Below are 53,499 nucleotides of genomic sequence, written 5' to 3'. Positions count from 1 at the left end.
CGGGAAGCGCGCACTCCGCGGTGTGCGGCTGTCCGCGGAGAGGAGCGACCATGCCGCCGACCGGGGCGACCAGGTGACGCGTTTCGTCCACCCGCTGAGCCTGCTTGCGGTGATCGCGGTCCCGATCGTCGGCTGGTTCTTCGAGGACTGGTCCGGACCCACGACGCTCGCGGTCTACTGGTTCGAGAACGTCGCGGTGTGCGCGCTCATCGTGGCCCGGATCGTGTTGCACCAGCGGTGGTCTCCACGCAGCGGCCACTTCCGGTACACGGCGCCGAGTGCGGACCGGCGGAGTTCGCGCAACTCCTCCTCGTTCGTCACCGGCTTCGCCGTCACCAGTTTCGCGTTCTGCGCCGCCCACGCGGTGTTCCTCGCGGCGATCTTCTTCCTGCTCAACCGCAACGGTGAGGGCCGGCTCGCCGACGTCGACTGGCGCAGCGCGGGATTCGGCTGCCTCAGCGTGCTCGCCTTCCTGGCCCTCGACTTCTTCGCCGACCTGTTCAGCCTGCGCAGCTGGTCGTTCTGGCAGCTCGAACAGACCGCTCAGCGTGGGCTGAGCCGCGTCGTCGTCGTCCACCTCACCCTGATCTTCGGCTTCATCGGCATCGCCCTGACCGACGCGCCCAGCGCATTCTTCGGCGTCTTCGTCGTCCTCAAGACGCTGGCGTCGTTGAGCGCCGTGCTGCCCCAGTGGGAACCCAAGACGCCGCCGAAGTGGTTCAGCAACATCATGAATCGCGTCCCCAACGTCCGCCCGGGTGAGCGATTCGAAGACTTCTGGGCCGAGGACCGCGCCGACGAAGCGGAGCGGCGCGAACGCAACGAACGCCCGTTAACCGCTCGGCGACGCTAGCCCTGTGAATTATCGGGTGCCGGGACGTGGGTCTCCCACCGCGCCCGGCGCTGCTCGTCGGTCTGCTCCCACCACGGCGTACCCCGCTCCCCCAGCGCGACCTTGGCCGCGTGCACACCCGCACGCACGGTAGGTTCGCGATCGGTTCCGCGGGCCTGGCGCACCTTTCGCCGCCACGCCATCAGGATGCGGGTGAGTTCGGCCCGCCGCTCCTCGGGGATCGCCGGGTCGGTCGCCCGCCACTTGCGCCCGTCGACGACGATGTGGTGCCCGTCGTCGGTTCTCGGCGGATCACTCATCGGTGCGGGCGGTCAGTCGAGGCAGAACTCGTTGCCCTCGGGATCGGCCATGACGATGTGGCCGCCCTGCAGCGGGGGCGCGGGTTCGTGCCGTCCGAGCCGGGTGGCGCCGAGTCCTTCCAGTCGTTCGCACTCGCGCTCCAATGCGGTCATCCGCTCGTCCCCGCTCGATCCGGGGGCCACCCGCACGTCGAGGTGCACCCGGTTCTTGGCGGCCTTGCCCTCCGGCACGCGCTGGAAGTAGACGCGCGGCCCTTGGCCGTCCGGGTCGACGAGGGCCGAGGCGTCGTTGCGCCGTTCGGGCGGCACGCCCATCGCCTCCAGCGCGTCGTCCCAGGTGTCGAACCCGCCCGGAGGCGACTGGACGACGAAACCCAGGACCTCAGCCCAGAACCGGGCGAGGGCAGCCGGATCGGCGCAGTCGAACGTCACCTGGAGCTCGCGACCCATCCCGGCAGTCTATCGACCGTGACCCGACTGCGTCCCGAGGTCGAATGTGTGACGAACAGCTGACGTGCCGCATGATCGGGGTGGTTGGGGGTACCTCGGCGCCATGCATGATCTGGCGCAGAAATTCGTCAACGCACTCGACCGGCTGCACCGGGACCGCGACGTCGATCCGCTGGTGGAGCTGTTCGGTGACGACGCGACGCTGAACAAGGCCGGCCTCCCGCACGGACAGCGCGGCAAGGACGGCGCCCGGGCGTTCTGGCAGCAGTACCGCGATGTCTTCGGTGACATCGACGCGGCGTTCCGGCACCGGGTCACCGACGACGACGTGACGTTCCTGGAGTGGACCTCGGAGGGCACCCTGCAGGACGGGACGGCGTTCTGCTACGACGGGGTGAGCGTGCTCGAGGCGAGGGACGGCAGCATCACGGCGTTCCGCACGTACTACGACACCGCCGCTTTCCTCGACACCGACCTGGCCAGCGCGGTCGGCACCCCGAAGCGCGGATAGTCAGAACGCGTACCGGATCCGGCAGTCCGGCAGCGTCGTGGCGATCAGGTCGGTGAGCTGCTGCACCCAGCGGCCCTTCCACGGCGTCTTGTACCGGACGTTCCACTGGCCGCTCTGACTCCGCTTGAGCTGCTGCAGGTCCGGCCGCCACAGCAGATCCTCCCCCTTGGGGTGCCAGCCCATGTTGACGTCGTGCAGGCCCTCGTTGTGGGTGAGGAAGATGATCTCCGCGGCGAGTTGTCGCTTCGTCCGTTCGTTGGTGCCGTCGGCGATCTGCTCGAGCAGTTCCGCCCAGTCGGCCAGCCAGTTCTCGTGCACGATCACCGGGCTGAAGTTGAGGTGCACCTCGTAGCCCGCATCGACGAAGTCGTCGAGCGCGGCGATGCGGTCGGCGATCTTCGACGTCCGGATGTCCACGGTGCGCGACGTGTCGGCGGGCATCAGGCTGAACCGCACCCTGGTGCCGCCACGCGGGTCGTAGTCGAGCAGGTCGCGATTGACGAGTTTCGTCGCGAAGCTGGCCTTGGCATTCGGGACACGGGCGAACAGATCGACGAGATCGCGGACGTTGTCGGACACCATCGCGTCGACGGAGCAGTCACTGTTCTCGCCGATGTCGTACACCCAATCCACGGGATCGCACTGGTTGGGCTCCGGCTTGACGCCTTGGCGCGCCGCGTGCCGCTCGAGGTAGCCGGTGATCTTCTCGATGTTGGCGAACACCGTGATCGGGTTGGCGTAGCCCTTGCGTCGCGGCACGTAGCAGTAGGAGCACGCCATCGCGCAGCCGTTGGCGGTGGACGGCGCGATCCAGTCACTCGACCGCTCGTTGCGGCGTGCCGCCAGACTCTTCTTCTCGCCGAGCACCAGCACCTCGCGCTTGATGCGCACCCAGTCCTCGACGTTCCCCTCGTTGCCGTACAGCCCCGGAATGGCCTGGTGCGACGCAACCTCGATCAGTTCGGCGCCGGCGTACCGGTCGAGCACCTGACGGGCGCGCGGGAAGCGCTCGACACCCGGCTCGTGATAGATCCGCTTGATGTCGAGGAGGCGGTCGGCCAACTCGGCCGGGGTCCGGCGGCCCGCTGCCCCGTCGTGAAGCGTCGACGTCATGCCTGTTTCAACGCGATGCGGCGGCCGGGCGTTCCGCGATCGCCGCCGTTGGGCAGGATCGGCACTGTGACATCCCTCCCCGCGATTCCGCCGACCGTTCCGGCGCTGCTGCGGCGCAGCGTGCGTGACCACGGGGCGCACCCCTACCTCGTCACCCCCACCGACCGGCTCAGCTACGACGACGCCGACCGGCGCTCCGCCCACATCGCGCGATGGCTGCTGCGCCGCGGCGTCGGCAAGGGCGCCCGTGTCGGGCTGTTCTTCCCCAACAGCGCCGAGTGGGTGCTCTGGTGGCTCGCTTGCTCTCGAATCGGCGCGGCCGTGGTGCCGTTGAGCACCCTGTACGCGCCGGCCGAGATCGCCAAGGTGCTGCGCCTCGCCGACGTGGGACTGCTGGTCGCGCCGCCGCAGGTGCTCACCACCGACACCTCCGACCGCCTGGAGGCCGCGCTGCCGGGGCTGGCCGCTCAGCGCGACGGCGACATCGCGGTGGCCGCGGCGCCGTACCTACGCCGCGTCGTGCTCACCGGGCCCACCGACCGCGCATGGGCCACCCGCTGGGACGACGACACCGCCGACGGGGTGGCGCCCGAGATCCTGGCCGCCGCCGAGGCCGAGGTGTCACCGGCCGACCTGGCCATCATGGTGCACACCTCCGGGTCCACCGCGGACCCGAAGGGCGTGCTGCACACCCACGGCACGCTGGCCCGCCAGACCTCGACGTGGCCCGCCGCGGTCAGGGCGATCTCGCGGTCCTCCGGCCCGCCCCGGATCCTCTGTGCGATGCCGTTCTTCTGGATCGGCGGCGTGCTCGCGGCGACAGGCGCCTTGCATGAACCGACCACGGTGCTCACCATGCCGCGGCTCGACGCGGGCACCGCGCTCGACCTCGTCGAGCGGGAGCGGGCCACCGGCGTCGTGGGCTGGCCGGCGTTCACGCAGCGGCTGCGCGAACACCCCAGCTTCGCCGGCCGCGACCTGAGCAGTGCGCCGATGCTGCGCGACGGACCGCTCGACATCGCGATGACCGACGTCCCGGACGGATACCCGGTGCACCGCACCATGTCCGAGACGGCGGGCGGCTTCGTCTTCACCGACATCGCGATCGTCGACGACGACGGCGTGCCGGTACCCGACGGGAGCACCGGGGAACTGCTGATCCGCGGCGTCGGGGTGATGGCGGGCTACAACAAGAAGGAACGGTGGGAGACCTTCGACCGCGACGGCTGGTACCACACCGGTGACCGGGTGTACCGCAGAACCGGCGACCCTCGGCTGTTCTACGTCGGCCGCACCGGTGACCTCATCAAGGCCGCGGGCGCCAACGTGTCCCCGCTGGAGGTCGAGGCGGTGATCGAGTCGTCGGCCGACGTGGCGCAGTGCGTGGTCGTGGGGGTCGACCATCCGCAACGCGGCGAGGAGGTGTGCGCGGTCGTCGTCCCGGCGCAGGTGGGCCCGACGGACTTCGCCGCCCTCGCGGCGTTCGCGCGTGACCACCTGTCGGCCTACAAGATCCCCACCCGGTGGGCGTCGGCCCCGAGTGACCTGATCCCGACGCTCGCCAGCGGCAAGCTCGACCGCCGGACCCTGCGAACGATGATCGTCGACGGTGCGCTGGAGTCGACACACCTGCACACCTAGTGTTCAGCCATGGGATTCGTCACCTATGAGCTCGACGACCACGTCGCGACCATCACGATGGACCGCCCCGAGGCGCGCAACGCCATCAACGGTGCGCTGCGCAATGACCTCAACGCGGCATGGGACAGGTTCCGCGACGACGAGGACGCCTGGGTCGCGATCCTGACCGCCAACGGCGACGTGCACTGCGCCGGCGGCGACCTCAAGGACAGCGAGGGCGTGGTGGGCACCTTCGGCGGAACGTTCTGGGAGAAGCCGACCATCAACTCCTTCGAGAGCGGCATGGAATTGTTCAAGCCCACCATCGCCGCGGTGCACGGTCCCTGCATCGGTTACGGATTGACCGGGGTCCTGTTCTGCGACTTCGTGATCGCGAGCACCGAGGCCACCTTCTCCTATCCCGAGGTCGCGATCGGCGTCCCGACGATCGTCGGGGCCATCCGGCTGCCCCAGCGCGTCGGATGGGCCAACGCGATGGAACTGCTGCTGACCGGCAAGCCGATGAGCGCGCAACGCGCGAAGGAGATCGGCCTGGTGTGGAAACTGGTGGAACCCGATGTGCTGCAACAGGAGGCCCGCGCCTGGGCGCGGACGCTGACCGAGGCGGCACCGCTGGCCCAGCGGGCCACCAAGGAGGTCGCCTGGCGGTCGGCGGACATGGGTTGGATCGAGTCGGTCCGGTTCGGCGAGACGATGCGCAAGGTGGCCGGTGCCACCGCGGACGCGGCCGAAGGTCCGAGAGCCTGGCTGGAGAAGCGCAGACCCACCTGGCGCGGCCGCTGACCGGTCCCGGTCTTGAACGTCGCCGCGCACGGGTATCCCGTGGGGATGACTGATGAAGTGCTCGATCTGCTCCTGGAACTCGAACGGGCCGGCTGGGACTCGCTGTGCAACAGCACCGGGTCCGAGTTCTACGGCGGGGTCATGCTGCCCGACGCCCTGATGGTGCTCGCCAACGGCATGGTGATGGACCGCGACGCGGTGGTCGAGGCGTTGTCGCAGTCCCCGCCGTGGAGCCGCTACGAGATCGGCGACGTCCGCCTCGTCCGCCCCGCTGACGACACGGGGATCCTCGTCTACACGGCGACGGGGTATCGCGACGGCGACGGTCCGGCATTCGTCGGCGCGATGTCCAGCGTCTACACCCGCACCGACGCCGGCTGGAAACTCGCGCTCTACCAGCAGACCCAGATCCCCGGCTGACGTTCCGGCGTCAGCCGCCGGCGAGCGCCTCGGCGAGTTGTTCGCAGATCGCGGTCCAGCCGCCGTGGAAACTGTCGTACTCGTGCGGCGGCAGCATCGCGTGTTCGATGGCCATCACCGTCTCGTGGTCGCCGGTCGGCGTGAACAACACCTCGACCACGCTGCTGACCGTCGGGTCCGGCCAATCGGAGTTGCTCCACGTCAACCGCAGCAGCCGCGGCCGCTCGATGACGAGGAAGCGGCCGGTGATGAGCACCAGTGTGCCCGCGTTGTCGACGTCGAACCGGAACCGGCCGTCGACGCGCGGGTCGATGAAGACGTGGATGCACCGGTCCGGGCGCGGACACATCCACTCCGCCAACGACTCCGGATCCAGCCATTGGTCGAACACGACTTCGGGCGGGGCCGGCATCACGCGTTGCACCCGGACGACCGGCGCCTCCGTCACCGTGTCGTCCCCTTCCTGCGCAGGCGGTCGTGCAGTGCGTCGGCGCGTGCGGCCCAGAAGTCCGTCTGCTGGTCGAGCCACCGCTGCGCCAGTGTCAGCCCGTCGGGACGCAGTGACACCCAGTGCTCGCGGCCGCGAACCTCGCGTTGCACCAGGCCCGCCGACTCGAGCACGCCGATGTGCCGCGACACCCCGGCGAACGTCATCGGCAGGGGCGCCGCGAGATCGGTGATCCGCGCATCGCCGCCGCGCAGCGCCTCCAGCAGCCGGCGGCGGGTGGGGTCCGCCAGCGCACCGTAGGTGCGGTCGAGCACCTGATCTTCAACCATGTTGTTGACTATAGCGGGCGGCTGTGTTGTGGTGGATCCAGAATGTTCAACCGATCTGTATAACGTTCGGCGTGGTCGTCGACGGCCGACGCCGTGGTGGAGAAAGGGGACGGGCGATGCACACGCCTCCGGTGGTGGCCGCACAGCAGTGGGAGGCTGCTCTGCAGGAGATGCTGGTCAAGGAGAAGGAGATGACCCGCGCGAAGGACGCCCTCGCCGCGCAGCGCCGACGGATGCCCTGGATGGCGGTCGACCAGGAGTACGTCTTCGACGGGCCCGACGGCGAGGTGAGTCTGCTCGACCTCTTCGCGGGACGGCGCCAGTTGATCGTCTACCGCGCGTTCGTGGATCCCGGGCTGCACGGGTGGCCGGACCACGGCTGCGTCGGGTGCTCCCTGATGGCCGACCACATCGGCAACCTCGCGCACCTCAATGCCCGTGACACCACGCTGGTGTACGTGTCGCGCGGCTCGCAGGCCGACATCGCCCGCATCAAGGCCCGGATGGGATGGGACATCCCCTGGTACACCATGATCGCCGAACCGGACAGCGGTTTCGACGTCGACTTCGGGGTGCACGAATGGCACGGCACCAACGCCTTCATCCGCGCCGGCGACACCGGCGAACAGGTGTTCCGCACCTACTTCATCGGCAACCGCGGCGACGAGGCCTTCGTCAACACCTGGAGCTTCCTCGACATGACAGCGCTGGGCCGGCAGGAGACGTGGGAGGACTCGCCGCAGGGGTATCCGCAGAGCCCGGCCCATGAATGGTGGCGCTGGCACGACGAGTACCCCGGGCTCGACAGCCGATCCCCCGCCGGCGAACCGCAGGCCTGCGCCCACTGTGCCCCCTCGAACTCATGACCGGTATCCCGGCGGGAACACCGCTGCCGCCGCCCGTCGACCGTGCCGCGTTCGAGGCGCAACTCGCCGAACTGCGGGTCCGGGAGAAGGCGCACATCCGGCAGGGCGATGCGATCGCCGCGGCACGCCGCCGGCTGCCGATGGTCGAGGTGGACGCCGGACTCGAGATCGCGGGCCCGGGTGGCCCCCTCACCCTCCGCGACGCCTTCGACGGACGCACCCAGCTCGTCGCCTACTACTTCATGTGGAACCCCGGGCGGCCTGCGCCCGAGCAGTGCGAGGGCTGCACCTGGGTGACCACGCAGGTCACCGAGCTGTCCTACCTGCACTCGCGGGACATCACCTACGCCGTCTTCTGCCAGGGCCCGCTGGACGAGAGTCTGCGGTATCGCGAGTTCATGGGCTGGGACGTGCCGTGGTACTCGGCGCTGCCGTCGCTGAACCGGCTGCTCGTCGGGCGGCAGGCCGGAATGATGCACATCGTCTGCTACGTACGCGACGGTGACCGGGTGTTCGAGACCTACTGGACCACACTGCGCGGTGTCGAGGCGATGGACTACAGCCTCGCGCTGATGGACCTCACCGTCTACGGGCGGCAGGAGCCGTGGGAGGACTCGCCGTCCGGCTGGCCGCAACCCTGGCAGGTCGACGGCTCCAACACGCGCAGCGACGGCCGACCGATCCCGCAGTGGTCCCGCATCGAAGCGGGACGGTCCGACGATCTCGGCGCGGGCCGATGACGGCCTGATTCGTGCAGTCGACCCCCGGCCGCGCAGCCTACGATCGACTCATGCGGCCGGGTCGAATCCGCACAGTCGTGGTCGGTGCCGCGACGGCCGCTGTGATGGCGGGATGCGGTGCCGCCGTCGAAGAAGCCGGTCCGCCGCCAGTGGATCCGCTGACGAGCATGCTGCTCAGCGAAACAGAGGTCAACGCGATCGTCGCGCCTGCGGTGCTGACGACGACGTTCACCTACCGCAAGCTCTTCGCGCTGCGCACGGGCAAGGCCTACGCGCCTGCGGAATGCCTTGCCGTCGAAGCCAACACGATGAGCGAGGTGTACCAGGGCAGCCCATACCGTGCGGTGCGCGGTGCGGTGCTCGACGCCGACGACGAGAGCGCCGACCTGGACCAGGGAGTGATCGAATTCGAATCCCCCGCCGCGGCAACCGCATTCGTCGACAGGACGGTGGCCGCCTGGCAGCGCTGCGCGGGTGGGGTGCTGACCGTCACCGACGAAGACCCGCAGCCGTGGGTGCTGTCGATGGACGAACCGCAGCGCGGCGACGGCGTCGAGCTGGTTCGCGTCCGGTCCGACACCGGTTACGTCAGTACCCACGCGATGCGGGTGGTCGGCGATGTGGTGGTCGACGTCCGCGCGTCGCACGAGGGCGTGAGCGAGCATGCGGTGGCGCTGGTGAACGCGATCTCGGGGCGCAGCAGCCTATGAGGTGACCGCTCGGGCGGTGGCGGTCCACCCGTAGGGATTCGTGCGCACCTCGATCTCCTCGAAGCCCGCCGCGGCGAGCCTGGACGCCAGCGAGTCGGGGTTGACGGGGTTGTAGGTGTCGCCCTCGTGGTGGGCCTCGAGTTCGTCGCTGGCCAGGCTGTCACTCGCGACCAGTGCCGCCCCGGGGGCGAGCACCCGAGCGATCTCCGCGAAGAGCCGATCCTGCAGTTCCGCCGTCGGGACGTGGTGCAGCATCGTGAAACACGCCGCGCCGGTGAACCGGTCCTCTTCGTAGGGCAGCGCGGTGGCGTCGCCGTGCACGATGTCCACCGAGGGCGCCGCGGAGAAGCGCTCGGTCAGCATCGCGGCCAGATCGGCGTCGATCTCCACTGCCGTCACGTGGCCTGCACCCCGGCTGAGCACGTCGGTGGTCGCCCCGTATCCCGGTCCGACCTCGAGGACGTCGTGGCCGAGATCGGTAGTGCCCATGGCCCACGGCAGAATCACGTCCCGGATCATCTGCCGCCACTCGTCACTGCCGCAGCGCTCGTGTGCCTCGTTCACCCGCTCACTCCTGCCCGATCGGTGTGCTCGTCGCAGAGTGTGACACATGCGCGCCTGCCTCTGACTCGAGTCGTGTATTGGCGGCCTGCGGTGCCGCGGAACTGCAGTAGCGTCGAAGACGTGAATGCCGAACACAATCCGGTTGTGGTGCCCGGACCACCCGAGGCCGCACTCCCGCCGCCGACACTGCCTGCGGCGCGGCCGCACCGCTGGGGCATCGGCGCGTACCTGGTGGTGGTGACCACCTACGTGGCGGTCGGGCTCCTGTTGCTGCTGGCGTTGCGCGGCGGCGAGGCGTCGGTGGCGAAGATCGCGGCGGTTCTGGTGGTCCCCACCGTCTGCGCCGCCGGTCTCGCGGTCCTCATCACGCGGTGGCGGGGCAACGGGCCACGCATCGACCTGCGGCTGCACTGGACGTGGCGCGGCCTCGGATGGGGTGCGTTGTTCGGATTCGGCGGGCTGTTCATCACGTTGCCCGCCGCGGCGCTCTATCTGAAGATCGTGGGGCCCGAAGCGAACTCCGCGGTGGGCGCGGTGTTCGGGGACGTCCGGACGTCATGGGCCTGGGCGGTGGCTGTCTTCCTCTGTGTGGTGCTGGTCGCACCGGTCTGCGAGGAGATCGTGTACCGCGGGCTGCTGTGGGGCGCCATCGACTGGCGGTGGGGCCGGTGGGTGGCCTTCGCGGTGACGACCGTGCTGTTCGCGCTGGCCCACTTCGAACTGATGAGAACGCCACTGCTTCTCATCGTCGCGATTCCGCTCGGACTGGCCCGGCTGTACACCGGGAGCCTGGTCGCCAGCATCGCCGCCCACTCGGTCACCAACCTGCTGCCCGGCATCGTCATCATGCTCACGCTGGTCGGCCGGATGCCCACCGTCTGACGCGCCGGACCGGAGCCGTGAGCGCACCCACCGGCCCGACCCCGGTGCCGCCCGTGGTCGACGCCATCGCCGCGGGCAGGCCGGTGGCCGCGGTGTGGGTCAACGAACTCGGCGGCGTCACCTTCCAGATCGGCACCGGTGAGCACCGGGAGTTCGTCAAGATCGCGCCTGCGGGCCGACCGCACCTACTGGCCGCCGAGGCCGAGAAGATGCGCTGGGCGGCAGGCTTCGTCCGAGTCCCCCGAGTGATCGGTGCCGGCGCCGGGTGGCTGCACACCGCGGGCATGCCCGGACGTTCGGCGGTGGACCCGCATTGGCTAGCAGCGCCGCGAACGGCGGTCCGCGCCATCGGTTCCGGGCTGCGGCGCCTGCACGACACCCTGCCCGTCGCCGGGTGTCCGTTCGACTGGTCGGTGCAGACGCGGCTGCGCCGAGAGGTGCCGGCCGAGGCCCGCGCCAGCATGGGCCAGGCGCCACCTGTCGACCGGATGGTGGTCTGTCACGGCGACGCGTGCGCGCCCAACACCCTGATCGACGACGACGGTGTGTTCGGCGGGCACGTCGATCTCGGCGACCTCGGGGTCGCGGACCGGTGGGCCGACATCGCCGTCGCCCTGCTGTCCCTGTCGTGGAACTTCGGACCGGCCGACCGGGAGGACGAACTCCTGGCGGCCTACGGCGTGGCGCGCGACGCGGTGCGCATCGACTACTACCAGCGACTGTGGCAGGCCGGCGACACCTGACCCGGGTCAGGCGATGAAGCGGCCGAGGTACGGCATCATGTTGGCGGTGCGCACGGGCGTCACGGCCACGGCCGGGTCGGTCGCCTCCAGCATCTGCCCGTTGCCCAGGTACAGCGCCACACTCTGCGTCCCGTTCGGACCGTAGAACAGCAGGTCGCCCGGCAGCGCCTGCGCAGGCGCCACCTTCGCCGCGGCCAGGAACTGGTCTCCCGACGAGCGCGGGATCTTCACGCCGACACCGGAGAACGCGTAGAGCATCAGGCCCGACGCATCGAAGCCCGCCACGTTGGCGGTCGGGTCGAACGCCAGGACGGCGGGGTCGGCATCCTTGCGGGCGGCCTTGCTGGTCGGACCGGTGGCGTCACCGCCGCCGTAGACGAACGGCACGCCGCGTTGTGCGAGCGCGCGGGCGATCACGTAGTCGATGGCCTGCTGATGCGCCGTCGAGCGGGTGTAGGGCTCGGCCGAGGCGTGGCCCGCGGTCACCAGCAGCATGGCCGCACCGATCACAACGGCATAGAAACGCCTCATCGAACTTCACTCCCTGCACTGCGAGAACTGCCGCGTCGGAACCGACGCGTTGGTTGACATCTGTCACCACAGTCACTTCTACAACTTCGGGGCGACGGAACGCCAACTGGGCGGACCGCACAGCGAAGGAGATGCCGTACCGATACCGAACGGTGATCGATGCCAGGTCAGGGGCGGTTCCGACGTGTTCTGGCTCACTACGCCGAACGTGCGGCCACTGCGAATGTCGAGGCGATTCTTCGCAGTGACCGCACGTTCGCGGAAGAGGAGGTGCCTAGGCGGACTTCAGCGCGGCGAGCGCGGCGTCGTAGTCGGGTTCGGTGCCGATCTCGGGCACCAGTTCGGCGTACGCCACCTTCTGGTCGGCGCCGATCACCACGACGGCGCGCGCGAGCAGGCCCGCCATCGGTCCGTCGGCGATCGTGATCCCGAAGTCCTCGCCGAAGCTGTCGCGGAACGCCGAGGCCGTCTTGACGTTCTCGATGTCCTCGGCGCCGCAGAACCGCTTCTGGGCGAACGGAAGGTCCTTCGACACGCAGAGCACCGAGACGCCGCCGGCCGCGGCGCGCTCGTTGAACGTCCGAACGCTGGTGGCGCACACCGGGGTGTCGACCGACGGGAAGATGTTGAGCAGAACGGGGGCGTCGCGGAAGTCGTCGTTCGTCACCGCGCCGAGATCGGTTCCGGTGAGGGTGAACTGCGGTGCCGCTGAACCGACGGCGGGCAGCTCCCCGACCGTGTTGATCGGATTTCCACGCAACGTTATCTGTGCCATGACCACAGTCTGCCAAGGTGTGACCGTCGATCGGGAGCCAGGGTGCGCGGGCCCGCGGCGCTCAGGTCCAGTACAGGACCCGCGCCAAGGGCAGCACCTCGGCCAGCTCCGCCTCGAACCAGGTCCGCATCTGCGTCATGGTGTCCTTCGGGTACACGTACTTGGCGGAGCCGAACTTGCCGAACTTGCGGGTGCGGCCCGATTCGTCCATGTCCAGCTTCGTCCGCGGGTACCACCCCAGCAGGACGTCCTTGCTCGACGCGGTGAATCGGTGGGTGATGCATTCGACGGTGAGGTCGGGATCGGGGACGCCGGCGAGCGCGGCGGCGACGTCACGCAGCAGGGCCGCGTATCCGTCGCGCCACTGCGGCGTGGCCATGATCGGCGCGATGGTCAGCCCGACGGGATAGCCGGCGAGCGCAAGCGTGCGCATGGCCGCGAGCCGGCGCGCCAGCGGCGCGGTGCCGCCCTCGAACCGGCGGGCGACGTCGTCGGCGTTGACCGAGATCCGCACCCGGGTGCGTCCGGCGTGCGGCAGACCGGTCAGCGCGGCGACGTTGTCGAACTTGGTGGTGAAGCGCAGCCCGACCGGGCCCGCCCAGGCGCGGGTGCCGACATGGGCGACGGTCGTCGACAGCGAGCCGGTGAGGTGCTCCAACGCGAGCGGATCGGTGTAGCAGGAGGCCTCGAACGTGGTGCCCTCGGCCGAGCGCGCCTCAGAGGCCGAGGTGATCGTGCCCTGGCCGACGTGCTCGTCCATCGCCGCGAGGATCTCCGGGAGATTGGCGTAGACGCGGGTGATCGGCGGACCCGACAGCGAGCCGGCGAGATAGCAGTACTGGCAGTGCGCCGGGCAGCCCTCGGCGAGGTCGATGCGCCAGTCGGCGCTGGGCGGGATGGGCTGCAGCCGACGCTTGCTGGGCGGCGCGACAACGACGGCGAGCGTGCGCTTGGCCAGGACGTAGGCCGCCCGGTCGTTCTCGGCGCGAACCGGCGGCAGCCGGTCGCCCGACAGCACCGTGATGTCGGTGACGCCCGCGGCGTCACACCGGTCGATGATGGCGGCCCCGTGCGGCGTCTCCGACGCCGAGCGCGTCACCAGTACGCGTTGAGGCGTCCACAGCGTCGGGGTGGCGGGGGCATGGTCGGCGGGGATGCTGGCAGTCGTCATGTGCCCTGTTCAACGCCGTGCATGGGAGGTGAATTTCCCGCTCACGGCGCCGTGGTTGTGGGGATCGTCACGGGCTCGCGCGCGGCGAGATACGGCCGCGCCAGGGCGAGCGCCGTGCCCGTCGCCGCGACGAGGACGTAGACCGGCAACAGGTGCCCGAAGTCGGTGTAGCCGATCGAGAAGTGGATCACCAGCACGGGCAGGGTGCCGGAGGCGCACCCGACCAGCAGCGCCCACCACACCCAGGTCTGGCCGCGTCGCCAGCCCCACATGCTGATCAGCAGCACGGCCAGCCCGGCGCCGATCAACGCGCCGCCGAAGCCGGCCCGATCGTGGGCGATGAACGACAACAGTTGCGGGCCCGCTGAATCGAGAGTGTGCGCATCGGTGCCCATGAAGGTCAGGTCGGTCGGCACGAACACCGACGTGAGCCCGACCGCGGAGATGACGGCACCCGCGACGAAGAGGCCACCGCCGACCCCGATCATCAGCAGCTGTCCCCACAGCGCCCGGCGCCGTTCGGGTTCCGGGCCCTCGACCGGGGCGCGCCACGACGGCGGCGCAACGCTGCGGCACACCGCGAGAAGGAACATCGGGAACAACACGATGACGACGATCGTGTGCAGCGGCTCGAGGAACCCGGTGCCGAGGAAGTAGAAGTAGGTCAGGAACGTCACCAGGCCGGAGATCAGCAGCGCGTTGCGGGCCCATCGGCGTCCCAGCCGCATCCCGCCCCACGCCAGCCCCAGGTAGAGCACGCCGATGCCGATCATGTTGCCGGCCATGGTGATCCGGTCGTGCTGCAGGAAGCCGACCAGATGATGGTTGACGGCGTGCAGGTCGGCGACAGACGCCCCGAGGTAGTCGCGGTCGTACCACAGCAGCACCGGCCAGAGCGCGATCACCGCGGCGCCCGCGCCGGCGACGATCATGCCCAGACCGACGAGGACACCCCACAGCCAGCCCGGCCAGCGGCGGGGGTCGCCCGGTACGTCGCGCAGCGTCGGCGGCGGCGGTGTCGTCTCCGCGGCCGCCTCGATCACCCGGTTGAACCAGCCCGGGCCCGCGGCGAGCAGCACCCCCGGAGTGGCGAGCACCCTCGACCCCTGCCGCAGCGCCTCGACGGCGCCGGCGATCGCCGGGTCGTCCAGGCGGACCGCCGCCTCGTCCTCCCCCACGGTGACCTCGTCGGCGTAGGGGGCGGCCGCCCGCGCGGTCGCGTCGTCGGTGACGACCGCGACGGCGCGGCAGGTCCGACCCGCGGTGGCGGCCCGCAGGCCGTCGATGTCGGCGGCGCCCACCGGGCCGATCTCCACGATCCCTGCGCCCTGCACCGGAAGGACGGTGACCGCGTCGCGGGCGACGGACAGCGGCACCGACGCGCCGAGGCGGCCCGCCCACTCCGGCGGCGATCGCGGGTGGTCGAACACCAGTGGGATCCAGCGTCGGCCGCCCGCGAACCGGACGAGTGCCGCCAGCAGGCGCAGCGCCAGCACCCGCGTCCGGTGCTCACCCAGCACGGCCCCGGCGACGGGACTCAGCGGGTGGTAGGTCCAGTCCGGCACCTCCCGATCGTCCCATGGTCGGCGGCCGTGGCCGGGCGGCGAATTCGCCGTCGAGTCGAGGCGCCCCGCGGCCGGCGCTGGTTTACTTCACCCATGTTCCGCATCGACGGGCTCAACGGGGAAAGCATCGTGGTCGACGGCAACTGGGTCGAGAAGCTCAGGACCGGATCGTCACGGGGTCGCAACCCGGCCGACCAGTACTCCGACACCCGGGTCGACGAGCTCACCCGCCGCAAGAAGTTGTTCGGCCGCGAAAAGGAGCACCTGCTGCAGGTGACCGTCAGCGTCGGCACGTTCTACTCGCTGCTGGTGCCCGCCGAGCGGCGCGCCGAGGTGGACGCCCTGATCGCCGAGCTCGAACAGGCCAGGACCCGGGCGAAGGGTTGACCGCCGCCGTCTGAGGGTAGAGCGCGGGCATGGTTGCCGACGGTTCGTACGACGTCCTGGTCATCGGCGGCGGCAACGCGGGCATCAGCGCCGCCGCCCGCCTGATCCGCCAGGGTGTCGAGGACGTCGCTATCATCGAACCGCAACAGGTGCACACCTACCGTCCGCTGCTGTCCTACGTCGGCGGCGGTGAGGCCGCCCTGGCGAGTGCCGAACGGACCCAGCGGTCCGTCACGCCCCGCGGCTGCGACTGGATCCGCGACTCGGCCGTCGGGGTGGACGCCGCGCAGCGCGTCGTGGAGTGCGCGTCCGGGCGGCGCTACGGGTACCGGGACCTGATCCTCGGACCAGGCCTGGTTCCCGACAACGACGCGCTGCCCGGCGTGGACGCCGCGATGGCCACGTCCTCGGTCGCGAGCAACTATCTGAACCAGGCCGAGGAGACCTGGCGACTGGTGCGCGACCTCGCCCCGCACAGCCGGGCCGTCTTCACGGTGCCCCGGCCGCCGGTGAGTTGCACGGGCACCACCGTCAAGCCGCTGTTCCTGGCGGCCGCCCACTGGCACAAGACCTCTCGACCGGTCGACATCACGCTGGTGATCGACCGGCCCCGGCTGCTCGGCGTGCCGGAACTCGACGACCGACTGCTCGGCCGCTGCGACGAACTGGGCGTGCACGTCATGCACGACACGGCGGTCACCGCCGTGGATCCCGGTGAGCGCCGAATCACGGTCGCGGACAAGGCCGGACAAGGCCGCGATGTGCCCTACGACATGCTCCACCTCGTGCCGCCGTTCCGCGGACCGCACTGGATCGAGGCCTCCGGCCTCGCCGGCCGGGCGCCGCACGGTCTCGTCGACATCGATCCGCTGACGCTGCAGCACCGCGACCACGCCAACGTGTGGGGGGCCGGCGACGCCGCCGCCGTGGACACCGATCCCTCCGGTGGCGCACTGCGGCGCCAGATCTCGATCCTGGTGGACAACCTGCTCGCCGCCCGCGCCGGCCGACGCCTCGACACGTACGACGGCTACACCGTCGCCCCCGTCACCACCTCGGCGCACCGCCTCATCCCCGGCGAGTTCGACCGCAGCGGCGCGATCACCTCGTCGCTGCCGTCGTTCATCGACCCGCTCGCCCCGCGGCGCAGCGCCTGGGCGTTCGACCGCTACGGACTGCCGCGCAGCTACTGGAACCTCATCCTCAAAGGGCGGCTGTAGGCCCCGCCGGCGGCGCCGTCGACGACACGCCGCACGGTCAGTCCCCTGTCGCTGCTGCGAGGATGTTCGTCGTGACGACACCAACCATCGGCGCGTCGGATCCGCACTCCTGGTCGGCGCGGCTGTGGCGCGAGATCGCGCCGACGTTCGGCGCCATCCTCGACCACCCCTTCCTGACCGGCCTGACCGACGGCAGCCTCGACGCAGGCGCGTTCGCCGAGTACGTGGCGCAGGACGTGCACTATCTGCGTGACTACGCCCGGGCGCTGGCGATCGTCGGTGCCAAGGCGCCGACACTGACCGACACGGCGATGTTCAGCAGGCACGCCGCGGAGGTGTTCGACGTCGAGCTGGAGCTGCACAGCTCGCTGCTGCCCGACCTCGGCCTCGACGCGGCCGCCCTGGCCGACGTCACCGCGAGCCCGACGACGGTCGCCTACACCAGCTACCTCATCGCCACCGCGTACGGCGGGAGCTTCGCCGACGGACTGGCCGCCGTCCTGCCCTGCTATTGGATCTACGCCGAAGTCGGTGCGGCCCTTGCCGTTCGGGGATCAACGGATTCTCGCTATCAACGCTGGATCGACAGCTACGGCGGTGAGGAGTTCGCCGCGACCGTCAAACAGGTGCTCGACCTCACCGACCGCATCGGACCGGCGCTCACCGCCGAGGAAGAGAGCGTCGCCCGCGCGCACTTCGCGACCACCGCCCGCTACGAGTGGATGTTCTTCGACGCCGCGTACCGGCGTCAGGACTGGCCGGTCTGACCTGCCGGAATGCGGTGGATTCGCATCAGGGGTAGAAACGGCGGGACATGAACGTCCTGCTGATCACCGGGTATCTCGCCGGATGGGTGCTCACCACCTTCCTGCTGCTGCGCCCGGACGTCGCGGCCGACCCGCAGCACCGGGGACACCGGGCCGTGCTCAACCTCGTCGGCGTGGCCTGCGCCATCGCGCTGGCCGCGGTCTGGCCGCTGTCGGGATGGCTGCTGCCGATGATCCGGGCCGCGCTGCGCGAGCAGGAGTGAGCTACACCGGTGTGGTGTCGTGGCTGCGCCGGCGGTGCACCAAGACTCCGGCACCCACGATGAACAACGCCGACACCGTCGAGAGCAGGATCGCCTGCTGCTGACCGGGATCGAACGCCATCAGCACGAGCACCGCGATGATGCACACGATGACGACTCCGGTCAGATAGGGGAACAGCCACATCCGCAAGGGCAGCTCCTCGCCCTCCGCGCGCATCCGCCTGCCCAGCACGAACTGGCTCGCCGCGATGGCCAGGTAGATGAAGAGCGCCACGGCGCCACTGGTCGCCAGCAGGTAGGCGAAGATCTTCTCCGGCAGCAGATAGTTGCCGATCACCGTGAGGAACCCGACGAACGTCGACGCCAGCACCGCCACCCACGGCGCGCCGTTGCCCGCGACCTTGCGCACCACCTGTGGCGCGTCGCGGCGATCGGCCAGCGAGAACAGCATCCGGGACGCGGTGTAGAGCGCCGAGTTCAGACACGACGCCACCGCGGTGAGGATCACCAGGTCCATGATCAGCTTCGATCCCGGGATGCCGATCGCCTCCAGGGTCGACTGGTAGGAGCCGTCCTCGAGTTGGTCGTAGGGCATCAGGGCGACGATCACGAAGATCGAGCCCAGGTAGAACAGCGAGATCCGCCAGATCACCGAGTTGACCGCCCTGCTGATCCCCTTGGACGGATTCGGCGACTCGGCGGCCGCGATCGTCACGATCTCGGTGCCCATGAACGAGAACATGGTGATCAACATGCCGGCGATCACCGCGCCGAAACCGTTGGGCATGAACCCGTCCGGCTCCCACAGGTGCTGGACCCCGCTCACCTGTGAGTCGGGGATGATGCCGAAGATCGCGGCCAGGCCGATGCCGATGAATGCGACGATGGCGACGACCTTGATCAGGGCGAACCAGAACTCGAACTCACCGTAGTTGCCGACGCTGGCGAGGTTGGTCACCGTCAGCAGCAGTGTGACCGCGAGCGCCCAGAACCACTGGGCCCCACCGACGAGGTTGGACAGGATCTCCGCGGCGGCGGTGGCCTCGACCGGGATCACCAGCACCCAGAACCACCAGTACAGCCAGCCGACCGAGAAGCCCGCCCAGCCGCCGAACGCCCGGTCGGAGTAGACCGAGAAGGACCCGGTGTCGGGATTGGCGGTGGCCATCTCCCCGAGCATTCGCATCACCAGCACCACCAGGGTGCCGGCCAGGAAATACGAGATCAGGACCGCGGGCCCGGCCTCCTTGATCGCGTTGGCCGATCCCACGAACAATCCGGCGCCGATGACGCCGGCGATCGAGATCATCGTGATGTGCCGCGACTTGAGGCTCGTGCCCAGGCCGTTGGCCGTCGTGGTCTGCTCACTCATCACACCGCCGCCTTTCGGGGAGGGATGCCCGGCGTGCCGTCCCCACGACGGCAGATCGAGAGTCTGCCCGAATCGCTTTTCCGCGAAACGTCAGCTGCCCACGGCGCGCCGCAACCGGTCCCGCCACCAGGTGACACGGGCGGGATCGGTGATCGCGAACCTGTCGAGGAGCGCGCGGTCGGGTCCCGCGGGCATCGGCGCCACCGGCAGGTGCCCGTCGGCCGGGATCAGGCTCCTGCCGGCGACGACGTCGCCGCCGCGCAGCAGGCCGGTGCCGAGGCCGCACGCGAATCGCAGCTGCGGCAGCACGCCGGCAAGTGCCAGTCCGGCGGCCAGTCCCACGCTCGTCTCGCCCGCCGATCCCACCGTGCACGGCAGGCCGGTCGCCTCCGCGACGCGAAGCGCGCGTCGCACACCGCCCAGCGGCCCGCATCGGAGCACGGCGAGGTCCGCGGCGTCGGCGAGCGCGGCCGGCGACCAACCGGCGAGATCGACCACCGACGCGTCCACGGCGATGCGTACACCGACCGTGCGGTGCACTGCGGCAAGCTCTTCGATTGTGCGGCAGGGATGTTCGACGAACTCCAGGCCGCCGGCGGCGTCGGCGAGCTCCTCGATCGCCCGCACCGCGGTGTCGACGCCCCACGGCCGGTACGGGATGCAGCGCAGCGCCCCGGTCGCGCCGATGGCGTCACGGACGGCGGTGACCCGGGCGACGTCGCCCGCGAGTGAACCTGCGGTTCCGACGACGGTGACGTCGGCGGCCCGGCAACCGGACGAGGCGGCCATCGCGTGTGCGCGGTCGGCACCGACGGCGGGAACCGGAGCGGCGATGGGCACCCGGCCGCGCAGCGGATCGGGCCACCCCACGGTGCCCGGTTCGGCGGCTGCGGTCAGCCAGCGCGCGACCTCGGCGTCATCGCAGTCGACGGGCGGGCCGAACTCGCCCCACCCCTGCGGGCCCTCGAGCAGCATGGCTTCGCGCACCGTCGGTTCACCCCGGGCGTCGATCGCCGGGATGGCGAACGCGGGCGCGGTGTCGAAGTCGATTAATGTTCTCACCAGCAGACCAAGCTACGGGTTCGGTGTCCGACGACGGAGCGGGACGGGTGAACATGGACGTCTTGAGGACACCGGACCACCGTTTCACCGACTTGCCCGGGTTCGACTTCGCGCCGCACTACGTCGACGTGCGATGCCGCGGATGTGAACCGGTGCGGATGCACTACGTCGACGAAGGCCCGCCCGACGGAGCCGTCGTGCTGCTCCTGCACGGACAGCCCACCTGGTCGTACCTCTACCGGACGATGATCCGTGTCCTCGCCGACGCCGGTCACCGCGTCGTCGCGCCGGACCACATCGGCTTCGGTCGTTCCGACAAGCCAACGCAGAGAACGGATTACACCTTCAGCCGACACGTCGAATGGGTGCACAGTCTGGTCACGACACTGGACCTGCGCGACGTCACGCTGGTGGCCCAGGACTGGGGTGGCCCGATCGGGTTGAGCGTGCTGGCCCGCGACCCGGACCGGTTCGCCGGCGTGGTGGCCAGCAACACCATCCTGCACACCTGTGATCCCGCGCTGGCGGGCGCGCTCGCGTGGCCGCACCACGGCGTCGGCGACGCTGCGGTGCTGCTGACCGAGACACTGCTGGACTACGTGTCGTACTACCAGCGCAGCCCGACCATCACGGCCAGCATGTTCCTCGACGCGGTCGCCGGGCCGCTGGACCCCGACGTACTGGCGGCATACGACGCACCGTTCCCGGACCCGTCCTATCAGGCCGGCCTGCGACAGCTCACCGCCCTGATCCCGTTGACGCGCAACGATCCCGGCGCCGCCATCGGCCGCGCCACCATGGCCGCGCTCGAGCAGTGGAACCGGCCGTTCCTGACGGCCTACTCCGACGGCGATCCCGCGACCGCGGGCTGGGACCGGGTGTTCCAGGACAGGGTGCCGGGGGCACGGGGTCAGGCCCACGTGACCATCGCCGGGGCCGGCCATTTCGTGCAGGAGCAACGCGGGGCCGAACTCGGCCGGATCGTCGCCGATTTCGCCGGGACCGGCCACTGAGCCGGCCCGATCACGCCGGTGGCGGCGACCAGTGCACCACCTTCATGGCGGTCATCTCGTCGAGCAGTTCCGGGCCGTAACCCATGCCGCTGCCACTGGCGCGCCGCGGCTCCGCGGCCCCGCCGGGCGCCCCGCCGAACACCGCGTTGATCTTGACCGTGCCCACCGGCAGCGTCCGCCAGGCCGCCTGGGCGTGCGCCATGTCCGGCGTCAGCACGGTGGCGGCCAGGCCGTAGCGGTCGTCGGAAGCCTCCGCGAGCGCGGTGCCGAAGTCCGGGACCACCCGCACCGGGGCGACCGGTCCGAACGTCTCCTCGCGGAACACCAGCATGTCCGGGGTGCAGTCGGCCAGCACGGTCGGTGGATAGAAGGTGCCAGGCCCGCGGCCCTGTTCTCCCCCGGCGAGCACCCGCGCCCCCTCCTTTACCGCCTCGGTGACGTGCCGGTGCACCACTTCGCGCTGCCGCTCGTCGACCAGCGGCCCGATCCGGTCGGCCCAGACGCCGGCCTGCTCGACGAGCGCGTCGAGGAACGGCTGGGCAACGGACTCGGTGACGTAGACGCGTTCCACGGACACGCAGATCTGGCCGGCGTTCGCGAAGGCGCCCTGTGCCGCCTGTTCGGCGGCCCACCGCGGATCGACGCCGTCGTCGACGAGCAGCGCATCGTTGCCGCCGTTCTCCAGCACGGCCTTGGCGCCGCGCTCGGCGCAGGCCCGGGCGATGGCGCGGCCGGTGACGCTGCTCCCGACGTGCGCGACGACGTCGACCTCGTCGGCGGCGGCGAGCCGGGCCCCCACCGTCGCGTCGCCGTCGACGATCTCGAGGACACCGTCGGGCAGCTGGGCGGCCAGCAGTTCGGCGAACCGGCGGCCGGTGCCGGGGCACCGCTCGCTGGGCTTGTGCACCACCGTGTTTCCGGTGACCAGCGCGGCGCCCAGCAGCCCGGCGGCCACGGCGACCGGGTCGTTCCACGGCGTCAGCACCGCCACCACACCGCGCGGCTCGGGGATCATCAGGTCGGTGGCCGACCAGCCGCCGTGCAGGCTCCGGCCCCGGTGCAGCGGGCCGAGTTCGGCGTATTGGACGAGTGTCCCGGCGCCCGCCTCCACGCCTCCGCGCGCATCGTCGACGAGCTTGCCTGTCTCGCGTTCGTTGAGGCCGGCCAGCTCGTCGGCGGCGGCGCGCACCGCGGCGGCGGCGGCGCTGAGCGCGGCGGCGCGCTCGGCGGCCGGGGTGCGGGCCCAGCCCGCCGCGGCCGCGTGGGCTCGCCGCACCGCGGCGTCGCAGGCCGACGCGTCGGCGATGGGAACTTCGGCGGCGATGTCACCGGTGCGGGGATCTCGGATCGTCATGGTCTCGGGCACGGTTGCGGGTACCCCGGCCGACGGTGATTACACGGCGTCGTCGACCACGCGTCAGCCCGCAGCGTTCGGGCGCAGCGGCGGGCAGTCGCCGCGCTGGTCGGTGGCGAGCTCGAAGTGCCAGTTCTCGTTCGCGAATATCTGGCACAGCCCGAACTGGCGGCCGTTGGCGATCATCCACTCGGCCGCTGCGGTCGGCCCGATGTCGATCGCCTCGCCGTCGACGTGCCTGGACACCTCGGGGGTGGCGACGAACTGCCGTGCGGCGTCGAGACCGCCGTAGGTGCGCACGCCGTCGTCGAGCAGTCGCTGCTGGAACCCGCGGGACCGCCACCCCGAGGTGATCTTCATGTCGATGCCGTCGGCGGCGGCCCGTCGGGCGGCCCTCTGGACCGCGTCGAGCAGCGCCGGATCCAGACGTTCGAGGATCGGGGTGGACACCTCGAACGGGCTGAGCATCGTGTCGCCCGGCAGCATGCCGCCCACCGTGTCGGACGCGGCGTCGCCGATGGTTAGGGTGTCGTTGGCGGAACGGTCGGCGTTCGGAAGCTGCGCCGCCGGGCCGATCAGCAGCCCGGCACCGGGGGGCCCGGATTCGCCGGTGACCGTCGGCACCGGTGGCGCGGCCGGGCCTGCGGGCGGCTCCGGGTCATTCACGCCGGGGCTGCACGCGCTCAGCGCGACGGTCGCCACGGTGATCGCGATGAGCACGGGCAGCCGCATGTGCCGATCCTATTTCGCATCCGGACACCTCGGCGCACGGCCGTCGATGCGGGACTTCGCGCTGTCGCGGCTACGATCGCCGACATGTCGCAGCCTTCCCCTGGTGAGATGCCGGACAAGGCGGTTCCGCAACGCTCACGGTGGGTGTCGGGCACCGCGCTGGTGCTCGCCGTCGCGGCGCTCGGCCTGTCCGGGTGGGCGCTGTGGCGCACGTTCCCTGGGTCGACCAGCGATGCCCGGTACCCGCAGGAGCAGCGCGACCAGGCCAAGCAGAAAGTGTGTGCCGCAGCAGAACTGGTGCGCACGGGCGTGTCGTTGAACACCGGGGAGCCCGCACCCGTCGCCGCCGACGACGTCGCAGGGTCGCTCGCCGCGGCCGCCAACGCCCGGCTGTCCCTCTTCGACGGCGGCCAGTACCTGCTGGCGCGCCTCGACCCGGCGACACCCGCAGAGCTGTCGGATGCGGTGCACCGCCTCGCCGACGGGCTGATGGACATCGCGGCCGCCGCGACGGCAGGTGCGCAGAACTCCGATCCCGATCAGGCGGGCCGGCTGCGCGACGCCGACGCTGCCGACGCCGAGGTGCGCCGCCTCTGCGGATGAGCCGTCCCTCTCAGGTGTTCACCGTCGTCACCGCCAGCTTGGTGTCCGTTCCCGCAACCCGGATGTCGACGGTGCGGATCTGCGTGGTGGGAATGACGGTGGCGGCGGCGAGGCCGGTCGCTTCGTCGCCCGCCGGACTCCACGACGCCACCGTCGACTGAGCGCCGTCGACGGTGGTGACCACCAGGTCGTAACTCGCGACGTCGGTGGCCCATTCGGCGGTGTACTCGCAGGTCCAGTCGAAGCGGGTGCCCCAACCCTTCTCCGACACCGCCAGCGCGGCGCTGACACCGCCCCGGGAGCCCGGCGACATCGCCTGCAGCGTCACCTCTCCCGTCGACGTGGCCTGCCGCGGGATCACCGCGTAGCCGACGAAGCCGCCGATGAGCAGCAGCGCCGCGGCGGCGGCGAGCGCACTGGTCCACAGTCCCGTCCGCGAGCGGCTCTTCCGCTCGGCGCGGGCGTCGGCGAGCGAGGTCACCGGGGCGGCACGCTCTCCCGGTCCGTCGCCGGCGTCGACGGGCTCGAGCAGCGCGTAGGCCTCCTCGGGGGTCAGTGCATCGAGCAGTGACGGGATCACCCGCAGCTCGTCCAGCTGGGCGCTCCGTGCGGGATCGGCGGCGAGATACCGTTCGTACTCCTGCTGTTCGGCCGGCGTCAGGGCGCCGAGCACATAGGCCGCATCCCACTCGGCCAGGTTGTCGTCCGTGCTCATCGGACCACTCCCCTCTCCTCCAACGCCGTTCGCAACGCCCGCACCGCGTAGTGCAGCCGTGATTTCACGGTGCCCGGCGGCACCCCCTCGTGCGCCGCGATGTCGCCGATGGTCTGACCCAGGTAGTACGTGCGGACGATCGCGGCGCGGTGATCCGGACTCAACGACCGCAACACGTCGGCCAGCACCATCTTGTCGACCGAGGGGCCGAAGATGTCGGGCGTCTGCCGCTCCGGCATCTCCTCGGTCTGCTGTTCGCGGGTGAAGCGCGCGCTGCGGCGATCGTCGATCACCAGGTTCTTGGCCACGGTGTTCAGCCAGGCACGCACCGACTCGCTCGGCCGGGCCAACACCTCCGGCTTCTGCCAGAGCCGCAACAGTGACTCCTGCACCACATCCTCCGCGAACTGCTGATCACCGCGGGTCAGCCGCAGCACATAGCGCTGAAGCGGCAGGCTGTGCGCATCGTGCATGGCGCGCAACTGCTCGGCCTGGCCGGCGGTGCGCGCTGTGGGTGGCGTCTCCGGGCTTGTCATCTCTCACCTGTTCGACGGGTGGGACTGCGATCCGGTTCAACCCGACACCGGTTGTGCCCGATTCTGTCAGGCTTGGCACCGCGGCGCGGACGTCACCGCGAACCGCGTGAACCTTTTCCACTCCCCGCCCGTCGAGGGGGGTGACCGCTCCGCCGGGAGCGCACAGAAAGGACCCCACCATGGCCGGATACCGCCGGATCGTGCTCACCTGCTCCGGTGCGCTGCTCGCACTGGGCACCCTGTCGGCCTGCGGCGGCGGATCCGAACCCGCGAAACCGGATGGCGCGCAGACCTCGTCGGCCACGTCCGCCACCGCCTTTCCGCCGTCGGCCACCTTCGTCGCCGACATGGACAAGGACGGCGCTGCGATGACGATCGGCATCAGCGTCGACGGCAAAGACGTCACTGCCTACGCGTGCAACGGAACCGACGACGAAGCCTGGTTCTTCGGCGAGCAGACCGCCGGCGGGATCGAGATCACGTCCCGGTTCCGCGACACACTCACGGCGTCGTTCGACGGCACCGATGTCGTGGGTGACCTGACCATGGACGGGACGACCTACGAATTCACCGCCGCCCCCGCCGAACCGCCCGCCGGCATCTACACCGCGGACGCCGGCGGCACCCGCGCATCCTGGATCGTGCGCGCCGACGGGTCGTCGCTCGGCGTGCAGTTCACCGGAGACAACGACGACCTGACCGTGTTCGAGAAGCAACAGCTCAAGCAGGCGGAGTTCCGCGAGAAGGTGCGCAACCAGCGCAAGCTCGAGCAGGCGGAGCGCCTCGAGCGCACCGGGAACGGGTCGATGAGCTCGACGATCAACGGCACACTGGTCGCCCCGAACCGGGTGAACGGTTCCTTCCGGCCCTGAAATCGGTTGCCCTGCCGGGCGGCATCTGATCGGGTCACCCGTATGTCCCCGACCCGGTGGCCCTCGCTCTCCGATCAGTACGCAGTCGCGCAACTGGTGTACGGCGGTGAGGGCCGCCGCGTCGTCGACGACTGGATGTCCGAGCAGGCGGCTCGGGTCGACGATCCCGAATTCGCGGCGCAATTCAGCGAGGTGCGATTGCCGGGCATCTCCCCCGGCGAGTTCGCGCACCGCCTCGTCGGCTCCTCCCGGGGCGCCCTGCTCGGCGGCATCAGGTTTCGCGGCCGCGACATCGCGCGGCCGTTCATCGAGGTCGTCGCCCATGACTTCGAGGACCTCGACGACCTGCGGGACTGCGTGCGGTCGGAATGGGCGGCGTTCGCGCCGGGCGCGCTGCGCCTCTACGCCGCCCCCGGCCGGCTCACCGGTGCCCGAGTCGTCACCGACCTGACCGTGCACGCCGCACGCTGCAGGGACATGGCCGCCGCGGACGGCCGGGTGGAACTGGATCGCTTCGCCACCGGCGACGAGGCGGTGCGACTCGTCGCCCGAGCGTACCGCGGACTCGCATCGACCGATCCGGCGTTGCGCCGCAACATCTTCCCCGCCGATGCGGAAGCATTGACCGCCTGGTGCGCGGCGGGCCGGGCTCACGCGGTGCGCGCAGGCGGGCGCACCGTGGGACTGCTGGCGGTGGCCCCCGGCCGGGTGCACTGGCTCGAGGGCGACGAGATCCAGGAGGAGGTCATCGACCCCGAGCACGTCGGCCGCGGTTACGCCGCATCGGCGCAGGCACGGTGGGCGCGGCTGCACGGCGCCCCGGACCGCCTGCTGCTGGGGACGATCGACCGCCTCAACACCGCGTCGCGCCGCACCGCGCTGCGTGCGGGCAGGCCCGCGGTGCTCGAAGCCGTGTTCGCCGCGCTCGGACGCGGTGAGGCGCAGCGCCGGTTCCCCTGATCACAAGCCGATCACGGCGCGGCGTGGGCGGCACGCCGGACACCCGCGACGGCGATACCGTGCGCGGTGCACTGCCCCCGAACCGAGACGGATACCGATGATGGCTTGTTCTGACTCCAGGTCGCGCGCACGGACACTCCGGGCGTCGGTCGTCGTGCTGCTCGCACTGATGCTGCCGGGCCTGCTCGGGATCGCCGGCCAGTCCGCCACCGCCGCGGCCTTCTCGCGGGAAGGACTGCCGGTGGAGACGCTGGCGGTGCCGTCGCCGTCGATGGGCCGCGACATCCGGATCCAGTTCCAGGGCGGCGGCCCCCGCGCGGTGTACCTGCTCGACGGCCTGCGGGCGCAGGAGGACGCCAGCGGGTGGGACATCAACACCGCGGCGTTCGAGTGGTTCCACCAGTCGGGGCTGTCGCTGGTGATGCCCGTCGGCGGGCAGTCGAGCTTCTACACGGACTGGTACCAGCCTGCCGCGGGCTCCAGCGGCACCGTCACCTACAAGTGGGAGACGTTCCTGACCCAGGAGCTGCCCGCCTGGCTGGCGGCCAACCGGGGTATCTCACCGACCGGGAACGCCGTTGTCGGCGTGTCGATGTCGGGCGGATCGGCGCTGAACCTCGCCATCTGGCATCCCGCCCAGTTCATCTTCGCGGGCTCGCTCTCGGGCTACCTCAACCCCTCACTGGGCCTGTGGCCCACCATGATCGGACTGGCGATGAAGGACGCGGGCGGCTACAACTCGACGAACATGTGGGGGCCGGCCCGTGACGTCGCCTGGCGGCGCAACGACCCGACGGTCAACATCGCGCGGCTGGTCGCCAACGGTACGGCCGTGTGGGTGTACTGCGGCACCGGCACGACATCGGATCTGAGCACTGCGGGCGGCAACTTCGGCGGGACGTTCTCGGCCGGCTTCCTCGAGAACATCACCTTGAACACGAACAAGGCGTTCCAGGAGAGCTACGTCGCCGCGGGTGGGCGCAACGCGGTGTTCAACTTCCCGCCGGACGGCAATCACAGCTGGGGGTACTGGGGCGCGCAGCTGCAGGCGATGAAGCCCGACCTGCAGAAGGTGCTCGGGGCGGCTCCTCCCCCCGCCTGAGCCGAACCGTCAGCGCAGGCGTTCGCCGTAGACGTGCGCGACGGTCATGGTCATCAGCACGCGCCGGTCCGAGACCATGACGCTGCGGTACTCGTCCCAGTCGGGGTGCTCGCCCGCGGCCTTGCGGTAGTAGTCGACCAGCGCCTGCACCTCGGGGCCGTGCGGGTCGGTGCCCGGACCGGTCAAGCCGACCGTGCCCTCCGCGGTGGCCCACGACCACCCGTCGGGGCTCGTCACCTCCAGCGCCGCACGCGGATCCCGGCGCAGATTGGCGGTCTTGGCCCGGCCTTCGGTCATCGACACGTACAGGACGTCGGCGTCGCGGTCGTAGTACGGGGTGACGGGCGACAACTGCGGGCGGCCATCTGCTTTCAGCGTCGCGAGCACTCCCAGCCGGCTCTGCGCGATCAGCGCACGCGGGTCGAACGAGTCGTCGGTCATGTCGACAGCCAACCACTCGCCGGCCCCGGGCTATTCCGCAGCGGTCCGGACGAGTGCCAGGTGGCGGCCTCGGGCGGGCGATCCTGACGCCCCGGCAGCCGCGCCCGACAAAATAGGGCGGTATCGGCGCGCCTGCACCGGACGCGCTGAGTATTGTCGTCAGCGTCGCTTCGGACAGAAGCCGACGCGGCCCGCGTGATCTGTGAGGTGAAGGACGACTTGCCGATGCGCGCCCCGTACGACTCGGGACCGATGCCCGTGCTCCCACCCCCGATCGAGCGTCAGACGTTGTCCTTGCTGTTGGTGGAGGACGACCGCGGTGACGCCGTGCTCGTCGAAGAACTGGTGGCCGACGCCGACGCCGACTTCCACGTCGTCTGGGCCGAGTCGATGGCGCAGGCCGAGCACGCGCTGACCGTGGCGCGACCGGACTGCGTACTGCTCGACATGCATCTGCCCGACGTCAACGGCATCGAGGCGCTCGACCGCATCGCCGCCCGCGACGCCACCATCCCGGTGATCGTGCTCACCGGCCGCAACGACGAGCACTTCGGCGTCTCCGCCGTCGCCTCCGGTGCCCAGGACTACCTCGTCAAGGGCCGGGTGGAACCGGAGATGCTGCGTCGCGCGGTGCTCTACGCCATCGAACGCAAGCGGGCCGAGTTGACGGCGGTCGAACTGCACGCCAGCAGGCTGCGGGCCCGGGAGAACTCCCGGCTCGAACGAGGCCTGCTGCCCTCGCCGCTGCTGCTCGACGATCCCGGCGTGGAGATCGTCGCCCAGTACCGGCCGGGCCGGGAGAACGCCCTGCTCGGCGGTGACTTCTACGACTTCGTGCAGACACCGGACCGCACGGTGCATGTGATGATCGGCGACGTCGCCGGCCACGGCCCCGACGAGGCGGCCCTCGGCGTCGCGTTGCGCATCGCGTGGCGGGCATTGACCTTCGCCGGCCTGCGGGGCAGCGAGCGGATGCGCCAGCTCGAACGGATCCTGCACGCCGAGCGCGCCAGCAGGAGGATCTTCGCCACCGTGCTGAGTCTGGCGATCCCCCCGGACAAACCGCTCATCACCGCGGTGCGTGCCGGACATCCCGGGATGCTGCTGCACGGCCAGGGGACGGTCGACTGGGTGGAGCCCCCCGGTGGCCCCGCCCTCGGCCTGCATTCCGGTGACTGGGCGCCCCAGCAGGTCGAACTCCCTCTCGGCAAGGGCCTGGTGCTGCTGACCGACGGCCTGTTCGAGGGCCATTCCGGCCGCGGCAACGAACGACTGGGCGAGGACGGGCTGCTCCAGCTGGCCCGCTCGCTGGCGCACCTGCCCGGGCCGGAGTTCGTCGAAGCCCTGATCAACGGCGCGGAGGACATGGCGCGCGGCCACGGCGGGATCACCGATGACATCGCGGTGGTCCGGGTGGAACGGACGGCGCTGTGACGGCAGAGTCGCAACCCGTCGCCGACCGGCACCGGGGCTCGCAGCTCACGGTGGCGGGCTGGCAGACGCTGGTGCTGGCCGTCATCGGTGTGGTCGTACTGACAGGTGCGGTCGCCACGGTGGTGCTGCTCAACCGCACCGACGGGGTGGCCCGCGACCTGGTCGACGGCATCCAGCCGTCCCGGGTGGCGGCCTATCAGCTGCAGGCGGCGCTGCGCGATCAGGAGACAGCCGTGCGCGGATACGCCATCGCCGCCGATCGTCAGTTCCTCGAGCCCTATTACGACGGACAGCGTGCGGAGCGCGACGCCGCGGGCGACATCCGTGCGCGGCTGGGTGACCGGCCCGACCTGCTGGCAGACCTGGACGCGATCGAAGACGCCGCCGAGTCGTGGCGGTCCACCTACGCCGAGCCGTTGATCCGCAGCATCACCCCCGGCCAGCCCAGCTTCGTGGACGGCGCGACCGCCGAACGCGGCAAGGTCGAGTTCGACAACCTGCGTGCTCTGTTCAACGTCCAGAACGAGCAGTTGTCGGCCGCGAGGGCCACCGGCGTCCGGGAGCTCGCCGAGGTCCGCACCTGGCGGGACCGCGTGCTCGCCGCGATCGTCGTGGCATTCGTCGCCGCGGCGGCGGGGCTGGCGGTGCTGGTCCGCAATGCGGTGAGCCGGCCGCTGGCACGTCTGGCCGAGACCTGCCGCCGCATCACCGAAGGCAACTTCACCGAACGCATCGTCCCCAGGGGACCGAAGGACATCCGCGGCATCGCGGTGGACGTCGAGAACATGCGGCAACGCATCGTCGACGAACTCGACTCGTCGCGGTCGGCGCGCGAGCGGCTCGTCCTGCAGGCCGAGGCGCTCGACGAGCAGGCCGTCGACCTGCGCCGGTCGAACGCCGAACTCGAGCAGTTCGCCTACGTCGCCTCGCACGACCTGCAGGAGCCGCTGCGCAAAGTGGCTTCGTTCTGCCAGCTGCTCGAGAAGCGGTACGGCGATCAGCTCGACGAGCGCGGGATCTCCTATATCGGATTCGCCGTCGACGGCGCCAAGCGGATGCAGGTACTGATCAACGACCTGCTGACCTTCTCCCGCGTCGGCAGGCTCAACGCGACGTACGCCGAGATCGACCTCGACGCCACCCTCGACGCCGCGCTGTCCAATCTGGAGACCTCGATCGAGGAGGCGGGCGCGCAGATCGACCGGTCATCCCCGCTGCCCCGGGTCGTCGGCGATCCGACGCTGATGGCGATGCTCTGGCAGAACCTGATCGGCAACGCGGTGAAATTCCGGCACGTGGACCGGACCCCGCACGTCGTCATCGACTGCGAGCCAGGCACCGGCGACCACGACGGGCAATGGCTGATCACCGTGTCGGACAACGGCATCGGTATCGCACCTGAATTCGTCGACAAGGTGTTCGTGATCTTCCAGCGGCTGCACGGCCGCGACTCCTACACCGGCACCGGCATCGGCCTGGCGCTGTGCAAGAAGATCGTCGAACACCACGGCGGCGCCATCTGGATCGACACCGCATACACCGACGGCACCCGGTTCCGCCTCACCCTGCCCACTGCGCTCGACGCACCTCACGCCGCAACCGACGAACTGGCGGCGGCCTCACCGGAAGGAACACCCTCATGACCACGGCCGGCCGCGCCATCGACGTCCTGCTGATCGAAGACGACCCCGGCGACGAGTTGATCACCCGGGAAGCCTTCGAGCACAACAAGATCAAGAACAACCTTCACGTCGCGCACGACGGCGAGGAGGGCCTCGACTTCCTGTACCGGCGCGGAGCCTATCCGGATGCACCCCGTCCGGACCTGATCCTGCTCGACCTCAACCTGCCCAAGTACGACGGCAGGCAGTTGCTCGAGACGATCAAGTCCGATCCCGAGCTCTCCCACATTCCCGTCGTGGTGCTGACCACGTCGTCTGCGGAGGAGGACATCCTGCGCAGCTACAAGTTGCACGCCAATGCGTACGTGACCAAGCCGGTGGACCTCGACCAGTTCATGAACGCGGTCCGCCAGATCGACGAATTCTTCGTCCAGGTGGTCCGGTTACCGCAGTTCTGACTCGGCGTCAGCGCGGGGGCAGCGCGCCGTTGCCGGACTGGCGGGCGTTGTTGTCGATGGAATTGATCCACTGGCGGAACTGGAGACCGGCCACGATCGGCGGCAGCGGTTTCGCGGGTGCCGCGGAGTCCGAGCGCTGCCACGGCTGACATCCGGAGGTGCTGAACGCCCGGTCGGTCGCCTCGATCGTCACCGTCTGCGGCTTCTTGGTCATCGCGTTGTCGAGGATCTCGCCGTGGTCGCCCGTGCCGAGGCGTTTCCAGTAGCAGACCTTGCCGTCGACCGGGCCCGACGTCACGTACGTCCCCGGAACGATCTGGGTGCCCACGGCGAAAGAGCCGTCCCCACTCATCGCGGTCTGCGGCTCGGCCGGCGGTGCGCCTTCGGCAGGCGCGGCGCCTTCGGCCGGCGGTGCGTCCTCGGCGGGCTCGGATTCGGCCGGAGCTTCGGCAGGCGGAGCTTCGGCAGGCGGTGCGGCCTCCGCGGGCAGAGCGGCCTCTGCTGACGGAGCGGTCTCCGCGGACGGAGCGGTCTCGGCGGACGGTGCGGACTCCGACGGAGCGACGTCCTCGGCGGGCGCGGCGTCCCCGGCCGGTGCCGGAGCCTCGGCAGGCAGGGTGTCCCCGGCCGGTGCCGGAGCCTCGGCCGGCGCCGATGCGGGACCCGGCAGGCGGCCACGGGGAGGCGCAGGGGCGGGTACGACTTCGGCGGCCGGCGCAGGGTCCGGCGCGGGACCCGGGAGCGGCCCGGGCGTCGCGGGCTGGGCGCCGGCGACACCCGCGGATCCGCCGGCGCCCACCAGCACAAGCAGCATCGCCGTCGCGGCGATCCTCCTCGTCGACCTCATAGTTTGCCAGCCTAGATGATTCCCGCGGCGGGACGCACATCGTTGGCGCCGATCAGCGCCGATCTGAGACCCTGGCCCGGTGAGCACCCGATGGCAGCACACCGACGCCCCGCGAGGCGATGACTACGACGCACGATGGCGGTCGCTGGCCGCCGAGGGGCGCAACGTGCACGGTGAGGCCGACCTGGTGTCGGCACTGCTCTCCGAATACGGCGGCAGCCGCGTCCTCGACGCCGGGTGCGGCACCGGGCGGGTGGCGATCGCGCTGGCCGACCGCGGCCACACCGTGGTCGGCGTCGACGTCGACGCAGGCATGCTGTCGGCGGCCCGTGCCAAACAGCCCGAGCTGGAATGGGTCGAAGCCGATCTCGCCGAGCTGGCAGCGCATCTGGCCGACGCCTTCGATCTGGCCGTCATGGCAGGCAACGTGATGATCTTCGTCGAGCCGGGGACCGAGGGCCGGGTGCTGGAAGCGGTCGCAGGCCGCCTTGTCGCCGGCGGCCTGCTGGTCGCGGGATTCCAGATCCGTCCCGACCGGCTGTCCCTGGCCGACTACGACCGACTGGCCGAATCGGCCGGCCTGCGGCCGATCGCCCGCTGGGCCACGTGGGACCGCGAACCGTTCACCGGCGGTGACTACGCGGTGTCGGTGCACCGGCGGGCCTGATCGTGGCGGCCGCCCGGCCGCTGCGGCAGACTGGCGCCGTGCAGACGGTGGAGTACGCACCCGGCCGACATGCCGACCTGTTCGGCACCGGCGCGGGGCCGACGGTGCTGATCTGGCACGGCATGCAGACCGACTCGCGCGGCGCCGTGCGTGCACTGGCGCAGATGGTGGCCGACCGCGGGCTCGCGGTGGTGGCAGCGGACTGGGACGCCCATGCCGACGACGCAGGCAGGGCGGACCTGCTCGGATCCGTGCGTTTCGCGCAGCAGCGCTCCGCGGGGGCCGACGAATTCGTGGTGGTCGGCTGGTCCATGGGCGGTCTCGCGGCGGCGGGGCTGGCGTTGCAGGCAGCAGAACTCGATCTGCGGATCGGCCACACCGTCTGCCTGGCCGGAGCGTTCATGGCCCCGGAACCGTTCACGGGAGAAACGCTGCCGGCGAGCCTGCCCCGTGTCGGCCGTCGCTCGCCCTTCCTTCTCCTGCACGGCACGCGCGACGACGTCGTGCCGGTGACGGCGAGCCGGGAGTTCGCCGCGGCCCTACGGCGTGACGACTGGCCGGTCGACCTCGTCGAACTCGACACCGATCACGCCGCCATCGCCGGCGCCACCTACGACCCCGTCGCAGACCGGTACGAGGCGGCCGAGGACGCGGCCGCCCTGGCGGTCGCCGCCGACGTGGCGGCCCGCATCGCGGCGGTCGCCACGCCCCGGGGCTGAGCGGGCGTCAGCCGTACAACTCCTCGAAGCGCTCGATCGAGCGCTCGATGTCGCCCTTGACGGCACGGGCGGCGGCGGCGCCGATGGGCCCGAACAGCGGTCGGCCGCCGAGATCGATCAGCACGGTGAACGTGCAGCCTTCTGCCGCGGGCTTGACCGACATCGTCAGCGCGTACTTCGTACCTCCCACGCCGTCGCCGGTGACCTTTAGCAGTTTCGGTGGATCGAAGGTGCGGATCGTCCACGCCACCCGGTTGCGCATGCCCTTGGCGCCTGCCACGCCCACCAGCGTGGTGCCCTCGCTGAGTTCGGCGGGTACCTCGCCGCGCCACCCCTGGTGCATCGTGAGCCAGTCGCCCAGCTCGGACAGATTCGACGCATGGTCCCATGCCTGCTCGGGAGAGATGGACAACGATCGGGTCAACTCCAGTTTGGCCACCGGCGAATGGTAACGGCGGCGGTGACAGGGCCGGCCCGAATCGGTCGAAGGCGGGTCGGCGCGCGCCGGGCCGGGCGACCGTTCTCCGCACTGGCGGGCCGCCGTCGTCGCCTCGAAAGTTCGCCCGCTCGGGCGGATTTGATCGTCTTCGGGCAGTGATTTGCTGCGCGGATGTGTGATTCGCGGGCGATCGTGGAATCCCTCCCGTAGCGGGCCCGAATGTTGCCGGATCTGCGCCACATTGGTGATCTTGGTCATAGATTTTGCGTATTGTGGCCGGTATCACCGCTTTTGGCGGGTCACGGGCGTTCTGTTAATGTCCGGCCGCATGTTTGCTCTAGCGACGATGTTGACGCTCATCAACCAGGTCTCGGGCACGCCGTACATCTCCGGCGGTGACAGTCCCGCAGGTACGGACTGCTCAGGTCTGGCCTCCTGGGTGAGCAACGCAGCCACCGGACGACCGATCTACGGCGATCGCTTCAACACCGGGAACATGGAGAGCGCGCTGCTGGCCCGCGGCTTCAAGCACGGCTCGGAGCCCGGGGCACTGGTCATCGGGTGGAACAGCGGCCACGCGGCGGTGACACTGCCCGACGGCACCCCGGTCTCGTCCGGTGAGAGCGGCGGCGTGAAGATCGGGGGCGAGGGCGCCCATCAGCCGCAGTTCACCAAGCACATGTTCCTGCCGATGCCGGCCGAGCAACCACTGCCGCCCGCGCCGCCCGCCGGGCCGAACGTCATCTCGGTCAGCATGCCGCCGGCGCCGGGTGCCCCCGTTCCGCCTCCGCCCGGTGCGCCGCTGCCCCCGCCGCCCGGTGCGCCGCTGCCTCCCCCGCCGCCGCCGGTGGGTGCGCCGCTGCCTCCGCCGCCCGGTGCGCCGCTGCCGCCTCCGCCCCCGCCGGGCGCGCCGCTGCCGCCACCGCCCGCGCCTGTGGTCGCCGCGTAGAGCCATCGACCGGACCGCGGCAGCTGTGGCAGGCTCGGCGGCGTGGACCTGCCGCGTCCGGACCCGGCCCGCGCGCACCTCGCCGACGTGGTGCCCTCGGTTCTGGCGGCGATGAACGTCGCCGGCTTCGACCGCCGGATACCGCTACCCGATGATGTGACCGGCGCCTGCGTCCTGTTGATCGACGGCCTGGGCGCCGACCTGCTCGACGCCCACACCGCCGACGCGCCCGTCCTCGCCGGACTGCGCGGACCCACGCTCGACGTCGGCTTCCCGTCCACCACGGTGGCCGGCCTGGCCGCGGTCGGCACCGGAGTGCGTTCCGGCGAACACGGGCTCGTGGGCTACTCGTTCGGGCTGCCGCAGGTGGGCCTGATCAACGCGTTGCGGTGGCGGGTCCACCCCTTCGGCGCCGACCTGCTCGAGGACGTGCCGCCCGAGCAGCTGCAGCCGATGGCGACCACCTTCGAGCGGGCCGCCGCGGCCGGGTTCGCGGTGAGTGTCATCTCCGCCGCCCAGTTCACCCATTCGGGGATGACCCGCGCGGTGCTGCGCGGCGGGCGGTACGTCGGCGTCCACGGTCTCGGCGATCTCGCGGCGGGCATCCAGTCCGCCATCGCCGACGGCGGACTCTGCTACGGCTATCACGGCGACCTCGATCTGGTCGGTCACCTGTACGGCCCGGGGTCGACGGCGTGGCGGATGCAGCTGCGACAGGTCGATCGCCTGGTCGAGTCGGTGGTCGAGGCGCTGCCTGCCGGCGGGCTGCTCGCCGTCGTCGCCGACCACGGCATGGTGGAGGTCGACCCGGCCGACGTCATCGACGTCGACGCCACGGAGTCGCTGCTCGACGGCGTCTCGGCAGTGGCCGGTGAGGCGCGGGCGCGCCACGTCTACGTCCGCGACGGGGCGGCCGACGCTGTCTCGGCGGCATGGCGCGAGACGCTGGGCCACCGGGCCTGGGTGGTGACGCGCGACGAGGCGATCGACGCCGGCTGGTTCGGCGACGTGGTGGCCGACGCGGTACGGCCACGCATCGGTGACATCGTCGCCGCGGCGCGGGGCAACGCGGCCATCGTGCGGCGGACGGCCGAGCCCATGGAGTCGTCGCTGGTGGGCCACCACGGCTCGCTCACTGCGGCTGAACAGCGGGTGCCTCTGTTGCTTGCGGTCGGCTGAGCCGACGCGCGCTCGCGTGTCGGCCCTCCGCCCACCGGGTATGCGCGCGCCGTGCAGACCTTTCTGCCCTATCCGGGATTCGCGGAGTCCGCGGTGGTGCTCGACGCGCGTCGCCTGGGCAAGCAGCGGGTGGAGACCATCCAGGTGCTGCGGGCGCCGACCGTCCCCGGCTACGGCTGGCGGCGCCACCCCGCCGCCGCGATGTGGGCCGGCTACGAGGAAGCACTCGTGCGCTACGGCCTCGACGTCTGCGCCCAGTGGTGCGTGCTGGGCCACGCCGACACCTGCGCCGACACCCTGGTTTCTGACCTCGCCGACACCACCGGCCTGGTTGCGGTCCGGAGCCAGGACGAGCTTGCCGCCGCTGGTGAGCTACCGCCCTGGCTCGGCGAGGCGGACCTGCACCGCAGTCACCAGTCCGCCCTGGTGCGCAAGGATCCGGTGCACTATCGCGCGTATTTCGCCGAGGTGCCCGACGATCTGCCGTACGTGTGGCCGGACTCCGATCGGGCCCGCCGCATCCCGTTGTGACGACGGCCGCCGGGCGGTTGTTAACGTCGGCGCTGTGATCGTGCTGCTGCCGCCGTCGGAGACGAAACGAGCCGGCGGCGACGGCCCACCGCTGCGGCTCGAGACGCTGCGCTGCCCCGAGCTGAACCCGGCCCGCGGTGAACTCGTCGACGACCTGGTGGCGCTGGCGGCGGACCGCGCCGCCTCCCGGTCCGCGCTGGGTCTGTCGGAGAAGCAGGACATCGAGATCGACCGCAACGCGGCGTTGCGCACCGCCCCCACCCTGCCTGCCCTGGTCCGCTACACCGGTGTGCTCTACGACGCACTGGACATCGGATCCCTCGGCGGCGCAGCGGCTTCGAGGGCCCGTGCCCGGCTGGCGGTCGGGTCGGCGCTGTTCGGTCTGCTGCGCGCCGACGACCAGGTGCCCGCCTACCGGTTGTCGGCAGACTCGAAACTGCCGGGCCGCAGCACCCTGGCAGCGCATTGGCGGCCGTCGCTGGAACCAGTGCTCGCCGAGCTCGCCGTCGACGATCTGATCGTCGACCTCCGGTCCGGATCGTATGCGGCGCTGGGGCGGCTGCCCGACGCGGTGCGGGTGGACGTCGTCTCGGAGCGCGCGGACGGGAAGCGCTCGGTGGTCAGCCATTTCAACAAGGCGCACAAGGGCCGGCTCGCGCGCGTCCTGAGCGGCAGCAGAGCCGAACCCGACGACGCCGGGAAGGTGGCGGCCGTGGCGAGGCGGGCAGGCATGCGGGTCGAGCGCGAGGGCAACGACCTGACGGTGATCATCGCCGCCTGAGTGTCAGTCCCAGACGCGGGCCAGCGCCGACTCCGACCCCGGGGTGAGCGGCCCGGTCAGCATGACCGGTGCCTGGGCCATGAATCGTGGCGTGGCGCCGCGGTGTTCGTCGGCGGCGTGCACCGTGAACGGGTGGACGAGATACATGTCGCCGGGGCTGCCGGTCGCATACCCGACCGGGCATCCGGCGCTCGCCTCGTCGACGATCGGCGTCGAATCCTGGAAGGAGAACCGACGCTCCCCCAGCGCCGTGGCCACCTCGCGATGTGAGCCGATCCGGATGCGCGTCGGCGCGTCATCGGCCCCGACTTCGGACAGCAATGTCAGCAGCAACAGGGTGTGCGGTCTCCCGCTGACTGACCACGAGCCGTCGGGCGCCGGCGTATTGGCGTCGATGTGCCAGCCGCGGTCCTCTGCGGGCGGCTGCACCGGGAAGCGAACGGGGATGTTGCCGAGCGCCCCCCGCGGTGACCAGCCACCGCGGCCGCACACGCGGTCCAGTGCGTCGGCGAGGCGGGCGCTGCGCGCGATCTCGCCGAACGGGCCGGCACCGGTGAGGTCGGCGGCCCACTTCACCGGCGCGTCCCACGTCCCGGGTTCGTCCGGGTCGAGTCCGATCTGTCGCCACAACAATTCCCTTGCGGCGTCAGCGGTTTCGCGCGCAGCAGCCCCGGTCAGCCGGGCGAAACCGGCACGGATGAAGTCGTCGACGTCGAGCACGTGTCACAGGGTGCCGCACGGAACTCCGTTCGGGCCACCGATTTTCGGCGGATCTACTCGGTGATCCCCCAGACCAGGCAGAACGTATGCCCTGCCGGGTCCCGGTACACCCGGAAGTCGCCACCCTCGATGCCCATGTCGGTCGCGCCGAGTGCGAGCACCTGCTGCTGCGCGGCCTCGACGTCGTCGACCTGGATGTCGAGGTGGAACTGCTGCGAGCCGCGCGGATCCGGGAACCGCGGTGGCTCGTGTTCGGGTGAGAGCTGGAAGGCCAGCCGTCGCCCGGAGGACTCGGTGAGCACGATGAACGCGTCGTCCTCGGCTTCGATGTCCCCGCCGAGCACACCGGCGTAGAACTCCGCCAGTGCCTGCGGGTCTTTGGTGTCGACGACGACGGAGCGCAGTTTCCCGATCATGGCTGCCGGGTTTCCGGTGTGGGTCGGCGGTAAACGGCCCGGCCGTCAGGCCTTGGCGAGCTGCTTCTGCTCGTAGATCCGCGCCCATTCCTTACGCGGCCGGATCGACACGTCGACGTCAGCGCCCTTGGCGCGCAACGCACCGACCTTGGCATCATCGCGCGGGGTCAGCTTGAACGGGTCCCAGCCGAAGAACCGGCAGCTGTTCTGCCAGGTGATCTTGTCGATGTCACTGTCGTCGGCGCCGGCCGCGAGCAGTTCGGCGTGCACCTGTTCGGGCGCGTCGGGCCAAAAGCAGTCCGAGTGCGGGTAGTCGCACTCCCAGGCGATGATGTCGATGCCGATCTCGTGGCGCAGCTTGAGCGAGGTCTTGTCGGTGACGTAGCACGCCAGGGAGTGCTCGCGAAACACGTCACTGGGCAGCTTGTCGCCGAAGTCGCGGCGCAGCCACTTCTGATTCGTGTAGTGCCGATCACTGCGATCCAGATAGAAGGGGATCCAGCCGATCCCGCCCTCGGAGAACGCGAACTTCAGATCCGGGTAGTTGCGCATCGCGGGTCCCCACAGCAGGTCCTGCGCGCACATCGCCGACACCTGGGTGGCGAGGATGATCAGGTTGTCGATCGGGGCGTTCGGCGCCATGCTGATCGCCCCGAAACCCGTGCCGATGTGCAGGCACATCACCACGTTCTCCTCGGACAGCGTCCGGAACACCGGACCCCAGTACTCCTCGTCGTGGTAGCTCGGCAGCCCCTCGAGGTGCGGCAGCTCCGGCATCGTGACCGCCCGGCAGCCCTTGGCCGCGACCCGGCGGATCTCCTTGCACATGGCTTCGGGGTTCCACGTCGGCAGCACCGCGATCGGGATGAACCGGTCGGGGTAGCTGCCCGCCCACTCGTCGATGTGCCAGTCGTTGTAGGCCGACACCATGACCAACGTGACCTCTTCGCGGTGCATGTTCAGGTGACGCGCCGAGAAGCCGGTGAACGTCGGGAAGCACATCGACGCGAGAATGCCGTTGCGGTTCATGTCACGGACGCGCTCGTGAACGTCGTACACCCCGGGCCGCATCTCGGCGAAGCCGGCGGGATCGCGGCCCCACTCCTCGGGCGGCCAGGACACCACCGCGTTGAGCCCGCTGACCCCCTGCGGCCTGCCCTGATACATCCACTGGTCGACGCCCTTGTCGTCGGTCACGACGACCGGCGCGTCGGCCTTGTACTTGGCCGGCACATGGTTGAGGAACATGTCGGGCGGTTCGACGACGTGGTCGTCGATGCTCACCAGGATCAGGTCGTCGGTGTTCATGACTCAACTAGTACCCTCGGAAACCGTGACCGTCTCTGCGCGTCCGGCCATAGGTTTGGCCGTACCGGCCAACCTTGGCCGCGTTGTCGGCCATGTCGACCTGCGCCGCGGCGGGCGCGCCCTCGGCGGCAGTTACCTCTACGAGGGCGAGAAGCTGGTCACCGGCTGGCACTCTCACGACGTCCACCAGATCGAGTACGCCACCGGCGGCGTGGTCGAGGTGGAGACCGCCGCCGGCCATCACCTGGTGCCCCCGCAGCAGGCGGCGTGGTTGCCCGCCGGCCTCGAGCACCAGACCACGATGAGCCCCGCCGTGCGCACCGTCGCCGTCATGTTCGACCCGCAGCTGATCACCCGTGGCGGCGACCGGGCCCGGATCCTGGCGGTGTCGCCGCTGATCCGCGAGATGATGCTCTACGCCCTGCGATGGCCGATCGGCCGACCGGACGGCGATCCGGTCTCCGACGGATTCTTCCGCACGCTCGGGCACCTGGTGTCCGACGCGCTCGACCACGAGACGCCGCTGAGCCTGCCGACGTCGGAGCACCCGATCGTCGCCGCGGCGATGGCCTACACCAAGGAGCATCTGCAGTCCGTGACCGCCGAGGAGGTCAGCCGCGCCGTCGCGGTGTCCGAGCGGACCCTGCGCCGGCAGTTCCAGGACGAACTCGGGCTGAGCTGGCGGACCTATCTGCTGCACGCGCGGATGCTGCGGGCGATGGCTCTGCTGGCCTCTCCGGGGCAGTCGGTGCAGGAGACCGCGTCGACCGTCGGGTTCGACAGCCTGAGTTCGTTCACCCGGGCGTTCACGCAGTTCTGCGGCGAGACCCCGTCGTCCTACCGCCGACGGGCCGCACCGACAGGGTGAACATCACCTCGGCACTGGCCGACATCTCGTCCTACGGAATGTTCTTCACGATCGCGGTGGGCGACGGAAACGGCGACGCGCAGAACTGGCGGCCGATCGCCGACTGCTACCGCGACGGCTGCGCGGACCTCGTCGATCTGACGGTGACCCGGTACCGCACGGACGACCGCCGGGTCGGCGCGTCGCTCGTCCACCTCGGCCACGCCGCCCGGTTGTGGTCGCCCGTGCTGGCGTGCGTGGTCGGCCACGGCGTGCTCCCCGACCTGACGTCGTTGCAGCGCGCACGCCACGGCCCGCAGTTGCGTCTGACCGACCCCGCCGGCGAATCGGCCGGCGCGCAGGGCTTCTCCCCCGGGCGGCTCTACGACGCGGTGGTGGACGGCCAGCTGAGCCGACTGGCGGCGGGTATGCCGGTCAGGCTCGCGCCAGGACTGCTGCGCGGCAACATCGCCTCCGCGCTCGTGGGCAGTGCTGCCGCGCTCGCGGCGGCACGTCCGGACCTGCGCCGCGCGGTGGTCGGGTTGACGGCCGCGCTGCTGGACTCGACACCGTTGGCCGGGTCGGGCCGGTTCAGCGCCGGAGACATGACCTTCCGGCGCCGCAGCTGCTGTCTGTTCTACCGCGCGCCTGCCGGTTCGATGTGTGGCGACTGCTCGTTGCGCGGCTAGAAGCCGAAGCCGAGATCCGCGGCCGCGCTTCTTTTTCGCCTCATCACGCCGAACCACCTTGTCAATGAACGGCATTGAGTAGGGTCGAGTCATGCCCGACCGCACCGCCGGCCTGCACAGCGCCGTCCGGCACGCGACGGCGTTCCTCGCCGGACTCGACGAGCGGCCGGTCGGCGCCCGATCGTCGGCGGCCACGGTGCGCGACCGTCTCGGCGGACCGCTGCCCGAGCGCGGTGAGGACCCCGCCGCCGTGATCGAGGCGCTTGCGCTGGGCGCCGAGCCTGGTCTGGTCGCCAGCGCAGGCCCGCGGCACTTCGGTTTCGTCGTCGGCGGCGCGGTCCCCGCGGCACTGGCCGCCGACTGGCTGGTCTCGGCGTGGGACCAGTGCGCCGCGTTCCACGCGCTGTCGCCGGCAGGTGCGGCGATCGAGGAGATCGCGGCGTCGTGGGCGCTGGAACTGCTCGGACTGCCGGCCGGTGCCAGCGTCGGGTTCGTCACCGGCGGGCAGGCGGCGAACACCACCTGCCTGGCCGCCGCCCGTCATGCCGTGCTGGCTCGCGTCGGCTGGGATGTCGAGGACCGCGGCCTGATCGGCGCGCCGGCTCTGCGAGTGTTCTGCGGTGAGCAGGCGCACGTCACCATCCACACCGCACTGCGGCTCCTCGGACTCGGCGCCGGTACCGCGACCCGGGTGCCCGCCGACGGTCAGGGCCGGCTCGATCCCGGTGCGCTCGGCGACGCGCTGTCGCGCGCCGAGGGTCCGGCGATCGTCTGTGCGCAGGCGGGCAACGTCGCCACCGGGGCCTTCGACCCGTTCGGTCCGATCGCCGACGTGTGCGCCGACCACGGTGCCTGGCTGCACGTCGACGGAGCCTTCGGGCTGTGGGCCGCCGCGGCGCCCGGCACCCGGCATCTCACCGCCCACGCCGACCGCGCCGACTCCTGGGCGGTCGATGCCCACAAGTGGCTGAACGTGCCCTACGACGCCGCCCTGGCGGTGGTCGCCCATCCGGACGCGCACCGGGCGGCGATGAGCCTGACCGGTCCGTATCTGGTGGCCGATGCGGGTGAACGCGACAACACCAGCTACGTGCCGGAGAGTTCGCGCCGCGCCCGGTCGGTGCCGGTCTACGCGGCGATCCGGTCGCTGGGCCGGGCCGGCGTCGCCGAGCTGATCGAGCGCAATTGTGCGCAGGCACGGCGGATGGCGGGGCTGCTCTCGGCGATCCCCGGGGCGCAGGTGCTCAACGAGGTGGTGCTCAACCAGGTGCTGCTCCGGCTCCCGGGCGGCGACGCAGCCAATCGCGCCGCCATCGCCGCCATCCAGCAGGACGGCACCTGCTGGCTGGGCGGCACCACCTGGCGGGGCGAGCATGTGCTGCGCATCAGCATCGCGAACTGGGCCACCAGCGACACCGACATCGACCGGTGCGCGGCGGTGATCGCCTCCGTCGCCGAGCGGACCGCCGGCTAGATGTCCACGATCCGGTCGGAGGTGTAGAACTCGTCGGGAACCTGCGAGAACGGCTGGGGCTGCTCGATGGAGATCCAGGCACCCGTCGCACCCGGCGCGATCGGACCGCGCAGCGTGACGAAGCCCGACCCGGCGGCATTGGTGTTGATCGCCCCGACCGCGGTGCCCTCAGACCCGGCCTCGCAGCTCGCCGCCGACGACCGTGGCGTCTGGATCACCTTGACCTCGTAGAAGGTGAACGGTTCCGCGACCGCCAGGTCGACGTCGGCCACCAACTGACCCGAGCCTTCCGTGCGGATGTGTGCGGTCGCCCGACCTTCGCCCGCCGCCGACACGTACTGCATCGGGCTGGCGTCGCAGCGACGCAGGATGTTCGAGAACGTGACCAGTGACGGGTCGACGCCCGGCGGTAGAGCGGCCGCACCCGGAGCGCCGACGATCATGAGTACTGCCGGTCCCACCGCCGTCGCCATGGCCGCACCCACCGCCGCGAATCGTTTCAGCTGACGCATTGCCCGAACCCCTTCGCCTTCCGACCCGACCCCGCCGTCGGTACCGACAGCTGGTTCACAGCCAACCATGGCACCTGCCGGAGCGGTCTCGTATGGGCCGAATATCCTCGGACGCGGACCGCGCTCGCCGGCGACCGGCGGACGTGGCCGACGACCACCGTCTTCAAGGGAGTAGGCAGCGCAGATGGCGAACGACAAGCAAGCGGACAAGGTGTCATCGGGCAAGGGGTTCATCGCCGCGCTCGATCAGAGCGGCGGCTCGACCCCCAAGGCGCTGCGGCTCTACGGAGTCGAGGAGAGCGCGTACTCCTCGGAGCAGGAGATGTTCGACCTGATCCACCAGATGCGGTCCCGCATCATCACCTCGCCGGTCTTCACCGGCGACCGGGTGGTGGGCGCCATCCTGTTCGAGCAGACGATGGACCGCGAGATCGAGGGCAAGCCGTCGGCGACCTACCTCTGGGAGGACAAGGGCGTGGTGCCGTTCCTCAAGATCGACAAGGGTCTGGCCGACGTGTCCGACGATGTGCAGCTGATGAAGCCGATGCCCCAGCTCGACGACCTGCTGGCGCGGGGCGCGCGGGGCGGCATCTTCGGCACCAAGGAGCGCTCGGTCATCGGCGGTGCGAACGCCGCGGGCATCGCCGCCGTGGTCGAGCAGCAGTTCGAGGTGGCACGACAGGTGCTCTCGCACGGCCTGGTGCCGATCATCGAGCCCGAGGTGACCATCTCGATCGACGACAAGGCGCAGGCCGAAGAGATCCTGCGCGACGAGATCGCCAAGCAGCTCGACAACCTGCCCGACGACCAGAAGGTGATGTTGAAGCTGACGCTTCCGACGGAAGCCAACCACTACCAGCCGCTGGTGAACCACCCGAAGGTGCTCAAGGTCGTGGCGCTGTCCGGCGGTTACCCACGCGACGAGGCCAACACGCTGCTGGCGAAGAACAGCGGCGTGATCGCCAGCTTCAGCCGTGCACTGACCGAGGGCTTGTCCGCCCAGCAGTCCGACGCCGAGTTCGACGCCACCCTCGACAAGGCGATCCAGTCGATCTACGACGCGTCGGTGGCCGGATAGCGCGGGCGCCGGACCTACCGGCTCACGTATCAAAGTCGTTGAGCAGCAATGCGTCACCGGCGGTCATCGGCCGCGGTGTCACATGCCGCGCGCTGTACAGCACCCATGCGGATGGCTAAGGTCAACCGATCATGACCGGACCGGTGCGTCGCAGGTTGCGCGAGGTGCTTGGGCTGGACCGACTCACCGCGCTGGTCACCGGCCGCGCGTCGCGTCCGCACTGCGAGTTCATCGGCGTCTATTTCGATCGCAATGACACCCCGGTCTACGACGTGTGCCGGCGGCCTGCCGCGTACGTGATGACCAGGCGGTGCTGCGGCAACACCACCGTGCTGTGCGCCCGGCACGTGAAGGTGGCCAAGGAATCCGAATGGACCGAATGCCAGGCGTGTCAGCACATCGCGCTGTCTTGGGACGAGTCGACGTCCAGCCTCGAGCGGATCCGGCGGCCCCGCTGAGCAATTCGGGTGGTCAGTCGTCGCCGCGCAGGGCGCGCAGCAGCATGTGCATCGCCACCGTCGTCGAACGCTCTCGGATGTCGCTGCGATTGCCCGGCAGCCGAAGCGTCCGGGTGACCGTCGGACCGTCCGCCAGTCGCACGCAGAAACACACGGTGCCGACCGGTTTCTCCGCCGTGCCCCCGCCCGGGCCGGCGATCCCGGTGATCGCCACTGCGGTGTCGGCGGCGAAGCGGCGCAACGCACCGTCGGCCATGGCGACCGCCACCGGCTCCGACACCGCTCCGTGCGCCTCGATGAGTTGCGGATCGACGCCGAGTACCTCGATCTTGGCGGCGTTGGCGTAGGCGACGACGCCACCGGCCACGTGGGCGGACGAACCCGGCCGTTCGGTGAGCCGCGCCGCCAGCAGGCCTGCCGTGCACGACTCCGCCGTCGCGATGCGGCGGCCCGCCAGCCGGTCGGCGACCAGGTCGTCGACCAGGGCGCCGTCCTCGGAGAAGACGGCGGTCCCGTGCTGCTCACGCAGATAGTCCGCGAGTGCGGAGTACGCATCCGCGGCGTCCGGTTCGTACCGGGTGACGATCTCCAGTTCGCCCCTGCGCAGGCAGGTGGTGATCTCCAGGCGGTCGAAACCGGCGACGTCGCGCTCCGCGGACCGCAGGGTCTCGGCCAGCCCCGACTCGGGGAGTCCGAACATCCGCACGGTCTGCTGCTCGTACCGGGTCCGCCCGGCGACCGCCTGCTGGAACGCCTCGGTACCGACGGCGGTGTGCCACATCGGCTGCAGCTCGCGCGGTGGGCCGGGTAGCACCACCACCGTCGGCGCACCGGCCACCACCACCCCGGGCGCCGTGCCCACCGGATCGAGTACCTGTGCTCCCTCGGGAACCATCGCCTGCTTGCGGTTCGCGGCCATCACGGCCTCGAAGTCGACGCCATCGAAACGGGACATCAGCTTGCGCAGGATGTCGGCGATCTTCTGCTCCAGCGCCGCGTCGAGCACGAGGCTCCGGCCGCAGAACCGGGCCACGGTGGCCACCGTCAGGTCGTCGGCCGTCGGTCCGAGACCGCCGCTGGTGATGACGAGGTCGACACCCTGGCCGGCGAGGAAGCGTAGCGCCGCCTCGATGTCGTCGGGCCGGTCACCGCAGAGGGTGATGTGCGCGAGGTCGACACCCAACTCGAGGAGACGATCGGCCAGCCACGGACCGTTGCGGTCCTGCACCCGGCCGGTCAACACCTCGGTCCCGGTCACCACGATTCCCGCACGCACACCCACGGTTCACGACACTACGCAGCGGGCCAGGAGCCCCGGGTGGCCGGTGCGACGGACCGTCGGCGTCAGTCCTTGTCGGGTCGTTGCGCCGCGCGCTGGCGCTGCTCGTCGACCTTGGCGTTCGCGCGGGCCTTCTCGGCCTCGGCTTCCTTCTGTGCCGCCTCACGCTGGGCCTCGGCCTTGTCCTGCTGGGCCTGTCCTTCGCGAACCAGGTCGTCACGGCCGGCGACGGTCCCGACCGCTTCCTTCGCCTTACCCTTGACGTCCTCGACCACGCCGCGGATGCCCTCGGCGGGCCCGCTGTTGTTCTCAGCCATGCTGTCGTCCTCTCCGTCGACGGGGCCACGCAGGAATCTGCGGGCCCCGGAGTGCCGGATCTTGATTCCCTTTTCCGCGATGCGTCAAACCAGTGCTCGGCCCGGCCTGGAAGCAGCTGTGCGACAACGCATCCGAAATCGACCGCCGCGAGTCTTGACCTCAACCAATATTCAGGTTCGACACTGAACGCATGGACACCCGATTGCGGCGCATCCGCGCCGACCTCTACGAAACCCGGACCGACTCACCCTTCCCCGGACTGACCACACACGCCTATCTGTGGACCAGACCCGGGGGCAACGCCCTGTTCTACTGTCCCGCGACCGACGCGCAATTCGACGAGATGGCCGCACTCGGCGGCGTGGCCGACCAGTACCTCTCCCACCAGGACGAGGCCGGGCAGATGCTGGCCGCGCTGGCCGCCCGGTTCGGGGCGACGCTGCACGCGCCCGCGGCCGAGATCGCGCGGATCGGCCGGCATGCCCAGGTGCACGTACCGCTCGACAGCAGGCACGTCGATGCGCTTGGCGTGCAGGTCATCCCGACCCCCGGTCACTCCCCCGGCAGCACCAGCTACCTGGTGCCGGGTGCGGACGGCGAGACGTACCTGTTCACCGGCGACACCCTCTTCCCGCGCGGGGACGGCACCTGGGGCACCTTCGTCATCCCGGGTGTCGGCGACACCGACGCGCTGCAGACGAGCCTGCGGCTGCTCGAAGCGCTCTCCCCGGATCTGGTGCTCTCCAGCGCATTCGCCGGAGACAGCGGCTACGAGTCGATGACCGGACCGCGCTGGTCCCAGTGCGTGGCCGCGGCCCTCGACGAGCTCAGCGCTTCAGCCAGCCGCTGACGTCGGTCAACTGCCGGGTGTAGGTGGTCATCACGTCGTCGTGGTAGAGCGACGCGCCGCTGATCGCACTGTCGCCCCGCCAGATCACCCGGACCCGCGTCGTGCCCCGCGCGTAGATGTCGATGCGGTCGCGGTCGATGCGCTGCCAACCCTTCTCCTCGGCGAGCTGCTGCAGGCTCTGCCGCTCCTCGACTGCGGTCATGTCCCTACCTCCTGTGGCGCCTTGCGGAGTCTCCTGCGATGGCTGATCCGAAGAGACTACGGCCCCTGCCGCCTGCTGCTGCTCCCGGTCAGGCGTCCGAGCCGGCGAGCGTCACCACGAGCACGTCCCGACGCGCGGGCGCCGACGGGTCGACGGGGCGGATCGGAGTCACCTCGTGCAAGGTGCACCGGTCGTCGCCGAGCAGGAGCGTTCCCGGCTCCATGAGTTCAGTGGTCAGCAGGATCCGGCCGTCGGGATCGAAGACCGAGCTGACACCGCCGACGACGTTGCGCCGCCCGACCAGCAGTGAGGTCACGAGTGTGACGCCGTCGCGGTGACGCCCCTCCGGGGTGGGCGCGCCGTCGGAACCGGCTGCGGCGAACACCCGGAACGGGTCACCTTGACGTGCCAGCCGTCCCGGTCTTCGAGCATCGTCGCCACGTCGCCGAGCATGTCGAGCAGCCGCGCCAGGATCGGGTCGGCGGCGAAGGCCTCGGTCAGCGGCGCGAAGTGGCGGTGCGCTCCGATGGACAGCACGTTCGAATCCTCCGGCTGGAGGAACGCGTGGTGCGGCAGGCGGGTGAGTCTCCGGGCGGCCGGGCAGAACAGGTAGTGGCCGAACCTGCGTGTGCGGCGGCAGCCGTGGTCGGCGGCGTAGTGGTCGGGCACCAGCTCGTCCCAGTGGGCGCCGAACTCACGCCACGCCGACGGAGACGCGTCGAGCCGTCGCAGCACCGCCGCGGCGGGTAGCAGCGTGACCCGGTCGCGCAGCAGCGCACGGCCGGCGGTGAAGGCCGGATCGGTGCCCCGGTGCACCGCCGGATGGTTCGCGGGCCTCATACCGGAAGAGATAACCGGCACGGGTCCGTCGAATCATCCGTTCGAGGATTCTTGCACTCCCGCTGACCTGGTCAGAGCTTGTGCGGAACGTCGTTGACCAGTCCGCCGTCCATCACGAATTCGGCACCGGTGGCGTAGGCGGAGTCGTCACTGGCCAGGAACACCACGAAGGTCGCCACTTCGTCGGACTGGCCCGGCCTGCCGAGCGGGATGGTGAGCATGTTGTCGGGGAAGTGCTTGGTCATCGGTGTGCGGATGAAGCCCGGGTGGATGGAGTTCACCCGGATCTTGTGCGCGCCGAGTTCCAGGGCCGCGGACTTGGTGATGCCGCGGACCGCCCATTTGGACGCCACGTAGGGATGCACCATCACCGCGCCGCGCATTCCCTCGATCGACGACACGTTGATGATGGAACCGCCGCCTGCGGTCTTCATCGCCTCGACACTGGCCTGCATGCCCAGGAACGTGCCGGTGAGGTTGACGTCGATCACCTTCTGCCACTTGGCCATGTCGAACTTGCCGATCTGGCCCAGCGCCACGATGCCCGCATTGTTGACGAGGACGTTGAGCGAACCGAAGTCCGTGACCGCGAGATCGACCGCGGCGGCCCACTCGTCGGCGGAGGTGACGTCGAGATGGACGTAGCGGGCCGAGTCACCGATCTCGTCGGCGAGCGCCTTGCCCTCGTCGTCGAGGATGTCGCCGATCACCACTTTGGCGCCCTCGGCTACGAGCATCCGCGCATGCGCAGCGCCCATGCCACGAGCGCCGCCACTGATCAGTGCAACTTTTCCGTCTACCCGTCCCATGACGGGTCAGGCTACCCTAGGGGCTCGCTCAACTAGAACCTGTTCCAGTTTTGTCGCTCGATACGAGGAGAATCAATGGCGATTCGCGTGGCCCACGTCGGCACCGGCAACGTCGGCCGGCTGGCGCTGACCGGACTGCTGACCAACCCGGAGTACGAGCTGACGTCGGTCTGCGTGTCGACACCGGAGAAGGTCGGCCGGGACGCCGGTGAGCTTGCCGGACTTGACATCTCGACAGGGATCGCCGCCACCGGCGACCTGGGTGCGCTGCTGGAGACGAAACCGGACTGCGTCGTGTACTGCGCGATGGGCGACACCCGCGGGCCCGACGCGATCGCCGACGTCATGCGGCTGCTCGCGGCCGGAGTCGACGTCGTCGGTTCCGCTCCTGTGGTGTTGCAGTTTCCGTGGAAGCTGATGCCGAGGAAGTACATCGACATGGTCGAAGACGCCGCGCGCGAGGGCGGTTCCAGCCTCTTCATCACCGGCGTCGATCCCGGCTTCGCCAACGATCTGATCCCCTTCGCGTTCGCCGGCACCTGCCAACGCATCGAACAGGTGCGCTGCATGGAGATCGCCGACTACGCCACCTACGACGGCGCCACCGTGATGTTCGACGTGATGGGGTTCGGCAAACCCCTCGACGATCTGCCCATCCTCTTCCAGCCCGGCGTGCTCAGCATCGCGTGGGGCACCACCATCCGCCAGCTGGCCGAAGGCCTCGGCGTGGAGATCGACGACATCACCGAGAGCTACGAGCGCGAGCCCGCACCCGAGGCGTTCGACATCGCCGCGGGCCACGTTCCCGAAGGCACCGTCGCGGCGATGCGCTTCGAGATCCGCGGCATGGTCAACGGCCGTCCGGCGATCGTGGTCGAACACGTCACCCGGCTCCGTGGGGACCTCCGCCCGGACTGGGCGCAGCCGGCCCAACCCGGCGGCTCGTACCGGGTCGAGATCACCGGCGAACCGTCCTACACCGTCGACATCTGCCCCACCAGCGACCGGGGCGATCACAACCACGCCGCGATCGTGGCCGCCGCGGGCCGGATCGTGAACGCGATCCCGGCGGTGGTGGCCGCACCGCCCGGCATCCGCACCACCCTCGACCTCCCGTTCATCACCGGCAAGGGGCTGTTCGCCGCGGAATAGCGGCCGGCCCGTCAGGAGCCGGCGACTCCGTCGCGACCGTGCACCCCGGTCCACTCGAGGTGCACCCTCGTGCCCTCGGAGGTCGGCGTGATCGAGGCATTGTCGCTGAGCGCATGCATCAGCGGGATGCCGCGCCCGCGCAGCCGGTTCTGCGGCGCCGGATTCGGCGGCCGCCAGGTTCCGTGATCGGTGATGGTCACGGTGAGTTTGCGGTCACGCGCGTTGAAGTTGGCGAGGATGTCCATCGTCCCGGCGCGCTCGGCGTTGACGTAGGCGAATTCCGCCGCGTTGGCCAGTGCCTCGTTGGTCGCCAACAGCAGATCGTTGACCCGGGTCTGGTCGAGCTCGAAATACTGATCCAGCCAGCGGGCGAGTTCTTCCCGGGTGTGGGCCGCATTGTGGGCGTCGGCGGTGAGGCCGACGCGCACGAAATTCTCGGCGTTGGCGACGTCAGCCGGAACAGAATCGATCATGGCAGTTCTGCTGTACCCGTTCGGTCCTCGTCCTATGCGGTGTCCTGTGCGGCGTCAGCCACTCAGTGCGGCGACGGCCTCGTCGACGGTGCTGTAGAGCGGAATGATGTCCGCGATGCCGAGCAGTTTGAGCGGACGACTGGTCGCGGGTCCCTCGGCCACGACGCACAGCGTCACCTTCGGCGTCACCTCGTCGTGCACGGCGACGAGGATGCCCATCCCGGCCGAGGCGAGGAAGTCGACCGCGGTGAAATCCACGACCAGACCGGCGGGTTCCTGGGACACCGCCTTGCGGATGGCGTCCTCGAGTTGCGGCGCGGTCAGCATGTCGACCACGCCGGCTACCGATACGACGACCACCCGGTCCACCCAGCGTTCGCTGGTCTGGCAGTTCGTCGACTCGGTGGCGGTCGAGTGCTCGACCGCGGCTTCGCGCTGTTCCTCCACTGATCCACCTCCCGCGTGAGCCGCCTCGTTGACGACGGCGGCGCGCACGCAAACATAACGCTCGCAAGGCTGTGGCTGAACCTGGCAAGTCCTCCAGCGGCAGTTCGCCCGCCGCCGGGAGCGCCGAGGACAAGACGTCTGCCGACGCAACCGGGACCAGAGTAAACCAGATTTCGCGCGAGCCAGCCCACAAGGCCGACCCGTGCGGCCGACTGATCGGGGTGGATGAGCGGTATCGAAGCAGGTCAGCGCGCTAGCTAGACGTGCTAGGCGATCACAGGCCCGCGGGACTACCGCGCCTGCCCCGCAGCAGCACCGCGCCGACCAGCACCACCGCGCCGACCACCGCGAGCGGGATCGTCCACGACCGCCTGCTGGACACCGCGGAGTCGCACAGCGCCACGAAGTCGGTGTGCGGGACCAGTTGGTTGAGTACCGGCACTCCTCCCACGCCGCTGTTGTTGGCGGACTGGGCGGCCGACTTGTCGGACACCGCCGCGTTGCCGCAACCCACGCTCTTGCCGTCCGAGTCCGACACCGAAACCGGCACCAACAGCCCGATCACACCGGCGACCAGAAGGATCGCTCCGATGAGCATTGCCAATCGTCGTGCCGTCACGCACCGCTCCCTTGTCGAGGTTGTCGAGAACAGCGCGAGGCTACCCACCGCGACCAGCGGCCAAACCGCGGCGAACCCGTTGCCGGCGAGGCAGTCATCGAGGTCGTCGCGCGCCGCGCCGGACGCCGGCGAGCTGCAGCACCGGCCAGCCCTGCCGTCGCGCCGCGGCCGCGAGGCCGGGTCGCGGATTCACCGGCCGGGGGTGGCCGACCAGCCGCATCAAGGATTCATCCTCGTCGCCGTCGGCGTAGAACCAGCTGTCCCGCAAGCTGATACCGCCCGCGAGGCAGAACTGTTCGACGGCGGTGGCCTTCTGCGGTCCCCACACCACCGGCCGGACGATGTCACCGGTGAGTCGGCCGCGGCCGTCCACCTCGAAGTGGTTGCACACCACATGGTCGATGCCGAGGAAGCGCGCCACCGGTTCGGCGTGGATGGTCAGCGCCGAGGAACTCATCACGACCGTGTGGCCACGCTGCTGATGCGCCGAGACCACCTCGCGCATGTGCGGGTAGACCCAGGCCGCGACTCTCGCGACGAACAGTCTCTCGCCGAGGTCGTCGAGTTCGGCCAGCGACTCGCCGCGCAG

The 53,499-nt window shown here is 70.3% G+C and carries 66 protein-coding genes and 1 pseudogene (1 of these 67 cut by a window edge); 35 read left to right on the top strand and 32 right to left on the bottom strand.

Features of this window, described 5'->3' with window-relative positions; translation table 11 throughout:
- Positions 1–73 precede the first annotated feature (73 nt).
- On the top strand, positions 74–853 hold the full coding sequence (locus AB0K11_RS26085) for a DUF6498-containing protein (RefSeq protein WP_364984212.1): 780 nt from the start codon (positions 74–76) through the stop codon (positions 851–853).
- Here AB0K11_RS26085 and AB0K11_RS26080 read toward each other — a convergent pair.
- Complete coding sequence (locus AB0K11_RS26080; RefSeq protein ID WP_364984077.1) at positions 850–1,152, bottom strand: hypothetical protein; 303 nt, start codon at positions 1,150–1,152, stop codon at positions 850–852. The two genes, AB0K11_RS26085 and AB0K11_RS26080, sit on opposite strands and share 4 nt — an antisense overlap.
- 12 nt (positions 1,153–1,164) lie before the next feature.
- Positions 1,165–1,602: a VOC family protein gene (locus tag AB0K11_RS26075; protein ID WP_364984074.1), complete on the bottom strand. Its 438-nt coding sequence runs from the start codon at positions 1,600–1,602 to the stop codon at positions 1,165–1,167.
- Positions 1,603–1,705: 103 nt separating this feature from the next.
- On the opposite strand from AB0K11_RS26075, the gene AB0K11_RS26070 reads away from it, so the two are divergent.
- Positions 1,706–2,113, top strand: coding sequence for a nuclear transport factor 2 family protein (locus AB0K11_RS26070; protein WP_364984071.1), 408 nt, complete (start codon positions 1,706–1,708; stop codon positions 2,111–2,113).
- Here the strand turns inward: AB0K11_RS26070 and AB0K11_RS26065 are convergent, their stop codons facing one another.
- Entirely contained in the window at positions 2,114–3,226 is a 1,113-nt protein-coding gene (locus AB0K11_RS26065; RefSeq protein WP_364984068.1) for a spore photoproduct lyase family protein, read from the bottom strand. It lies immediately after the preceding gene.
- A 66-nt stretch (positions 3,227–3,292) separates the two neighbouring features.
- Here AB0K11_RS26065 and AB0K11_RS26060 point away from each other — a divergent pair, with 66 nt between their 5' ends.
- From AB0K11_RS26060 to AB0K11_RS26050, 3 genes are read left to right on the top strand one after another with little or no spacing between them, the layout of a single operon-like run.
- Complete coding sequence (locus AB0K11_RS26060) at positions 3,293–4,867, top strand: class I adenylate-forming enzyme family protein (protein ID WP_364984065.1); 1,575 nt, start codon at positions 3,293–3,295, stop codon at positions 4,865–4,867.
- A gap of 9 nt (positions 4,868–4,876) precedes the next feature.
- Positions 4,877–5,650, top strand: a complete 774-nt coding sequence (locus AB0K11_RS26055) for an enoyl-CoA hydratase/isomerase family protein (protein WP_364984062.1) — start codon at positions 4,877–4,879, stop codon at positions 5,648–5,650.
- A gap of 45 nt (positions 5,651–5,695) precedes the next feature.
- Positions 5,696–6,070, top strand: a complete 375-nt coding sequence (locus AB0K11_RS26050) for a nuclear transport factor 2 family protein (RefSeq protein WP_364984059.1) — start codon at positions 5,696–5,698, stop codon at positions 6,068–6,070.
- A gap of 10 nt (positions 6,071–6,080) precedes the next feature.
- Here AB0K11_RS26050 and AB0K11_RS26045 read toward each other — a convergent pair whose 3' ends face one another.
- Together AB0K11_RS26045 and AB0K11_RS26040 are read right to left on the bottom strand one after the other, a co-directional pair.
- Complete coding sequence (locus AB0K11_RS26045) at positions 6,081–6,518, bottom strand: SRPBCC domain-containing protein (protein WP_364984056.1); 438 nt, start codon at positions 6,516–6,518, stop codon at positions 6,081–6,083.
- A complete protein-coding gene (locus AB0K11_RS26040; protein WP_364984053.1) occupies positions 6,515–6,847 on the bottom strand; it encodes a metalloregulator ArsR/SmtB family transcription factor in 333 nt (110 codons plus the stop codon). Before AB0K11_RS26040 ends, AB0K11_RS26045 begins: the two co-directional genes overlap by 4 nt.
- A 116-nt stretch (positions 6,848–6,963) precedes the next feature.
- Between AB0K11_RS26040 and AB0K11_RS26035 the strand changes: the two genes are divergently transcribed.
- From AB0K11_RS26035 to AB0K11_RS26025, 3 genes are read left to right on the top strand one after another with little or no spacing between them, the layout of a single operon-like run.
- Positions 6,964–7,713 (top strand): DUF899 domain-containing protein, encoded by a 750-nt coding sequence (locus AB0K11_RS26035; protein ID WP_364984050.1) that lies wholly within the window; start codon positions 6,964–6,966, stop codon positions 7,711–7,713.
- Entirely contained in the window at positions 7,710–8,453 is a 744-nt protein-coding gene (locus AB0K11_RS26030) for a DUF899 family protein (RefSeq protein ID WP_364984047.1), read from the top strand. Before AB0K11_RS26035 ends, AB0K11_RS26030 begins: the two co-directional genes overlap by 4 nt.
- Positions 8,454–8,503: 50 nt before the next feature.
- Positions 8,504–9,163, top strand: a complete 660-nt coding sequence (locus AB0K11_RS26025; protein ID WP_364984044.1) for a sensor domain-containing protein — start codon at positions 8,504–8,506, stop codon at positions 9,161–9,163.
- On the opposite strand, the gene AB0K11_RS26020 is transcribed toward AB0K11_RS26025, so the two are convergent.
- On the bottom strand, positions 9,158–9,727 hold the full coding sequence (locus AB0K11_RS26020) for a class I SAM-dependent methyltransferase (protein ID WP_364984041.1): 570 nt from the start codon (positions 9,725–9,727) through the stop codon (positions 9,158–9,160). The two genes, AB0K11_RS26025 and AB0K11_RS26020, sit on opposite strands and share 6 nt — an antisense overlap.
- 186 nt (positions 9,728–9,913) lie before the next feature.
- Here AB0K11_RS26020 and AB0K11_RS26015 point away from each other — a divergent pair, with 186 nt between their 5' ends.
- The gene (locus AB0K11_RS26015) at positions 9,914–10,609 is read left to right on the top strand and encodes a CPBP family intramembrane glutamic endopeptidase (protein WP_364984209.1); all 696 of its coding nucleotides are present in this window, start codon (positions 9,914–9,916) and stop codon (positions 10,607–10,609) included.
- Positions 10,610–10,626: 17 nt separating this feature from the next.
- Positions 10,627–11,352 (top strand): aminoglycoside 3'-phosphotransferase, encoded by a 726-nt coding sequence (locus AB0K11_RS26010; protein WP_364984038.1) that lies wholly within the window; start codon positions 10,627–10,629, stop codon positions 11,350–11,352.
- A 6-nt stretch (positions 11,353–11,358) separates the two neighbouring features.
- Here the strand turns inward: AB0K11_RS26010 and ripD are convergent, their stop codons facing one another.
- The 4 genes from ripD to AB0K11_RS25990 all read right to left on the bottom strand — a co-directional run bounded on the left by ripD (position 11,359) and on the right by AB0K11_RS25990 (position 15,394).
- Entirely contained in the window at positions 11,359–11,883 is a 525-nt protein-coding gene (gene ripD / locus AB0K11_RS26005) for an NlpC/P60 family peptidoglycan-binding protein RipD (protein ID WP_364984035.1), read from the bottom strand.
- Positions 11,884–12,157: 274 nt separating this feature from the next.
- Positions 12,158–12,658 (bottom strand): thiol peroxidase, encoded by a 501-nt coding sequence (tpx, locus tag AB0K11_RS26000; protein WP_364984032.1) that lies wholly within the window; start codon positions 12,656–12,658, stop codon positions 12,158–12,160.
- A 61-nt stretch (positions 12,659–12,719) separates the two neighbouring features.
- Entirely contained in the window at positions 12,720–13,829 is a 1,110-nt protein-coding gene (locus AB0K11_RS25995; protein ID WP_364984028.1) for a spore photoproduct lyase family protein, read from the bottom strand.
- Positions 13,830–13,870: 41 nt separating this feature from the next.
- A complete protein-coding gene (locus tag AB0K11_RS25990; RefSeq protein WP_364984025.1) occupies positions 13,871–15,394 on the bottom strand; it encodes a hypothetical protein in 1,524 nt (507 codons plus the stop codon).
- 93 nt (positions 15,395–15,487) lie between these two features.
- Here AB0K11_RS25990 and AB0K11_RS25985 point away from each other — a divergent pair, with 93 nt between their 5' ends.
- From AB0K11_RS25985 to AB0K11_RS25970, 4 genes are all read left to right on the top strand, one after another.
- The gene (locus AB0K11_RS25985; RefSeq protein WP_364984022.1) at positions 15,488–15,781 is read left to right on the top strand and encodes a hypothetical protein; all 294 of its coding nucleotides are present in this window, start codon (positions 15,488–15,490) and stop codon (positions 15,779–15,781) included.
- A gap of 29 nt (positions 15,782–15,810) precedes the next feature.
- Positions 15,811–17,001, top strand: a complete 1,191-nt coding sequence (locus tag AB0K11_RS25980; RefSeq protein WP_364984019.1) for an FAD/NAD(P)-binding oxidoreductase — start codon at positions 15,811–15,813, stop codon at positions 16,999–17,001.
- Positions 17,002–17,063: 62 nt separating this feature from the next.
- A complete protein-coding gene (tenA, locus tag AB0K11_RS25975; RefSeq protein WP_364984016.1) occupies positions 17,064–17,768 on the top strand; it encodes a thiaminase II in 705 nt (234 codons plus the stop codon).
- Between the two features lie 47 nt (positions 17,769–17,815).
- Positions 17,816–18,031, top strand: coding sequence for a hypothetical protein (locus AB0K11_RS25970; RefSeq protein ID WP_364984013.1), 216 nt, complete (start codon positions 17,816–17,818; stop codon positions 18,029–18,031).
- 1 nt (position 18,032) lies between these two features.
- Here the strand turns inward: AB0K11_RS25970 and AB0K11_RS25965 are convergent, their stop codons facing one another.
- Positions 18,033–19,403, bottom strand: coding sequence for an amino acid permease (locus AB0K11_RS25965; protein WP_364984010.1), 1,371 nt, complete (start codon positions 19,401–19,403; stop codon positions 18,033–18,035).
- Between the two features lie 90 nt (positions 19,404–19,493).
- On the bottom strand, positions 19,494–20,465 hold the full coding sequence (locus tag AB0K11_RS25960) for an o-succinylbenzoate synthase (RefSeq protein WP_364984007.1): 972 nt from the start codon (positions 20,463–20,465) through the stop codon (positions 19,494–19,496).
- Between the two features lie 53 nt (positions 20,466–20,518).
- On the opposite strand from AB0K11_RS25960, the gene AB0K11_RS25955 reads away from it, so the two are divergent.
- Entirely contained in the window at positions 20,519–21,478 is a 960-nt protein-coding gene (locus tag AB0K11_RS25955) for a haloalkane dehalogenase (RefSeq protein ID WP_364984206.1), read from the top strand.
- Between the two features lie 10 nt (positions 21,479–21,488).
- Here AB0K11_RS25955 and AB0K11_RS25950 read toward each other — a convergent pair whose 3' ends face one another.
- Both AB0K11_RS25950 and AB0K11_RS25945 read right to left on the bottom strand, forming a co-directional pair.
- Complete coding sequence (locus tag AB0K11_RS25950) at positions 21,489–22,832, bottom strand: aldehyde dehydrogenase family protein (RefSeq protein ID WP_364984004.1); 1,344 nt, start codon at positions 22,830–22,832, stop codon at positions 21,489–21,491.
- 63 nt (positions 22,833–22,895) lie between these two features.
- A complete protein-coding gene (locus AB0K11_RS25945; RefSeq protein WP_364984001.1) occupies positions 22,896–23,564 on the bottom strand; it encodes a M15 family metallopeptidase in 669 nt (222 codons plus the stop codon).
- A gap of 84 nt (positions 23,565–23,648) precedes the next feature.
- Here AB0K11_RS25945 and AB0K11_RS25940 point away from each other — a divergent pair, with 84 nt between their 5' ends.
- Positions 23,649–24,167, top strand: coding sequence for a hypothetical protein (locus AB0K11_RS25940; protein ID WP_364983999.1), 519 nt, complete (start codon positions 23,649–23,651; stop codon positions 24,165–24,167).
- Positions 24,168–24,177: 10 nt separating this feature from the next.
- Here the strand turns inward: AB0K11_RS25940 and AB0K11_RS25935 are convergent, their stop codons facing one another.
- On the bottom strand, positions 24,178–24,882 hold the full coding sequence (locus AB0K11_RS25935; RefSeq protein ID WP_364983996.1) for a hypothetical protein: 705 nt from the start codon (positions 24,880–24,882) through the stop codon (positions 24,178–24,180).
- Entirely contained in the window at positions 24,879–25,418 is a 540-nt protein-coding gene (locus tag AB0K11_RS25930) for a sigma-70 family RNA polymerase sigma factor (RefSeq protein WP_364983993.1), read from the bottom strand. The genes AB0K11_RS25935 and AB0K11_RS25930 overlap by 4 nt, the downstream gene beginning before the upstream one ends.
- A gap of 179 nt (positions 25,419–25,597) precedes the next feature.
- Here AB0K11_RS25930 and AB0K11_RS25925 point away from each other — a divergent pair, with 179 nt between their 5' ends.
- From AB0K11_RS25925 to AB0K11_RS25915, 3 genes are all read left to right on the top strand, one after another.
- Positions 25,598–26,290 (top strand): hypothetical protein, encoded by a 693-nt coding sequence (locus AB0K11_RS25925; protein WP_364983990.1) that lies wholly within the window; start codon positions 25,598–25,600, stop codon positions 26,288–26,290.
- 42 nt (positions 26,291–26,332) lie between these two features.
- Complete coding sequence (locus AB0K11_RS25920) at positions 26,333–27,250, top strand: hypothetical protein (protein ID WP_364983987.1); 918 nt, start codon at positions 26,333–26,335, stop codon at positions 27,248–27,250.
- 169 nt (positions 27,251–27,419) lie between these two features.
- Complete coding sequence (locus AB0K11_RS25915; RefSeq protein ID WP_364984203.1) at positions 27,420–28,352, top strand: alpha/beta hydrolase family protein; 933 nt, start codon at positions 27,420–27,422, stop codon at positions 28,350–28,352.
- 9 nt (positions 28,353–28,361) lie between these two features.
- Here the strand turns inward: AB0K11_RS25915 and AB0K11_RS25910 are convergent, their stop codons facing one another.
- Entirely contained in the window at positions 28,362–28,793 is a 432-nt protein-coding gene (locus tag AB0K11_RS25910) for a PPOX class F420-dependent oxidoreductase (RefSeq protein WP_364983984.1), read from the bottom strand.
- Between the two features lie 225 nt (positions 28,794–29,018).
- Between AB0K11_RS25910 and AB0K11_RS25905 the strand changes: the two genes are divergently transcribed.
- From AB0K11_RS25905 to AB0K11_RS25895, 3 genes are read left to right on the top strand one after another with little or no spacing between them, the layout of a single operon-like run.
- Positions 29,019–30,227 (top strand): fused response regulator/phosphatase, encoded by a 1,209-nt coding sequence (locus tag AB0K11_RS25905; RefSeq protein WP_364984200.1) that lies wholly within the window; start codon positions 29,019–29,021, stop codon positions 30,225–30,227.
- On the top strand, positions 30,224–31,870 hold the full coding sequence (locus tag AB0K11_RS25900) for a CHASE3 domain-containing protein (RefSeq protein WP_364983981.1): 1,647 nt from the start codon (positions 30,224–30,226) through the stop codon (positions 31,868–31,870). Before AB0K11_RS25905 ends, AB0K11_RS25900 begins: the two co-directional genes overlap by 4 nt.
- A complete protein-coding gene (locus AB0K11_RS25895) occupies positions 31,867–32,307 on the top strand; it encodes a response regulator (RefSeq protein WP_364983978.1) in 441 nt (146 codons plus the stop codon). The genes AB0K11_RS25900 and AB0K11_RS25895 overlap by 4 nt, the downstream gene beginning before the upstream one ends.
- Before the next feature lie 7 nt (positions 32,308–32,314).
- On the opposite strand, the gene AB0K11_RS25890 is transcribed toward AB0K11_RS25895, so the two are convergent.
- On the bottom strand, positions 32,315–33,154 hold the full coding sequence (locus tag AB0K11_RS25890; protein ID WP_364983976.1) for a hypothetical protein: 840 nt from the start codon (positions 33,152–33,154) through the stop codon (positions 32,315–32,317).
- Between the two features lie 79 nt (positions 33,155–33,233).
- On the opposite strand from AB0K11_RS25890, the gene AB0K11_RS25885 reads away from it, so the two are divergent.
- Together AB0K11_RS25885 and AB0K11_RS25880 are read left to right on the top strand one after the other, a co-directional pair.
- A complete protein-coding gene (locus tag AB0K11_RS25885) occupies positions 33,234–33,821 on the top strand; it encodes a class I SAM-dependent methyltransferase (protein ID WP_364983974.1) in 588 nt (195 codons plus the stop codon).
- Between the two features lie 38 nt (positions 33,822–33,859).
- A complete protein-coding gene (locus tag AB0K11_RS25880; RefSeq protein ID WP_364983972.1) occupies positions 33,860–34,540 on the top strand; it encodes an alpha/beta fold hydrolase in 681 nt (226 codons plus the stop codon).
- Between the two features lie 7 nt (positions 34,541–34,547).
- On the opposite strand, the gene AB0K11_RS25875 is transcribed toward AB0K11_RS25880, so the two are convergent.
- Positions 34,548–34,979: an SRPBCC family protein gene (locus AB0K11_RS25875; protein WP_364983969.1), complete on the bottom strand. Its 432-nt coding sequence runs from the start codon at positions 34,977–34,979 to the stop codon at positions 34,548–34,550.
- A gap of 328 nt (positions 34,980–35,307) precedes the next feature.
- Here AB0K11_RS25875 and AB0K11_RS25870 point away from each other — a divergent pair, with 328 nt between their 5' ends.
- From AB0K11_RS25870 to yaaA, 4 genes are read left to right on the top strand one after another with little or no spacing between them, the layout of a single operon-like run.
- Entirely contained in the window at positions 35,308–35,928 is a 621-nt protein-coding gene (locus AB0K11_RS25870; protein ID WP_364983966.1) for a peptidoglycan endopeptidase, read from the top strand.
- A gap of 42 nt (positions 35,929–35,970) precedes the next feature.
- The gene (locus tag AB0K11_RS25865) at positions 35,971–37,107 is read left to right on the top strand and encodes a nucleotide pyrophosphatase/phosphodiesterase family protein (RefSeq protein ID WP_364983963.1); all 1,137 of its coding nucleotides are present in this window, start codon (positions 35,971–35,973) and stop codon (positions 37,105–37,107) included.
- A 51-nt stretch (positions 37,108–37,158) separates the two neighbouring features.
- Positions 37,159–37,638: an MSMEG_6728 family protein gene (locus AB0K11_RS25860; protein WP_364983960.1), complete on the top strand. Its 480-nt coding sequence runs from the start codon at positions 37,159–37,161 to the stop codon at positions 37,636–37,638.
- Positions 37,639–37,672: 34 nt separating this feature from the next.
- Positions 37,673–38,419, top strand: coding sequence for a peroxide stress protein YaaA (gene yaaA, locus AB0K11_RS25855; RefSeq protein ID WP_364983957.1), 747 nt, complete (start codon positions 37,673–37,675; stop codon positions 38,417–38,419).
- Positions 38,420–38,422: 3 nt separating this feature from the next.
- Here yaaA and AB0K11_RS25850 read toward each other — a convergent pair whose 3' ends face one another.
- From AB0K11_RS25850 to AB0K11_RS25840, 3 genes are read right to left on the bottom strand one after another with little or no spacing between them, the layout of a single operon-like run.
- Positions 38,423–39,139: a mitomycin antibiotics/polyketide fumonisin biosynthesis protein gene (locus AB0K11_RS25850; protein WP_364983954.1), complete on the bottom strand. Its 717-nt coding sequence runs from the start codon at positions 39,137–39,139 to the stop codon at positions 38,423–38,425.
- 53 nt (positions 39,140–39,192) lie between these two features.
- Positions 39,193–39,555 carry a VOC family protein gene (locus AB0K11_RS25845; protein WP_364983952.1) on the bottom strand — a complete coding sequence of 121 codons (363 nt, stop codon included), beginning with the start codon at positions 39,553–39,555 and terminating at the stop codon, positions 39,193–39,195.
- A 45-nt stretch (positions 39,556–39,600) separates the two neighbouring features.
- The gene (locus tag AB0K11_RS25840; RefSeq protein ID WP_364983949.1) at positions 39,601–40,863 is read right to left on the bottom strand and encodes an amidohydrolase family protein; all 1,263 of its coding nucleotides are present in this window, start codon (positions 40,861–40,863) and stop codon (positions 39,601–39,603) included.
- Between the two features lie 25 nt (positions 40,864–40,888).
- Between AB0K11_RS25840 and AB0K11_RS25835 the strand changes: the two genes are divergently transcribed.
- The 3 genes from AB0K11_RS25835 (at position 40,889) to AB0K11_RS25825 (ending at position 43,873) form a co-directional block, all read left to right on the top strand.
- Complete coding sequence (locus AB0K11_RS25835) at positions 40,889–41,731, top strand: helix-turn-helix transcriptional regulator (RefSeq protein ID WP_364983946.1); 843 nt, start codon at positions 40,889–40,891, stop codon at positions 41,729–41,731.
- On the top strand, positions 41,728–42,399 hold the full coding sequence (locus tag AB0K11_RS25830) for a (2Fe-2S)-binding protein (protein WP_364983943.1): 672 nt from the start codon (positions 41,728–41,730) through the stop codon (positions 42,397–42,399). Before AB0K11_RS25835 ends, AB0K11_RS25830 begins: the two co-directional genes overlap by 4 nt.
- Before the next feature lie 91 nt (positions 42,400–42,490).
- A complete protein-coding gene (locus tag AB0K11_RS25825) occupies positions 42,491–43,873 on the top strand; it encodes a pyridoxal-dependent decarboxylase (protein ID WP_364983940.1) in 1,383 nt (460 codons plus the stop codon).
- On the opposite strand, the gene AB0K11_RS25820 is transcribed toward AB0K11_RS25825, so the two are convergent.
- On the bottom strand, positions 43,870–44,385 hold the full coding sequence (locus tag AB0K11_RS25820) for a hypothetical protein (RefSeq protein WP_364983937.1): 516 nt from the start codon (positions 44,383–44,385) through the stop codon (positions 43,870–43,872). The two genes, AB0K11_RS25825 and AB0K11_RS25820, sit on opposite strands and share 4 nt — an antisense overlap.
- A 184-nt stretch (positions 44,386–44,569) precedes the next feature.
- On the opposite strand from AB0K11_RS25820, the gene AB0K11_RS25815 reads away from it, so the two are divergent.
- Positions 44,570–45,463: a fructose bisphosphate aldolase gene (locus tag AB0K11_RS25815; protein ID WP_364983934.1), complete on the top strand. Its 894-nt coding sequence runs from the start codon at positions 44,570–44,572 to the stop codon at positions 45,461–45,463.
- A 131-nt stretch (positions 45,464–45,594) separates the two neighbouring features.
- Positions 45,595–45,921, top strand: coding sequence for a hypothetical protein (locus AB0K11_RS25810; RefSeq protein ID WP_364983931.1), 327 nt, complete (start codon positions 45,595–45,597; stop codon positions 45,919–45,921).
- A 13-nt stretch (positions 45,922–45,934) separates the two neighbouring features.
- On the opposite strand, the gene AB0K11_RS25805 is transcribed toward AB0K11_RS25810, so the two are convergent.
- Together AB0K11_RS25805 and AB0K11_RS25800 are read right to left on the bottom strand one after the other, a co-directional pair.
- Complete coding sequence (locus tag AB0K11_RS25805) at positions 45,935–47,203, bottom strand: competence/damage-inducible protein A (RefSeq protein WP_364983928.1); 1,269 nt, start codon at positions 47,201–47,203, stop codon at positions 45,935–45,937.
- A 62-nt stretch (positions 47,204–47,265) separates the two neighbouring features.
- Positions 47,266–47,517, bottom strand: a complete 252-nt coding sequence (locus tag AB0K11_RS25800) for a CsbD family protein (RefSeq protein WP_364983925.1) — start codon at positions 47,515–47,517, stop codon at positions 47,266–47,268.
- Positions 47,518–47,708: 191 nt separating this feature from the next.
- Between AB0K11_RS25800 and AB0K11_RS25795 the strand changes: the two genes are divergently transcribed.
- Positions 47,709–48,368 (top strand): MBL fold metallo-hydrolase, encoded by a 660-nt coding sequence (locus AB0K11_RS25795; protein ID WP_364983923.1) that lies wholly within the window; start codon positions 47,709–47,711, stop codon positions 48,366–48,368.
- Here the strand turns inward: AB0K11_RS25795 and AB0K11_RS25790 are convergent.
- The 3 genes and pseudogenes from AB0K11_RS25790 to AB0K11_RS25780 form a co-directional block, all read right to left on the bottom strand.
- On the bottom strand, positions 48,346–48,570 hold the full coding sequence (locus AB0K11_RS25790; RefSeq protein ID WP_364983920.1) for a hypothetical protein: 225 nt from the start codon (positions 48,568–48,570) through the stop codon (positions 48,346–48,348). The two genes, AB0K11_RS25795 and AB0K11_RS25790, sit on opposite strands and share 23 nt — an antisense overlap.
- A gap of 88 nt (positions 48,571–48,658) precedes the next feature.
- Positions 48,659–49,410 (bottom strand): annotated as a pseudogene (locus tag AB0K11_RS25785) (2OG-Fe dioxygenase family protein).
- Positions 49,411–49,481: 71 nt separating this feature from the next.
- Positions 49,482–50,219: a glucose 1-dehydrogenase gene (locus AB0K11_RS25780; RefSeq protein ID WP_364983917.1), complete on the bottom strand. Its 738-nt coding sequence runs from the start codon at positions 50,217–50,219 to the stop codon at positions 49,482–49,484.
- A gap of 75 nt (positions 50,220–50,294) precedes the next feature.
- On the opposite strand from AB0K11_RS25780, the gene AB0K11_RS25775 reads away from it, so the two are divergent.
- A complete protein-coding gene (locus AB0K11_RS25775) occupies positions 50,295–51,371 on the top strand; it encodes a diacylglycerol kinase (protein ID WP_364983914.1) in 1,077 nt (358 codons plus the stop codon).
- A gap of 11 nt (positions 51,372–51,382) precedes the next feature.
- Here the strand turns inward: AB0K11_RS25775 and AB0K11_RS25770 are convergent, their stop codons facing one another.
- From AB0K11_RS25770 to AB0K11_RS25755, 4 genes are all read right to left on the bottom strand, one after another.
- Positions 51,383–51,844 carry an ATP-binding protein gene (locus AB0K11_RS25770; RefSeq protein ID WP_364983911.1) on the bottom strand — a complete coding sequence of 154 codons (462 nt, stop codon included), beginning with the start codon at positions 51,842–51,844 and terminating at the stop codon, positions 51,383–51,385.
- 54 nt (positions 51,845–51,898) lie between these two features.
- On the bottom strand, positions 51,899–52,291 hold the full coding sequence (locus AB0K11_RS25765; RefSeq protein WP_364983908.1) for an STAS domain-containing protein: 393 nt from the start codon (positions 52,289–52,291) through the stop codon (positions 51,899–51,901).
- Between the two features lie 274 nt (positions 52,292–52,565).
- A complete protein-coding gene (locus AB0K11_RS25760) occupies positions 52,566–52,910 on the bottom strand; it encodes an aminopeptidase (RefSeq protein ID WP_364983906.1) in 345 nt (114 codons plus the stop codon).
- 94 nt (positions 52,911–53,004) lie between these two features.
- Positions 53,005–53,499: the 3' portion of an HAD-IB family hydrolase gene (locus AB0K11_RS25755; protein WP_364984197.1), read on the bottom strand. 255 nt of this gene lie beyond the right edge of the window; the window shows 495 of its 750 coding nt (coding positions 256–750); its start codon lies beyond the right edge, outside the window; it ends in the stop codon at positions 53,005–53,007.

This window comes from Mycobacterium sp. NPDC050551, assembly GCF_040674075.1.
Taxonomy (GTDB): Bacteria; Actinomycetota; Actinomycetes; order Mycobacteriales; family Mycobacteriaceae; genus Mycobacterium.
The sequence above is the reverse complement of the archived record's forward strand: the minus strand, read 5'-3'. Positions and strand labels throughout refer to the sequence as shown.

Bases quoted from the DNA above. Each gene is read 5' to 3' on its own strand.
- AB0K11_RS26080 (WP_364984077.1), bottom strand. From the start codon at position 1,152: ATGAGTGATCCGCCGAGAACCGACGACGGGCACCACATCGTCGTCGAC.
- AB0K11_RS26075 (WP_364984074.1), bottom strand. From the start codon at position 1,602: ATGGGTCGCGAGCTCCAGGTGACGTTCGACTGCGCCGATCCGGCTGCC.
- AB0K11_RS26070 (WP_364984071.1), top strand. From the start codon at position 1,706: ATGCATGATCTGGCGCAGAAATTCGTCAACGCACTCGACCGGCTGCAC.
- AB0K11_RS26065 (WP_364984068.1), bottom strand. From the start codon at position 3,226: ATGACGTCGACGCTTCACGACGGGGCAGCGGGCCGCCGGACCCCGGCC.
- AB0K11_RS26055 (WP_364984062.1), top strand. From the start codon at position 4,877: ATGGGATTCGTCACCTATGAGCTCGACGACCACGTCGCGACCATCACG.
- AB0K11_RS26050 (WP_364984059.1), top strand. From the start codon at position 5,696: ATGACTGATGAAGTGCTCGATCTGCTCCTGGAACTCGAACGGGCCGGC.
- AB0K11_RS26040 (WP_364984053.1), bottom strand. From the start codon at position 6,847: ATGGTTGAAGATCAGGTGCTCGACCGCACCTACGGTGCGCTGGCGGAC.
- AB0K11_RS26035 (WP_364984050.1), top strand. From the start codon at position 6,964: ATGCACACGCCTCCGGTGGTGGCCGCACAGCAGTGGGAGGCTGCTCTG.
- AB0K11_RS26030 (WP_364984047.1), top strand. From the start codon at position 7,710: ATGACCGGTATCCCGGCGGGAACACCGCTGCCGCCGCCCGTCGACCGT.
- AB0K11_RS26025 (WP_364984044.1), top strand. From the start codon at position 8,504: ATGCGGCCGGGTCGAATCCGCACAGTCGTGGTCGGTGCCGCGACGGCC.
- ripD (WP_364984035.1), bottom strand. From the start codon at position 11,883: ATGAGGCGTTTCTATGCCGTTGTGATCGGTGCGGCCATGCTGCTGGTG.
- tpx (WP_364984032.1), bottom strand. From the start codon at position 12,658: ATGGCACAGATAACGTTGCGTGGAAATCCGATCAACACGGTCGGGGAG.
- AB0K11_RS25995 (WP_364984028.1), bottom strand. From the start codon at position 13,829: ATGACGACTGCCAGCATCCCCGCCGACCATGCCCCCGCCACCCCGACG.
- AB0K11_RS25985 (WP_364984022.1), top strand. From the start codon at position 15,488: ATGTTCCGCATCGACGGGCTCAACGGGGAAAGCATCGTGGTCGACGGC.
- AB0K11_RS25980 (WP_364984019.1), top strand. From the start codon at position 15,811: ATGGTTGCCGACGGTTCGTACGACGTCCTGGTCATCGGCGGCGGCAAC.
- tenA (WP_364984016.1), top strand. From the start codon at position 17,064: ATGTTCGTCGTGACGACACCAACCATCGGCGCGTCGGATCCGCACTCC.
- AB0K11_RS25970 (WP_364984013.1), top strand. From the start codon at position 17,816: ATGAACGTCCTGCTGATCACCGGGTATCTCGCCGGATGGGTGCTCACC.
- AB0K11_RS25965 (WP_364984010.1), bottom strand. From the start codon at position 19,403: ATGAGTGAGCAGACCACGACGGCCAACGGCCTGGGCACGAGCCTCAAG.
- AB0K11_RS25955 (WP_364984206.1), top strand. From the start codon at position 20,519: ATGGACGTCTTGAGGACACCGGACCACCGTTTCACCGACTTGCCCGGG.
- AB0K11_RS25950 (WP_364984004.1), bottom strand. From the start codon at position 22,832: ATGACGATCCGAGATCCCCGCACCGGTGACATCGCCGCCGAAGTTCCC.
- AB0K11_RS25945 (WP_364984001.1), bottom strand. From the start codon at position 23,564: ATGCGGCTGCCCGTGCTCATCGCGATCACCGTGGCGACCGTCGCGCTG.
- AB0K11_RS25940 (WP_364983999.1), top strand. From the start codon at position 23,649: ATGTCGCAGCCTTCCCCTGGTGAGATGCCGGACAAGGCGGTTCCGCAA.
- AB0K11_RS25935 (WP_364983996.1), bottom strand. From the start codon at position 24,882: ATGAGCACGGACGACAACCTGGCCGAGTGGGATGCGGCCTATGTGCTC.
- AB0K11_RS25930 (WP_364983993.1), bottom strand. From the start codon at position 25,418: ATGACAAGCCCGGAGACGCCACCCACAGCGCGCACCGCCGGCCAGGCC.
- AB0K11_RS25925 (WP_364983990.1), top strand. From the start codon at position 25,598: ATGGCCGGATACCGCCGGATCGTGCTCACCTGCTCCGGTGCGCTGCTC.
- AB0K11_RS25920 (WP_364983987.1), top strand. From the start codon at position 26,333: ATGTCCCCGACCCGGTGGCCCTCGCTCTCCGATCAGTACGCAGTCGCG.
- AB0K11_RS25915 (WP_364984203.1), top strand. From the start codon at position 27,420: ATGCTGCCGGGCCTGCTCGGGATCGCCGGCCAGTCCGCCACCGCCGCG.
- AB0K11_RS25910 (WP_364983984.1), bottom strand. From the start codon at position 28,793: ATGACCGACGACTCGTTCGACCCGCGTGCGCTGATCGCGCAGAGCCGG.
- AB0K11_RS25905 (WP_364984200.1), top strand. From the start codon at position 29,019: ATGCGCGCCCCGTACGACTCGGGACCGATGCCCGTGCTCCCACCCCCG.
- AB0K11_RS25895 (WP_364983978.1), top strand. From the start codon at position 31,867: ATGACCACGGCCGGCCGCGCCATCGACGTCCTGCTGATCGAAGACGAC.
- AB0K11_RS25890 (WP_364983976.1), bottom strand. From the start codon at position 33,154: ATGAGGTCGACGAGGAGGATCGCCGCGACGGCGATGCTGCTTGTGCTG.
- AB0K11_RS25870 (WP_364983966.1), top strand. From the start codon at position 35,308: ATGTTTGCTCTAGCGACGATGTTGACGCTCATCAACCAGGTCTCGGGC.
- AB0K11_RS25845 (WP_364983952.1), bottom strand. From the start codon at position 39,555: ATGATCGGGAAACTGCGCTCCGTCGTCGTCGACACCAAAGACCCGCAG.
- AB0K11_RS25840 (WP_364983949.1), bottom strand. From the start codon at position 40,863: ATGAACACCGACGACCTGATCCTGGTGAGCATCGACGACCACGTCGTC.
- AB0K11_RS25825 (WP_364983940.1), top strand. From the start codon at position 42,491: ATGCCCGACCGCACCGCCGGCCTGCACAGCGCCGTCCGGCACGCGACG.
- AB0K11_RS25820 (WP_364983937.1), bottom strand. From the start codon at position 44,385: ATGCGTCAGCTGAAACGATTCGCGGCGGTGGGTGCGGCCATGGCGACG.
- AB0K11_RS25815 (WP_364983934.1), top strand. From the start codon at position 44,570: ATGGCGAACGACAAGCAAGCGGACAAGGTGTCATCGGGCAAGGGGTTC.
- AB0K11_RS25810 (WP_364983931.1), top strand. From the start codon at position 45,595: ATGACCGGACCGGTGCGTCGCAGGTTGCGCGAGGTGCTTGGGCTGGAC.
- AB0K11_RS25800 (WP_364983925.1), bottom strand. From the start codon at position 47,517: ATGGCTGAGAACAACAGCGGGCCCGCCGAGGGCATCCGCGGCGTGGTC.
- AB0K11_RS25795 (WP_364983923.1), top strand. From the start codon at position 47,709: ATGGACACCCGATTGCGGCGCATCCGCGCCGACCTCTACGAAACCCGG.
- AB0K11_RS25790 (WP_364983920.1), bottom strand. From the start codon at position 48,570: ATGACCGCAGTCGAGGAGCGGCAGAGCCTGCAGCAGCTCGCCGAGGAG.
- AB0K11_RS25780 (WP_364983917.1), bottom strand. From the start codon at position 50,219: ATGGGACGGGTAGACGGAAAAGTTGCACTGATCAGTGGCGGCGCTCGT.
- AB0K11_RS25775 (WP_364983914.1), top strand. From the start codon at position 50,295: ATGGCGATTCGCGTGGCCCACGTCGGCACCGGCAACGTCGGCCGGCTG.
- AB0K11_RS25770 (WP_364983911.1), bottom strand. From the start codon at position 51,844: ATGATCGATTCTGTTCCGGCTGACGTCGCCAACGCCGAGAATTTCGTG.